A 57,531-nucleotide genomic window follows, 5' to 3' on the forward strand; every position below is an offset into this window, starting at 1 on the left:
CAGAAGTGAAACGCCGTAGCGCCGATGGTAGTGTGGGGTCTCCCCATGCGAGAGTAGGGAACTGCCAGGCATCAAATAAAATGAAGGGCCCTGTCGGAAGACAGGGCCTTTTGTTTTATCTGTGGTCTGTCGGTGAGCACTCTCCTGAGGAGGAGAAATCCGCCGGGATCGGATTTGAACGTTGCGCAGCAACGGCCCGTAGGGTGGCGGGCAGGACGCCCGCCATAAACTGCCAGGCATCAGACAAGTGAAGAAGCCCGTTCTGACGGACGGGCTTCTTTGCGTGTGTGGTAACTGTAAAAATGTAGGCCTGATAAGCGCAGCGCCATCAGGCAACCTGCACCGCCGGATGGCAGTTTAGCCTTATCCGACCTGTATGCACTTATCAGGCAGCACCACTACTCACGGATAAATTAAATTCAACAATGGATACGGTTTCCCAAGATCGTCAACCTCCGAACGTCCCGTCACCTTAAATCCCATTTTCTTATAAAATCCAACAGCTTGTGTATTTTGCTCGTTAACATTGGTTGTCAACCCCGGCGCCAGTGTTAACGCATGTTCAACTAATCTCTTACCGATACCCTGACCACGCACGTCCGGATCGACAAACAGCGCATCCATATGTTCACCGGTAAGCAGCATAAATCCTACCGGCTCATCCTGATCGGTCACGGCAACCCATAGTGGCGCTTCTGGCAGAAAATCGCTCACCAGTTCTTCCAGTTCGGCCCGATAAGCGTTTGACAGAAAATCGTGCGTGGCATCGACTGAGCGACGCCAGATCGCAATCAGTTTTTCCCCTTCCTCATGCCTTGAACGACGAATGTTAATCATCATCTTCACTCCTTTTTTGCTTACTTCTATTCTAATGCAAATGCTGTCGTGAAACTTTCTCACCTTGAACTTGCAGACTCGACATTCGCCTGATTTCTGAGTATCTTCAGCTATCTGGATGTCTAAACGTTTAAACGTATGTCGTGAGGTTATCAGGTTATGCCGATTCGCGTGCTGGACGAGCTACCCGCCGTCAATTTTTTACGTGAGGAGAATGTCTTCGTCATGACGACTTCTCGCGCATCAGGTCAGGAAATTCGCCCGCTAAAGGTACTTATCCTTAACCTGATGCCGAAGAAGATTGAAACGGAAAATCAGTTTCTGCGTTTGCTATCGAACTCGCCATTGCAGGTCGATATTCAACTACTGCGGATAGATGCCCGCGAGTCGAGGAACACGCCAGCCGAGCATCTGAACAACTTTTACTGTAACTTCGACGATATCTGCGATCAGAACTTTGATGGGCTTATCGTGACCGGAGCGCCGCTGGGTCTGGTGGAATTTAATGACGTGGCTTACTGGCCGCAGATTAGGCAGGTGCTTGAATGGGCGAAAGATCACGTTACTTCGACGCTATTTGTCTGTTGGGCCGTTCAGGCCGCACTCAATATTCTGTATGGTATCCCTAAGCAGACCCGTACAGATAAACTTTCCGGCGTCTATGAACATCACATCCTTCATCCACATGCTCTGTTGACGCGTGGTTTTGATGATTCGTTTCTTGCGCCACACTCACGCTATGCCGATTTCCCGGCGGCGCTAATACGGGATTATACGGATCTTGAAATTCTGGCCGAAACAGAAGAGGGGGATGCGTACCTGTTTGCCAGCAAAGATAAACGTATTGCGTTTGTCACTGGTCATCCTGAATATGACGCTCATACGTTAGCGGGTGAATATTTTCGTGACGTTGAGGCCGGGTTAAATCCGGAGATTCCGTACAACTATTTCCCAAAAAACGATCCGCAAAACATACCGCGCGCAACCTGGCGCAGCCACGGTAATTTACTGTTTACTAACTGGCTCAACTATTATGTCTACCAGATTACGCCATATGATCTGCGTCACATGAATCCAACCCTGGATTAATCTTCTGCTTCTGACGATCCTAAAGCGTTTCAGCATGTTGAATCAGGCACCTTCGGGTGCCTTTTTTATTTCCGAAACGCACCTCATCATGTAATTAAATTTAATTTACATTGTTATCAATAGGTTAATGCATAATTAAATTAAAAATGGAAATTGTTTTTGATTTTGAAATTTAATTGAGTAGTCTTAGTTGTGTTGAACGAAAAGCGCACAGTGATCCTTCGTTCGCATTGGGGATGTATCTGGATCAACAAGAGGAGCTGCATGATGAATCCACAGGCAACCACAACTGATGAATTAACCTTTACCAGGCCGCAAGGCGAGCTGGAAAAGCAAGTCCTGACCGCTGAGGCAGTCGAGTTTTTGACGGAGTTAGTCACCCGTTTTACGCCAAAACGCAATAAACTCCTGGCTGCACGTATCCAGCAACAGCAGGATATTGATAACGGTAAGTTGCCTGATTTTATTTCGGAAACCACTTCCATTAGAGAAAGTAATTGGCAGATTCGTGGTATTCCGGCGGATTTACAGGATCGCCGAGTAGAAATTACCGGGCCGGTTGAACGTAAAATGGTGATTAATGCCCTGAACGCAAATGTGAAAGTGTTTATGGCGGATTTTGAAGACTCGCTGGCGCCGGACTGGAATAAAGTTATTGATGGTCAAATCAACCTGCGTGATGCGGTGAACGGCACCATTAGCTATACCAACGAAGCCGGAAAAATCTATCAGCTCAAGCCCGATCCGGCCGTATTGATTTGTCGTGTACGTGGTCTACATCTGCCAGAAAAACATGTTACCTGGCGGGGGGAAGCCATTCCCGGCAGCCTGTTTGATTTTGCTCTGTACTTTTTCCACAACTATAAAGCGCTGCTCGCTAAAGGTAGCGGCCCGTATTTTTACCTGCCGAAAACGCAAGCCTGGCAGGAGGCAGCCTGGTGGAGTGAGGTTTTCAGCTACGCCGAAGACCGCTTTAACCTGCCGCGCGGTACGATCAAAGCGACCCTGTTGATTGAAACGCTGCCGGCTGTTTTCCAGATGGATGAGATTCTTCATGCGCTGCGTGATCATATCGTCGGTCTCAACTGTGGTCGCTGGGATTATATTTTCAGCTATATCAAAACGTTGAAAAATCACCCGGATCGCGTCTTGCCGGACAGGCAGGTGGTAACGATGGACAAACCGTTTCTGAGCGCCTACTCGCGCCTGCTGATCAAAACCTGTCACAAGCGCGGCGCGTTCGCGATGGGCGGTATGGCGGCGTTTATCCCGAGCAAAGACGTTGAACGTAACAATCAGGTCCTTGCCAAAGTGAAAGCGGATAAAGCGCTGGAAGCGAACAACGGCCACGACGGCACGTGGATTGCGCATCCCGGGTTGGCGGATACCGCAATGGCCGTCTTTAACGAGGTACTGGGCGAGCACAAAAATCAGCTGTTCATTACCCGTGATGAAGATGCGCCGATTACCGCTGAACAGTTACTGGAGCCATGTGAAGGCGAACGCACAGAAGCGGGAATGCGCGCCAATATTCGCGTGGCAGTGCAGTACATTGAAGCGTGGATCTCCGGCAATGGCTGTGTACCGATTTACGGTCTGATGGAGGATGCCGCGACGGCGGAAATCTCACGAACCTCTATCTGGCAGTGGATTCACCATGAGAAAACACTGAGCAATGGAAAACCCGTAACGAAAGCGCTTTTCCGCGAAATGTTGGCGGAAGAGATGCGGGTAATCCAGGACGAACTGGGCGAGCACCGCTACAGCAGCGGGCGCTTCGACGATGCCGCACGTCTGATGGAGCAAATCACCACCTCAGATGACTTAATCGACTTCCTCACCCTGCCGGGCTATCGCTTACTGGCTTAATTCACCACATAACAATATGGAGCATCTGCACATGAAAACCCGTACTCAACAAATCGAAGAATTACAGAAAGAGTGGACACAACCGCGCTGGGAAGGCATCACCCGCCCGTACAGCGCGGAGGAGGTGGTGAAATTACGCGGCTCGGTTAACCCGGAGTGCACGCTGGCGCAGCTCGGCGCCGCGAAAATGTGGCGGCTGTTGCACGGTGAAGCGAAAAAAGGCTATATCAACAGCCTTGGCGCGCTGACTGGCGGTCAGGCGTTGCAGCAGGCGAAAGCCGGTATTGAGGCGATTTATCTTTCAGGCTGGCAGGTGGCGGCAGATGCCAACCTGGCATCCAGCATGTATCCGGATCAATCGTTGTACCCGGCAAACTCTGTTCCGGCGGTAGTGGATCGGATCAACAACACTTTTCGTCGTGCAGATCAGATCCAGTGGGCATCCGGTATTGAACCCAACGATCCGCGCTATGTGGATTACTTCCTGCCGATCGTTGCTGATGCGGAAGCCGGTTTTGGCGGCGTTCTGAATGCCTTCGAACTGATGAAATCGATGATTGAAGCCGGTGCAGCGGCCGTTCACTTCGAAGATCAGCTGGCGTCGGTGAAGAAATGCGGCCATATGGGCGGCAAGGTGCTGGTCCCCACGCAGGAGGCGATTCAGAAACTGGTTGCTGCGCGTCTGGCCGCTGATGTGATGGGCGTCCCGACGCTGGTGATTGCGCGTACCGATGCGGATGCGGCAGATCTGATTACCTCCGACTGCGATCCCTATGACAGCGGTTTCATTACCGGCGAACGCACCAGCGAAGGTTTCTACCGCACCCATGCGGGCATTGAGCAGGCGATCAGCCGCGGTCTGGCGTATGCCCCGTATGCCGATCTGGTATGGTGCGAAACCTCTACGCCGGATCTCGAACTGGCGCGTCGTTTTGCCGATGCTATCCACGCGAAGTATCCGGGCAAACTGCTGGCCTATAACTGTTCGCCATCCTTCAACTGGCAGAAGAATCTGGACGACAAGACCATTGCCAGCTTCCAGCAGCAGTTGTCGGACATGGGTTACAAATACCAGTTTATTACCCTGGCGGGCATCCACAGCATGTGGTTCAACATGTTCGACCTGGCGCATGCATACGCGCAGGGCGAGGGCATGAAGCACTATGTTGAGAAGGTTCAACAACCCGAGTTCGCCGCGGCGAAAGACGGCTACACCTTTGTTTCCCACCAGCAGGAAGTGGGTACTGGTTACTTCGACAAAGTCACCACCATTATTCAGGGCGGCGCGTCATCCGTTACCGCGTTAACGGGTTCCACCGAAGAATCGCAGTTTTGATTGATGCCCGGTGGCGCTGCGCTTACCGGGCCTACAGATAGCGTAGGCCGGATAAGCGAACGCGCCATCCGGCATGATGTGGTGCCGGATGAGGGAAAAAAATGCCGCGTGGCCTGGAATTACTGATTGCTCAAACCATCCTGCAAGGCTTTGACGCGCAGTATGGTCGATTTCTGGAAGTGACTTCCGGCGCGCAGCAGCGTTTTGAACAGGCCGACTGGCACGCCGTCCAACAGGCGATGAAAAGCCGTATCCACCTCTATGATCATCATGTGGGTCTGGTGGTGGAACAACTGCGCTGTATTACCGATGGCAAAAGTACCGACGCGGATTTCCTTTTACGCGTTAAAGAGCATTACACCCGGCTGTTGCCGGATTACCCGCGCTTCGAGATTGCGGAGAGCTTTTTCAACTCCGTTTATTGTCGGTTATTTGACCACCGCTCGTTAACACCCGAGCGGTTGTTTATTTTCAGTTCGCAACCGGAGCGTCGCTTCCGTACTATCCCGCGCCCGCTGGCCAAAGACTTCTTTCCCGATCACGGTTGGCAGCCGCTGTTGATGCGCATACTCAGTGACTTACCGCTGCGTCTGCCCTGGCAGAATAAAAGCCGGGATATCCGCTATATTATCGCGCACCTGACTGAAACACTGGGCGAGGACGCGCTACCTCGCTGCCATGTCCAGGTGGCGAACGAGTTGTTTTACCGTAATAAAGCGGCCTGGCTGGTAGGTAAATTAACCACACCTGACGGTACGCTGCCGTTTTTATTGCCGATTCATCGCACTGATGAGGGTGAACTATTTGTCGATACCTGCCTGACCACCACGGCAGAAGCGAGCATTGTGTTTGGTTTTGCCCGCTCTTATTTTATGGTGTATGCGCCGCTGCCTGCCGCGCTGGTTGAGTGGTTGCGTGAAATCCTGCCGGGTAAAACCACTGCCGAGCTGTATATGGCGATTGGCTGCCAGAAACATGCGAAAACCGAAAGCTACCGCGAATATTTGTGTTATCTGGCTGAAAGCAATGAGAAATTCATTGAGGCGCCTGGCATCCGCGGCATGGTGATGCTGGTGTTTACCCTGCCAGGTTTCGACCGGGTATTTAAAATCATTAAAGACAAATTCGCCCCGCAGAAAGAGATGTCTGCCGCCCATGTGCGTGCCTGTTATCAACTGGTAAAAGAGCATGATCGCGTCGGTCGTATGGCGGATACCCAGGAGTTTGAGAATTTCGTACTGGATAAACGGCAAATTGATCCGGCGCTGATGGCGCTGTTACGGCAAGAAGTGCCAGAGAAGATTACCGATCTTGGGGAACATATCGTCATTCGCCATCTCTATATTGAACGTCGCATGGTGCCACTCAATATCTGGCTGGAACAGGTAGAAGGCCAGCAGTTGCGCGATGCGATAGAAGAATATGGTAATGCGATTCGCCAGCTTGCCGCCGCTAATATTTTCCCCGGCGATATGTTGTTTAAAAACTTTGGCGTTACCCGTCATGGTCGCGTGGTGTTCTACGACTACGATGAAATTTGCTACATGACGGAAGTGAATTTCCGCGATATTCCGCCAGCGCGTTATCCAGAAGACGAACTGGCCAGTGAACCCTGGTATAGCGTCTCGCCAGGTGATGTTTTCCCGGAGGAGTTTCGCCACTGGCTGTGTGCCGATCCGCGTATCGGGCCATTGTTTGAAGAGATGCATGCCGACCTGTTTCGCGCCGATTACTGGCGCGCGCTACAGACGCGTATTAAAGAAGGGCATGTAGAAGATGTGTATGCCTATCGACGTCGCCAGCGCTTTAGCGTGCGTTACGGCGCGATCTCAAGTACGGCGAACTCTTCGTAAACCAGTTCCATCTCCGGCGACCAATTACCCTCGCGCTCAAAAAAGGCCCGGTGTGCCGCTTGCCAGTACGCCAGGCTAAGATCGCCTTCGCCTTCCAGTGCGGCGAGATCGGCGCTCATCTCGTTAAAACGGATCAGCCTGAGCGCCAGCGTGCGTATGACGCACACGGCGTCGCCTGTGCCGTTGAGCACAATGTGATATGACCCGGGCGTGACAGGGGGCTGCTCTTTCTGATAGCTAACCAGCGAGCTACAGGTGCCACGCTTTTTACCGGCGACCACTAGCGCCGCCAGCTCGTCGGCCAGCGCCGGCGAATCACCGAAAGACCAACAGAAGGCCTGTGGGTACTTCTCCTGCCAGTATAATTTCAGGCTGCTCATTTCAGCGAGTTCCACCATAGGCCAGCGTCACCTCTTTCGCCGCTTTAATCACCATGGCGCCAAGTTCGGTGACGCGATCGTCAGTAATGCGTGAGCAGGGGCCGGAAATAGAGAGGGCCGCAAACGGTTCGCGGTGTTCGTCATAAATACACGAGGCCACGCAGCGCAGACCGAGCGCATGTTCTTCGTCGTCAAAGGAATAGCCGCGCTTGCGTGTTTGGGCGAGGTCATCTTTCAGATGCAGCGGCGACACCAGCGTCGCATGGGTATAAGCGTGCAACCCCTTGCGGTGCAGCAGACTGGTAACCTGTTCCTCACTGAGCTGTGATAAAAACGCCTTGCCCGCGCCAGAGGCGTGCATGGGCAGCTTGCCGCCAATAGGGGCGGACATGCGCATCAATTGTGTGCACTGCACCTGGTCGATAATAATGGCCTGATGGTCGCTCTGGTCGAGTACGGCAAGGTTTACCGTTTCGCCGGAGTCCTCCATCAGCTTGCGCAAAATCGGATGGACAATCGCCAGCAGATTACGGCTCTGTAAGAAGCTGCTGCCGACGATAAACGCGTGTGCGCCTACGGCCCAGTGGCCCAGCTCACCGACCTGGCGGACAAAACCCTGCTGCTGCATGGTGGTGAGTAGACGGTGAGTCGTGGAATTAGGCAAACCCGCCTGTTGCGCCAGTTCGGTCAGCGCGACGCTGCCGTTGGACTCGGCAATCCACTCCAGCAGCTTCAGACCGCGAGTTAAAGACTGAACCTGCCCGGTTACGGGTGCAGTGGTAGCGGCAGGTTTTCTCCCGCGTTTCGCGGGAACAGGGGCAACCATGGCAGACTCCTTTTTCTGTATCGTGGAAATCATTTTCGTTTTATTCAATTATAATGCAAGAGTTCCTGAACTGATCGGATGAGTGACATCACAGGATGCCCGATGGCGCTTCGCTTATCAGGCCTACGCTTTGGGAGCCGCCAAAGTAATTTGTAGGCTGGATAGGGCGCTTGCGCCGCCATCCGGCAAAACGGAACCAATAGCGCCAGCAAGCTGAACATGTCTCATGTTGCCCGTTGTTCTCTTTTCCGCCAGCACGCTTTGTGCCAGTATGGCTCGTTACGTGGAGCGTTGTCGGGAGCGAGTGTGAGCAGCAAAGTTGAACAACTGCGTGCGCAGTTAAATGAACGTATTCTGGTGCTGGACGGCGGTATGGGCACCATGATCCAGAGCTATCGTCTACATGAAGAAGATTTCCGCGGGGAGCGCTTTGCCGACTGGCCCTGCGACCTGAAAGGCAACAATGACCTGCTGGTACTCAGCAAGCCGGAGGTGATCGCCGCTATCCACAACGCCTACTTTGAGGCTGGCGCGGATATCATCGAAACCAACACCTTTAACTCGACAACCATTGCGATGGCGGATTACCGGATGGAATCCCTGTCGGCGGAAATTAACTATGCGGCGGCCAAACTGGCGCGCGCCTGCGCCGATGAATGGACGGCGCGAACACCAGAAAAACCACGCTTTGTTGCGGGCGTGCTTGGTCCAACTAACCGCACGGCCTCCATTTCGCCGGACGTCAACGACCCGGCGTTTCGTAATATCACCTTCGATCAGCTGGTGGCGGCCTACCGTGAATCCACTAAAGCGCTGGTGGAAGGTGGCGTAGATCTGATTCTGATTGAGACCGTCTTTGACACCCTGAATGCGAAAGCGGCGGTGTTTGCGGTGAAAGAGGAGTTTGAGGCGTTGGGCGTAGACTTGCCGATCATGATTTCCGGCACCATCACCGACGCTTCCGGGCGAACGCTTTCCGGCCAGACGACCGAAGCCTTTTATAACTCGCTGCGCCACGCCGAGGCGCTCACTTTTGGCCTTAACTGCGCGCTGGGGCCAGATGAACTGCGCCAGTACGTCCAGGAACTGTCGCGGATTGCCGAATGCTACGTCACCGCGCACCCGAACGCCGGCCTGCCGAACGCTTTCGGCGAGTACGACCTCGACGCCGACACCATGGCGAAACAGATTCGCGAATGGGCGGAAGCGGGCTTCCTGAATATCGTTGGCGGCTGCTGTGGCACTACGCCGGAGCATATCGCCGCCATGAGCCGCGCCGTTGCCGGTTTGCCGCCGCGCCAGCTGCCGGATATCCCGGTTGCCTGCCGCCTTTCCGGCCTGGAGCCGCTGAACATTGGCGACGACAGCCTGTTTGTCAACGTCGGCGAACGTACCAACGTCACCGGTTCGGCCAAATTTAAACGGCTGATCAAAGAAGAGAAATACAGCGAAGCGCTGGATGTTGCCCGTCAGCAGGTAGAAAGCGGCGCGCAGATTATTGATATCAATATGGATGAGGGGATGCTCGACGCCGAAGCGGCGATGGTGCGTTTCCTCAGCCTGATTGCCGGTGAGCCGGATATTGCCCGTGTACCAATCATGATCGACTCCTCCAAATGGGAGGTTATCGAAAAAGGGCTGAAGTGCATTCAGGGTAAAGGCATCGTCAACTCTATTTCGATGAAAGAGGGCGTGGAAGCTTTTATTCATCATGCGAAGTTGCTACGTCGCTACGGCGCGGCAGTGGTGGTGATGGCCTTTGATGAGCAGGGGCAGGCCGATACCCGCGAGCGTAAAATCGAGATTTGCCGCCGGGCGTACAAAATTCTCACCGAAGAGGTGGGCTTCCCGCCGGAAGACATCATCTTCGACCCGAATATCTTCGCCGTGGCGACCGGTATTGAAGAGCACAACAACTATGCGCAGGACTTTATCGGCGCTTGCGAAGATATTAAACGCGAGCTGCCGCATGCGCTGATCTCCGGCGGCGTGTCTAACGTGTCCTTCTCGTTCCGCGGCAACGACCCGGTACGTGAGGCTATCCACGCGGTATTCCTCTACTACGCCATCCGCAACGGCATGGACATGGGCATCGTCAACGCCGGGCAATTGGCGATTTATGACGACCTGCCTGCCGAACTGCGCGATGCGGTTGAAGATGTCATTCTTAACCGTCGCGATGACGGCACTGAGCGTTTGCTGGATTTGGCGGAGAAATACCGCGGCAGCAAAACCGACGAAGCTGCCAACGCCCAGCAGGCGGAATGGCGTAGCTGGGACGTGAAAAAGCGTCTCGAATACTCGCTGGTGAAAGGCATTACCGAATTTATCGAACAGGATACCGAAGAAGCCCGCCAGCAGGCCTCCCGCCCGATTGAGGTGATTGAAGGCCCGCTGATGGACGGCATGAACGTGGTCGGCGACCTGTTCGGCGAAGGGAAAATGTTCCTGCCGCAGGTGGTGAAATCCGCTCGCGTGATGAAACAAGCGGTGGCCTACCTGGAGCCGTTTATTGAAGCCAGCAAAGAAAAAGGCTCCAGCAACGGCAAGATGGTCATCGCCACCGTGAAGGGCGATGTGCACGACATTGGCAAGAACATTGTTGGCGTGGTGCTGCAATGCAACAACTACGAAATCGTCGATCTTGGCGTGATGGTGCCAGCGGAGAAAATCCTCAGAACGGCGCGTGAAGTGAATGCCGATCTGATTGGTCTTTCCGGGCTTATTACCCCGTCGCTGGACGAAATGGTCAACGTGGCGAAAGAGATGGAGCGTCAGGGCTTTACTATTCCGCTACTGATCGGCGGCGCAACCACTTCGAAAGCGCACACCGCGGTGAAAATCGAGCAGAACTACAGCGGTCCGACGGTCTACGTGCAGAATGCTTCGCGTACCGTGGGCGTAGTGGCGGCGCTACTCTCCGACACCCAGCGCGATGACTTTGTCGCCCGTACCCGCAAAGAGTACGAAACCGTGCGTATTCAGCACGCCCGCAAAAAACCGCGCACGCCGCCGGTCACGCTGGAAGCGGCGCGCGATAACGATCTGGCATTCGATTGGGAACGCTACACCCCGCCAGTAGCCCACCGTCTGGGCGTGCAGGAGGTAGAAGCCAGCATCGAAACTTTGCGCAACTACATCGACTGGACGCCGTTCTTTATGACCTGGTCGCTGGCCGGCAAATACCCGCGTATTCTGGAAGATGAAGTGGTGGGCGTTGAGGCGCAGCGCCTGTTTAAAGACGCCAACGACATGCTGGATAAACTGAGCGCGGAGAAACTGTTGAATCCGCGTGGCGTGGTGGGCTTGTTCCCGGCGAACCGTGTGGGTGACGACATCGAAATCTATCGCGACGAAACCCGTACTCATGTTCTGACGGTCAGCCACCACCTGCGCCAGCAGACTGAGAAAGTCGGTTTTGCCAACTACTGTCTGGCGGATTTTGTCGCGCCGAAATTGTCCGGAAAAGCGGACTACATCGGCGCGTTTGCCGTCACCGGCGGTCTTGAAGAAGACGCCCTGGCTGATGCTTACGAAGCGCAACACGACGACTATAACAAGATCATGGTGAAAGCGATTGCCGACCGTCTGGCGGAAGCGTTTGCCGAGTACCTGCATGAGCGTGTACGTAAGGTTTACTGGGGATATGCGCCGAACGAGAGCCTGAGTAACGACGAATTAATCCGCGAAAACTACCAGGGGATTCGCCCGGCGCCGGGTTATCCTGCCTGCCCGGAACATACCGAAAAAGGCACTATTTGGCAGCTACTGGATGTCGAAAAACACACAGGGATGAAGCTCACCGAATCTTTCGCCATGTGGCCTGGCGCGTCGGTCTCCGGCTGGTACTTCAGCCATCCTGAGAGCAAATACTTCGCGGTAGCGCAGATTCAACGCGATCAGGTGACAGATTATGCTTTCCGTAAAGGAATGAGCGTTGAGGACGTTGAGCGGTGGCTGGCGCCGAACCTGGGTTACGATGCGGACTGATTCATAAAATCGTCACTTTTCCTTACAACATACAAGGCGCTCATTGGGTGCCTTGTCTCTTTCTTACAATTAAACCCTTATACTGAAGGAAGGCTCTACGCTGAATTTGCCGGATGACGGCGTAAACGCCTTATCCAGCATACCGTATTACGTATGGTAAGCCCGGTGGCGTGCAACGCCAGCAGGCCTTAACGCTGTGCGCCATCAGGCAATTTATCGCAAGTGAGCTTCAGGAAAACGTATAACGATAAGGAGAACCTGACGCCGTGTTAACTTTGCTCCATCTACTTTCTGCCGTTGCGCTGTTGGTATGGGGAACACATATCGTTCGTACTGGCGTAATGCGCGTGTTTGGCGCGCGTCTACGCACTGTCCTCAGCCGCAGCGTGGAAAAGAAACCGCTCGCCTTTTGTGCGGGTATCGGTGTTACCGCGCTGGTACAAAGCAGTAACGCCACCACTTTATTGGTAACGTCGTTTGTCGCCCAGGATCTTGTCGCCCTGACGCCAGCTCTGGTGATTGTGCTGGGCGCCGATGTGGGTACTGCGCTAATGGCGCGTATTCTCACCTTTGATTTGTCGTGGCTATCGCCGCTGCTGATTTTTATTGGCGTGATTTTCTTTTTGGGACGTAAGCAGTCCCGCGCCGGGCAGCTGGGTCGCGTCGGTATCGGGCTTGGCCTGATTCTACTGGCGCTGGAGCTGATTGTGCAGGCAGTGACGCCGATCACTCAGGCTAATGGCGTGCAGGTCATTTTCGCGTCGCTGACGGGCGACATTATGCTGGATGCGCTGATTGGCGCGATGTTCGCTATTATCAGTTATTCCAGCCTGGCGGCGGTGTTGCTGACGGCGACCCTGACGGCGGCGGGGATTATATCGTTCCCGGTGGCGTTGTGCCTGGTCATCGGCGCTAATCTGGGATCGGGGCTGCTGGCGATGCTCAATAACAGCGCCGCCAATGCTGCCGCGCGTCGCGTAGCGCTCGGCAGCCTATTGTTCAAATTGATCGGCAGCCTGGTCATCCTGCCGTTTGTCCATCCGCTGGCGAATCTGATGGATGAGCTATCGCTACCGAAGTCAGAGCTGGTGATCTATTTCCACGTTTTCTATAACCTGGTGCGCTGCCTGGCGATGGTGCCATTTGCCGAGCTGATGGCGCGTTTTTGTAAACGAATTATTCGTGATGAGCCTGAACTGGATACCCATCTGAAGCCGAAACATCTGGATGTCAGCGCGCTGGATACGCCAACGCTGGCGCTGGCTAATGCTGCCCGCGAGGTGTTGCGCATTGGCGATGCGATGGAACAGATGATGGAAGGGCTAAAAAAGGTCATGCACGGCGAGCCGCGTGAAGAGAAAGCGCTGCGCAAGCTGGCGGATGACGTTAACGTGCTCTACACCGCGATTAAGCTTTATCTGGCGCGAATGCCAAAAGACGAGCTGGCGGCGGAGGAGTCCCGCCGGTGGGCGGAGATTATTGAGATGGCCCTGAACCTCGAACAGGCGTCGGATATTATCGAGCGAATGGGCAGCGAGATTGCCGACAAGTCGCTGGCGGCGCGTCGGGCATTTTCAGAAGAAGGATTGAAAGAGCTGGATGCGCTTTACGATCAACTGCTCAGTAATCTGCAACTGGCGATGTCGGTCTTTTTCTCCGGCGATGTCACCAGCGCCCGTCGGTTGCGCCGCAGTAAACATCGCTTCCGTATACTTAATCGCCGATACTCACATGCGCATGTCGACCGCCTGCACCAGCAGAACGTGCAAAGCATTGAAACCAGCTCGCTCCATTTAGGGCTGCTGGGCGATATGAAGCGTCTTAACTCACTGTTCTGTTCGGTCGCCTATAGCGTACTGGAACAGCCGGATCAGGACGAGGAACGGGGCGAGTATTAAGTGAAATGCCGGATGGCGGGGCCTACGGAGAACATGCGCGTAGGCCCGCCATTCGGCATTCAATGTGGCCTGGGATTAAAAGCGATGACCCGCTTCCAGCGCCACGGCCTCTTCGCCCGCTTTAAACACCCAGGTGGTATTCGGGCCGCCGAGAACCGCCTGGCCGTTGCTCACCTGAATCCAGTTACCTTCCGGCAAACCAATCACTGTCAGTTCCGGCGCGACCACCAGCAGTTCGCGAATACGCTGCTCGCGGGTCTCGCCCTTATGACCTTCCGGCAAGGCGTTAGTGAAGTGAGGATTAATTTGCAGCGGGAACAGATCCAGCGCGTCGAAACCGTTTGGATCGACGATCGGCATATCGTTGGTCGTGCGGATAGTCGGGCAGGCAAGGTTGGCACCCGCGCTCCAGCCGATATACAGCGCGCCGCGTTTTACCCTGTCCGCTATCGGCGCCAGCAGCCCGCGTTCACGCGATTCTTTCAGTAGCTGGAAGGTATTTCCGCCGCCGACAATAATGATTTCCGCTTTCTCAATCGCCGCAAGCGGATCGGCGACACGATGAATCCCTGTGACGTTTATCCCTAATGGCGCAAGCACCTCTGCGGTTTTATCCGTGTACTCGTCCCATGTTTGCGTGACGCCGGCAAACGGAATAAACACGGCTGAGCGTCGACCGTTCAATTGATTCGCTATCAGCGGCAGAGCGTGTTCCAGCCAGGCTTTACCCGGCAGCGTCGAGTTACTTAATAAAAGCAGTTCCATTACTTCTCCACCTCATCAGGAAATGTCAAAACGTAATAATGCTACCATTATCCATTTAATGTCTTACTGATATGGCTCATGATGTTACGCGTGTTACAGGCAAAGCGCGGTCGCTAAAAGTGACGCCAGGCCAGATCTGCTATCTGGTATCGCCTGAAAAATTACAGGTATAATCCGCAAAATTATTTAACACGTTTAGAGACGAAAATGGCAAAACTGACCTTACAAGAGCAACTGCTACAAGCGGGATTAGTGACCAGCAAAAAAATGGCCAAAGTCCAGCGCACGGCTAAAAAATCACGCGTTCAGGCTCGTGAGGCCAGAGAGGCGGTGGAAGAAAATAAAAAGGCGCAACTTGAGCGTGATAAACAACTCAGTGAACAGCAAAAACAAGCGGTTTTAGCGAAAGAGTTTAAAGCTCAGGTTAAGCAACTTATTGAAATGAATAGAATCAATGTATCTAAAGGCGATATTGGTTTTAACTTCACCGATAATAACGTCATCAAAAAAATAGACGTGGATAAGCTCACCCAGACGCAACTGATTAATGGGCGTCTCGCGATTGCGCGCCTGGTTATCAATAACAGCGGTGAATGTGAATATGCTATTATTCCCGCGAGCGTCGCCGATAAAATCGCACAACGAGATGCGGACAGTATTGTCGTAAACAGTGCGCTGAGTCAGGAAGAGCAGGACGAAGATGATCCGTATGCCGATTTTAAAGTTCCTGACGATTTGATGTGGTAAGTCACATTCCCGACGTTTATGTAGAAAAATTTCTCAGAGAGTAAATATGCTGACCGACACATCTACCCGGCTTAATAAATATATCAGTGAAAGCGGCATCTGTTCGCGTCGCGAGGCGGACCGTTTTATCGAACAGGGCAATGTCTTTATCAACGGCAAACGCGCCGCCATTGGCGATCAGGTAGTCGCCGGGGATGTTGTTAAAGTAAATGGTCGGTTGATTGAGCCGCGAGAAGCGGATGATTTAGTGCTGATTGCGCTGAATAAACCGGTTGGCATTGTCAGTACCACTGAAGACGGTGAACGCGACAATATTGTCGATTTTGTGAACCACAGCAAACGTATCTTCCCGATTGGTCGTCTGGATAAAGACTCGCAGGGGCTGATATTTCTGACTAACCACGGCGATCTGGTCAATAAGATTCTGCGTGCCGGTAACGATCACGAAAAAGAGTATCTGGTGACGGTGGATAAACCGATTACCGACGAGTTTATTCGCGGTATGGGCGCTGGCGTGCCGATTCTGGGTACCGTCACCAAAAAATGTAAGGTGAAAAAAGAGGCGCCGTTTGTCTTTCGCATCACCCTGGTGCAGGGATTAAACCGTCAGATCCGTCGTATGTGTGAATACTTTGGTTATGAAGTGACGAAACTGGAGCGTACGCGCATTATGAACGTCAGCCTGAGCGGGATTCCGCTGGGCGAGTGGCGCGATCTGACGGACGATGAGCTGATCGATCTGTTTAAATTGATTGAGCGTTCCTCTTCCGAAGCCAAACCAAAGGCCAAAGCGAAGCCGAAGACCACGGGTATTAAGCGACCGGTCGTTGCGATCGAAAAAAGCAATGAGAAAGCGCGCCCGGCATCAAGCGGTAAGCGCTTTACCTCGCCGGGACGAAAGAAGAAAGGACGTTAACGTCTGCCGCGCGTCGGTGTATTCGCCGACCAGGAGAATGACGCTTCCGTATCGGGTTTATACGCCTGCTTTTTCTTCAACTGGCGGGCTTTTTTCGCTTCAGCCTCACGCAGCGCCATCAGCTTATCGATGTACTCCTTTTTTACGCTGTTGGTCTCAGAATTGGTCAGAGGACGACCGTGCGCAATACGGGCGCGGTCCAGCAACGTTTTCAGTTCGCGCTGTTCGCGCTCGGTCATCTCTTTTTGGGTAATGCGGGGGAGTGCCATACGCGTGCCCTCAGTTAGCCGATGCATTTAGTCTACGGCAATACGCAACGGGCGGATAGCGTGTAAGCCGGGTAAGCTTGCGCCACCCGGCAATATTTTAATTTACCTTTGCCGTTTCGCCCGATTTTTCAACAATCGGTTTCCCGGACCAGTAACCAGCCAGTAGTGACCCTGAAAGGTTGTGCCACACTGAGAACAGCGCGCCAGGCAGCGCTGCGAGCGGGCCAAAGTAGATTTTACCCAATGCAGCAGCAAGACCAGAGTTCTGCATCCCGACTTCGATCGCCAGCGTTCGACAGGTTGACTCATCAAAACCGAACAGACGTCCACCCCAGTAGCCGCCAAGCAGGCCAAGGGTGTTATGCAGGATCACCGCGATGATCACCATAAAGCCGACGGAGGCGATATGTGAAGCTGAACCCGCGACCACCGCGCTGATGATTGCCAAAATGCACACCATCGAGAATGCTGGCAGATAAGGTTTTACCACTTTCACTACGCGCGGAAACAGATGGTGAATCACCAACCCCAGCGTGATTGGAATGACCACAATCTGTAGAATGCTCAGCAGCATACCCATCACGTCGACTTGAATATGGGCATCGACGTACAGGCGCGTGAGTAGTGGTGTGGCGACCACGCCGACCAGCGTGGAGACCGATGAAATGGTGACTGAGAGCGCGACGTCTCCCTTCGCCAGATAGATCATTACGTTAGAGGCCGTGCCGCTGGCTACGCTACCGACCAGTACCATCCCGGCGGACAGATCTGGCGGCATCTTAAACAGCAACGCCAGCAGCCATGCCGCGAGCGGCATTACCAGATAGTGCAGGAATATCCCTGCGGCGACAGGGGCTGGTCGGGAGAGCACGCGTTTAAAGTCGTCAACGTTAAGATGGACCCCCATACCGAACATAATCAACATCAGTAGTGTCGCGACCCACGGCCCAACAGGAGTAAAGGTGGATGGTGTGTAATACGCAATGAGAGAGAGCAGCAGCGCCCATAACGGGAACAGCCGGGTAATGACGGCGAGCATGTTGTTTTCCTTGCAAGTATGTTGTGTTTGTTATCAACGGGTCAGGATCGAGCCAGACCATAGTTATTATTTATCGCGTGAAGGAAGATTATTCAAACAAATTACGCTCATGATCCAGTGTGGGCACGTGACAGGCTGGATGACGCGCCTGCGTCGCCATCCGGCAACGTATCGCCCGATGGCGCTTACGCTACCGTATTAGAAATATATAGAGGTTCTGGTGGCGTAAAGAAAAGCGCCGGCATTGAAGAGAAGGAAGCTTTAACGCAGTGATAACTTATATTGTTTCACTTTGCTTTGGATTGTGTTTTTTAAACTAAAGTAAGGCACCCAAGGCAATGCTGTGTTCCAGGGGCGAGGGGAACCATGAAAACAGACTATGCTTGCTCCGTCAGGTAATTTTCCATTACCTGTCCCATCGTATAGTTCAGGGTTAAAACCAATCATTTTTGGTGTTGCTATATTAGCTTTGTAACTAATAATTCTTCCGGGTAAGATGTTTTGCCATCTTTCAGCATCTTGACATATTCTGCCGATAAATCCTTGATCGCCATGATAGGGCGGGGTTCTTATGGCATTGATTTCCTTTTCAGGATTTTTCATAAATTCATCCCACACATTTTTTTTCGCGGGTGCAGGAATAAACATAATACCTGTTGCTGGCGCAACTGAAGCACCATGCTGAGAAAAGTCATTAAGTAATGTTATTTTTTTCATAGTTGTCAGAGGAGTAATATCTCCCACAACAACGCTATCTATATCAATATAGAGAATATCCTCATTACCAAGAACAGGATGCAGTGGATTGAAAAGTTCTAGTTTTGCCCACCATCCTGGCCAATCATACAAAAGAGGCGCTGTATTTACCCCTTTTATCTTTAGCGCATCTGTTAAACAAACAGAATCATAACCTTTGAGCTGCTTATGTAACCATTGAGCATGTTTTGTGGTGAAGTCTTTGCTTTGTCTGAGCACAGAAACAATAATCATTATATTCCCCGGTGAATATTAGGTGTTTTTAGCCATGTTCCACTATATTTAATGTGCTTTATATTGCAACAAAATTAGTGTTCATATGGTTATCGAAGTTTAATTACATTCAAGATGTGAATGTAATTAATTTGTTTATAATGTTATTAATATATGTAATGTAAGTTGATAAATGTTTTAGTGATTGTTTTGTCTTTTATATTTCCATGGGGAGATATAAAATAAGAGTTGGGATGGGAGTGATCTTATTTCCCCTTTTTACTGCTCCCAGCTCTATATCAATTCCAAATTTGGAATTTAGCTTGCGATTAATCCATAATCCAGTTTTTTTCTGTTTTTTTGAACCATAGATATACATCTCATTTGCCAGACGCCACCAAAATAAAAAATTACGACGGCGATTGTTATTGGCCTGCATAAGTAATCGATATAATAAAAATTCATTCCTGCGAATGATCTCATGCCGCCAGTATTTCCGTAATCCACTTCCTTTTTTAGATATGGAAAATAATAAGCAATGTAAGAGTTTGATTTTTTCTTCCTCCAACGAAGAAAGCTAGCTTGTTAAATAAATGTTATTATCGTAGGGGGTTCACGTATCAATTGGTAAAAAGACTATAAGATGGTTTTTTATAATACTTCATTTGCTATGCAAACTGAACATTTGATGCTAACAAATAAATACTAACGGGTATTACTTAATTCAACACCGCCGGGCTTTATACCCGGCGAGAGATTCAACAATCGTATTGCCAGCTACTGACTAAGGCATAAAGGTGGCTGGGGGAGTAGCGCCAGCTATCGTTTAGTCCGAGAAATTCAGCGCAAAACTCGCTGCAAAACAGTTTATCTTTGCGCTCCCGGTTATACAGCGCGATACCGAGCGCGCCCTGCCAGTCATAGCGTTTGCCGTTATGTTTGCGGAAAAAGGCCTCCACTTCCGGCAACGTGGCCTTTAACGGTAGCTTATCCCACTTATCGTCCGGTAACGGTATTATCTTTCCCCGCACGCCGCGATCGCGAAACGATGCAGAGTAGCAGAGGTATTCATTACCGCCGTGCGCCACCGCCAGTTCACAGTGAGAGTAGATACCGCGCGTGACTTTGCGCGTGAGCCAGTCGACAAACCTGGCGATGCCGCGATACTCCGATCGCCCCTTATAGCAAGCGAGCCAGACGGTGGTTTGACTCATGGCTGCCAGCCTGATGAATAGTCGTAGTCGAGCACTTCCTGGATATCCCCCAGCGCTTCTACCGCCGCAATATGCCGCTGCGCGTTGGCAAACAGGTGCATATCGTGATCCATAGTGACGGTTTCAAACTGCGCGGCGATGTCGTTGGTCAGTTCAATCAAACCGTTATTTTTGGTCTGCCACATTAACCCTGCCGGAATCTGCTTTGTCTGACCCATTCTGGTGAGTGACATTTGCTGAATACGGCTGTTAGCATCGCTGTGGAAATGGTTGCCGTCGATAATGATGTAATCGGCGGTAACGGTGTCGCGCTGGGTTTTGATTTGCTGAATTTTTCCCTTTTTTACACTACTAAGAACGGCCAGCATTTGTGATTCATCAAATACCCATTCACCTTTTACCATTTTATAAAAATTTCCAGGAGGAGGAGTAGTAATAAATGATAATGTTTCACTATTAACCCAAATCAGATTATTAGTATTCGCGTATTCTTGCCATTGCTGTTCAGTTATTTCAATTAAAGATTGTCTTTCTGGATAGTTATAGAGATCGGTATCCATCCAGTCCAGAACAATAAATCGATCTGGATCATAATATGCGTATTTCATTTATTACCACCATAATTTCACAAAACCAGAAGAACCTTTTCCACCAGCAGTACACCTATGCGAGCTCCAAGCTCCAACACCGCCAGAGCCACCAGAACCATAACCATTACCCGGATTACTCCCATCAGTAGTTCCCGCCCCGCCTATTCCATATGCTGAATTTTCTCCGTTATCCCCAGCCTTCTCTCCCATTGACCCCCCCGCAGAGATAAAATATATACCACCTGATCCTCCATTACCTCCGAGTGCATTGATTCCAGAGAAAGACGATGTGCCCCCTTTACCTCCGTTTTGTCCATCTAAAGGGAAAGTCGTATCGAGGGGGGCTCCATTACCTCCCGCACCAACAACAACAGGTAATTGGGTTCCTGAAATAACAGTAGCCACAGCAGAAACCAGAACAGAAGCTTTACCTCCGTATCCCTGTATATGCTTCTCTATTACGCCTTCGGCACCACTACCACCTCCTCCGCCACCACCTATCATTTCCACCAATACCCTCGTTACTCCAGACGGCACAGTAAATGTTCCGTTCTCAGTAAAGAATGCAAAATTTCCCAGATATCGTATATCGGCATTTGATGTACTGATTGCCGCATTCGCCTTATCCATCGCCGCTTTCACCGCGCTCGGCGTCGCCGCCTCCGTCGTACTGGTGCTATCGGTGGCGCTATTAAGCTTCACAATCCCTTTTTGCGTCAGCGTACCGTCCGGGACGCCGGTAATCTGGTTCCAGGCGTGAGTATGGTTCGCCGGAGCCGCCGCATTCGCCTTATCCATCGCCGCCTTGACCGCACTGGGCGTTGCCGCTTCGGTGGTGCTGGTGCTATCGGTGGCGCTATTAAGCTTCACAATCCCTTTTTGCGTCAGCGTGCCGTCCGGGACGCCGATAATCTGGTTCCAGGTATGCGTGTGATTACGCGCTTCCGCCATCGCCGCTTTTACCGCCTTTGGCGTAGCCGCTTTGGTTTCGTCATCGCTGTCGGTGGCGTTACTGAGTTGCGTAAAGCCTTTCTGCGTTAATGTCGCATCCGGGTGATTTGTCGAATGTTCATGCTCGTCCAGCCGGACATCCACATAGTCGCGCGTCGCCAGCACGATGCTCGGATCTACGGTCAGCGTGACCGCCGTGGTGTTGGAGACTTCCATAATCAGGCGGATACAGACCTGCTTGCCGCAACCGCCCGGCAGCAGCGGTTTGTAGGATTCCGGGAATTTGCCGATCGCGATCAGCTCGCCCTCGTCGTCGAATACGCCCACTTCGCGCACGTACCAGCCGCCAATCTCTTCCGGCAGCACCAACTCGGCAATCAGCCAGTTAGGATTATTCGGCGCAACGGTCAGCGTATTCATCTCGCCGCGCCAGACTTCGTGGCGTAATTTGGTCTGGCTGGCGGTGGGCTCATAATATTGCCCACCGCCGTCGCCAACCGCCATCTTTTGCAGATGTATCTGTTTCTTATCCGCAAGGGCGCTGGCGATTTTCGCCATTCCCCTGTCGGTCAGGAGGGTATAAAACTCATTATCCATAATTACTCCGGGTAAATAGATGTAATTTCAAGGCTCCATTGCCCTGTACCGAAATAGAACGGTTTAGTTTGTTGAACTTCCAGAACCTGGAAGGGTAAGACGGTCGTTATTTCTCCACCGTAAAGCGCGCTGCCGATAACAGGAATAGCGCTTTGGTTAATTATCCAGACAATTAACGCTTCCAGCTTTGAGCGCACGTTCTTATACTCATGAATAAGATCGACCAGGTTATTAAACAGATTTTCATCCATGCCCTGGTTAATTAGCTCAATTTCAACCTTAAAAAAATAAGCCTTACCGCCATACTCAAACCATTCGGAAATCGTGCCGGGTAAGGATAATATTTCCAGAACGCGGCGAACGGCCCAGGGAGTTCCTTTATATTTATGCAGTTCAATCGCCTGTTTAATTAACTCTCGTTTCTCCTGTTCATTGGCGGCAAATAGCCAGCCCTCCAGCCCCTGAACATGAAACTGTCCGGCCAACGAGGGCAGTGCCGAGGCATCAACGATATCCACCAGATAGACCAGCAACGCCGTCAGGTCGATTTGCGCAAAGCGTTCGGCGGCAATATTCGCCAGAATCGAAAAACGTTCGTCGCTGGCCAGCGGCGGCGGCAGAAGCAGTTTATCCATCGCTGACCCCGGCAATCGTCACGTCAATGGCCGTGCATTCCGCCCATTCGTGTGCCTGCAATACCTTTTTCGCGGGCATATCCAGCGCCACGTCGTAAACGCCATCAACCTGCAGCACTTTAATTATCTGGTTTGGCACAATGTCCTGGCCCAGCCGGGTCTGGCGCGAGCGCGTCCATGTATTAATCGCTTCACGCGCGGCGGCAAGCGTCGTCTCCTGATCGGCGGTGGTAAACAGCGTCAACCGGGCGCGGATCTGATAAGGTACGCGCGGAGAACATTTAGCGCTCACCTTATCGGTTAGCGGGCGCTTTTTCTCTTTGCTCACCTCCCGTTCGATCTGGGCAAGAAGCTCCGGCCCCGGCAGTCCGTTCAGGGTCAGCGGATAGAGTTCCACGCAGCCTTCCGCCAGCCCTTCATCCGGCCCCAGCACCGCCACGTCGATAATCGACTGGCTGACCGAGAGCGTATGGAAGCGATAGGCGCCATAGCTGCCCGCGTTGCTGAAACTTTCCGGCGCTAGCTGGACGCGTTTACGTAGCGCGTCGTCGTTCTCTTCGCCGCAGCCGCCACTTGAGGCCGTCAGATTGGTGACGCTGAGATCGTAATTGCCTACCCGATCCACCAGCGCGCTGATTTGCGCAGGTTGCCAGTTATTGCCGGATTCACCGGTCGCTACACAGGTTGCAGTTACCGCAACGCTCAGGCTGCCCGCAGGCAACACAACATCTTCGTCGGTGGCGAACATCACGCTATCCGACGCGCTGGCGCGAGTCCCTTGTGGAATCACCAGGTTACTTTTAGCCGCTTGAGTAACAGAAAACTGTAGCGTGGTTTTCGCCGCCTGAGCGGGTAGACGATGAACGCCAACCAGCTCGCCTAAATAATCCAGCATGGGCGCACGGGAATACGCGACCAGGTTTTGCTTCGCCGCCTCCTGGATGGCGATGCGGACAAGGTTTTCACGATAAGCAAACAGGTCAATGAGCAGCCGCTCAGCCTGTGCCGGGTAGAGTTTTTTACCGCTGGCTTCTTCATATTGCGCAATCATCTCGCTGGTGATTTGCGCGGGATCGCGGTCAATAAAGTCGGGTTCGGCTATCGCCATAACACCTCCGTTGAGTTGATTACGCCGTCTGCGGCGCGCCATTGCACGCGTAACGTCAGGTGTTCGCCGTCAATCGTCGGCGTCACCTTCAGCAACCGGCAGCGGGGTTCCCACATGCGAATCGCTTCCACCGATTCGCGAACAACGTGCGGAATGGCCCGCTCGATCGGGTAATCGATATAGCGCCACAGATTGCTGCCAAAAAGCGGCCTGTGGGGATCGCTGCCGCGCGGCGTGCGCAGAATGATGTGTATTGCCTGATGAATATCATCCAGCCCGCAGACGTATTCTTCAGGACGTTGCAAGGCAGGTTGCCAGTGCAGGGTCGAGGGTCGTGTTTTCGTGTTCATGAGGCTATTTTCGCCTTCCGGCGGGGGGAGAGATATTAAAGCGCTTTAAGGAAATAATTGATGGCGGGGTCAGAATGTGTTTTGCCCGGCGGCGCTTCTGCGCTTACCGGGCCTGTGTTGATACACATTTTGTTAAATGGCGAAGATCGCGTTTTACGTAAAGTTAAAATGAAATTGCTGTAATTTCACCTTTGTCTACAGAAGCGTAGTACCAGAATTCATCATTGATTTCTGCGTGCTTCATTTTTTCAACTGGAATCGTTTTCTGCCGTCCATTAACCGAGAGTGTGATCGAACCCGTTAGCTGCTCCCGGCTGATAATAGCGAAATCCCCGCGGGTGTTGCTATAAGCCGTCGTTTCATTGGAAAGGCTGTGCTTCGCTCCATTAGCGATTACAGAATAATCAAAATTGACTTTCTTTTTGAAAATAGCTTGTACATGATAATACTCGCCGTAAACAGCAGGATCATGGAATAAACCAAAATGACCACCGCTATTTTGCAACTTGACGAAATAATAGTCAGGGATGATAAACTTCTGTTTACCTGCCGCTATTTCTTTAGTAATGATTTTTTGTCTTACGATTTCCTGTCCGGCCGTTTTTTTATAACCGTTAAGCATCAATGAATAGGACCAAAGGAATACGATACCACAGAGAACAGTCACGGCAGTTACGCCGACGACTCCAGCCTTAACGCCGCTTTTCAACAGGGCGTAAGCGATGAAGGAGATAGCTAAAAGGAAAAACATAAACGTACCGTTCATAACCCGATCGGGGTAGGATGGCGACGCGAACATAATTAAGGAAGTGCTAATACCTATACATACGACTAACGCAGCGCAGATAAGGGACGTTTTATCAATTTTGGCGCGAATCTGCTTATTGAATATGACCAGTAAGACCAGCAATAACAAAACAACATAAGCTATCCAGATCAGCGCCAGATGGTTATGAACGCGTTCTGTTAAGTGAATGAAAATACGTTCAAAAATCGGCCTTCCATACCAGAATTCTTTGCCGCTGGCGCGGATGAAATTGCCCGGAGAAAGTATCAATACGCATGAACCTGCGATTGCACAGAGACTATAAACTATCTTATTGCGCGAAACAGATTTGTTTTGCCATAACTCGTATGCAATGGCCAGAACAGAAATAAGCGAGACGAAAGGTGAGACGCTTTCATTGGAACAGCCTGCCATAAAACTTAGTAATGCAACCCACGGGCTGATCGCTTTACTGTTTTTTATTGTTATGGTGTAAAAGAAGAACAGCCATGCAACAACGAACAGATTCGTCCACAAATAATTCGCAGCACCAACGATCCAGAAAGTGGTTTGACCCAAATTCGGGTTCGAAATCCAGTAAGTGAAGAATATTAGTGGGAATAATAAGTAGTCGGATTTATTCCAGCGTAATGTACCTGAGGGTGTCTTCACAATGAAATAACAAAATACCAGTGTCGAAACGGCAGCGCTGATGGAATACACGAGTTGAGAACGTGTATACAGGATGAGTGCGCTGGTGTAATCAGCTATAATCCTGCCACTCCATGTCATATAATGATGAAAATGTGATTCCGGCGAAATTCCTAAAAGGTAATAGCGGTAATCATCAGAGTGAATGGGGGTATACCATTCAATAAGAAAAATGGCCAAAAAAGCCAGTAGTATCATCGCCGTTTTCGGTAATATCTTGAGCATAGTAATCATTATTCCATCATTGTTTTTTTGTTTTTCACGATATAGCGAGGCCTTTGCTTTACCTCCGTGTAAACGCGTCCGATATATTCACCCATGATGCCTATGCCGATAAGCTGGATGCCGCCTAAGAAGAGAATCGCGGTCATAAGCGAAGGATAACCAGGAACAGGGTTTCCCCACATCAATTTATCAATGATCATCCACATGGCATATATCAGGGAGAGGGCAGAAACGCTCACTCCTATATACGTCCAGATACGCAAAGGGAAAGTAGAAAAACTTGTAATCCCCTCCAGCGCCAGGTTCCAGAGTTTCCAGCCATTAAATTTTGAGCTACCTGCGACACGTTCAGCACGGGCATATTCGACAACATCTGTTTGACCTCCAACCCATGAAAGTATACCTTTCATGAAAAGGTTACGTTCTGGTAATAGCTTGATATTTTCTACAATCTCGCGCGACATCAATCGAAAATCACCGACATTCTCTTCAATCTTTGGCGTACTGATTTTGTTATGCAGCCTGTAGAACCACTCAGCGCTTTTACGCTTCAGGTGGCCATCCGTTGAACGATCGATACGCTTAGCCAGCACCATTTCTGCACCAGCCTGCCATTTATTGATCAAATGTGGGATTACTTCGATGGGATCTTGTAAATCAACATCGATAGGGATCACCACATCTCCGGTCGCGTGATCTAATCCGGCAAAAAGTGCAGGTTCTTTACCAAAATTGCGGGTAAATGAGATCGGAACAACAAGAGGATCGGCAACAGCTAATGCGCTGATGATTGATTCAGTCGCATCGTGACTCCCATCATTAACGAAGATAATCTCAACGTCATAAGGTTTAAGTGAACTGTATTCTCTGACCGTTTTATAGAAAATAGGGATCGCGTCCTCTTCATTAAAGACGGGAACCACTAATGAAATTTTCATTTCTCATTCCTGAAAACAATGAATCTGGAATATAAAAATCCGCAAATAAGGCTAATTGCGGAAAATACAATGAGCGTAAAAATGGGAGGCATAGCACACTTGTCGCCTGTCCATCCCACGACGGCGCTCAGCACGCCCATAAAACCGACGTACAGCAAATAACGTCCGGTTGATACGCTGGCTCCAAAGGTAAACCGGGCGTTAGCGAAAAAACTAAAACTGACAGCGACAGCAAAGCCCGTTACGTTTGCCAAAGCCTGACTTGTTTGAAATCCATAGACGCAAAGGGCAAAGATAGCCCAGTGCAAAGCAGTATTAAGTACGCCTATCGAAACGTACTTTATAAATAATTTTATCATTATAGCAATCAAGAAGTTGTAATTCAGCGAAGTCTACCAGACAAAACTGAGAGGATCATTCCTGAACAGCAGATTTTATGTAAGCAGGGCGAAGTTAAAGTAAAAAAATAACGCTAGTTTTCCAATATACATATATGCAATATTTGCAGCGCAAAGTGATTACATTTTCATCGGAAATAGCGCGGGAAAAGGGCTTAATCACGTTGCGCTGAAATAAATATCCTCCAGCAATTTGCCCGGTGGCGCTTCTGCGCTTACCGGGCCGGTGTTTATGCACCTTTTGCAGGCTGGATAAGGCGAAGCCACCATCCAGCAGCAATTTGCAGGTTAGTGAGAGTGGTGGTTGGAGTTGCCGCCGCTGTCCATCACTGAACCGCTGGCGTTAACGTTGCCGAGGACATTCACGTTGCCGGTAATCACCGCGCTGTTTCCGACGCCGCCGCTGCCTGCCATACCGCCAAGCCAGGTGAGTTTTTTCATCACGGTAACGTCGCCGGTAAAGGTGCTGAGCGGCGCATCGACGGTGACATTCAGCGCTTTAATGCCCGTATGGGGCGCTTCCACGTTGACATCTACCGCCTTGACGCCCACGGAGGTGGCCGCCACGTCTACGGTTTCTGATATCACCGTGACGTGCTGCGCCCTGACCTCTACTTGCGGTGAAGTAAGCTGCGTACGTTCCTTCACTTCAATGACGATTTTTTCTATGCCGCCGTTGACGGTGAGCTGGTGTAACGCACGGTCATATTCAAAGGCCGCGCCGTCGGAAAACTGCACGTAGCGTTTGTCGCGCGAGGTCAGCGGCGCGGTATCCACGCTGGAGTAGACCGCGCCCAGCACCACCCCATCCTCGCCGTTGTCGTCGAGCAAAACCTCCACCTGTTCGCCAATATCCGGCAACCAGTAATCTTTGTTGTCCTGCGTGTTGCGTTGCAGCACCGCAAGCCAGTTACTGCGCAGGTTATCGCACTCCGGTAGAGTGACTCTGACGCGCACGGCCGCCTCATCAATATCGCTGATAATGCCCGTCTGGCGGGTAACGCCTTTCATATTGTCTCCTTACTGGCTGGTTGCCGGTCCGCGTGAAATGTCGATTTCGGTAGTGTAGCCGCCGCTGCGCGTGAGTTTGTGCATGGATTTATCAATCAGCCACTGCCCGGAAAACACGCCAAAATCGCTCAGTTCTATCTTGTTGCCCGCCGTCAACTGCGGGCAGCCCATCATGCTGAGTGTGCCGGTTTGCTGGTATTCGTTGTGGCTGTCCAGCGCGGCGTTGGCTTTAGCCTGTGCCGCGCCGGTATCCGGAGCGCGACTGTTGATCTTCAGGGTATCGGCGCTGGTCGCCGCACCGCGCGCCGGGGCTTTTTTCTGGCTGTCATGGGTGTAAATAACCAGTTCTTTTTGCTTGCTATTTTGATGTTGCACGGTGGCGTTTTTGTAGATCCGGTTGATGGTATCTTTGAACGTGTAGTGCGAAATATCCGTCCGCCTGAGCGTCTTCACCGGCGCCAGACAGCGTAGCGTCGGCAGATGCGAAAAGATCAGCTCCGTCGCCGTCACTTTCACGGTATAGCCATATTCACTCGCCAGCCGTTTGAGAAACGCCACGTCGGTTTCGGCATATTGCGTAACCCGATCAATCGTCAGCGGCGCAATCTTGCCCACCAGCGTTAAACCGTGTTTTTGCGCGATGCGACTGGCGATGGCGGAAAGCGTCGTCTCCTCAAAGCCCTGGCTGTTTTTGGTGCGTAGCGCTTTGCTGACCGAGGTGGCGATACCGTCGATATTGACCGTCGAAGGCGGCGCGCTGATATCAATTTTATCAATGATATAGGTTCCGCAATCGAGCAGATCTTCGCCCTGGTAGCCCAGGCGCAGCGCCAGCGTGTCGCCTTTTCCCGGATACCATTCGTTTACCCAGCGCCCGGCGCTATCTTCCAGCGCAATGGCAATAACATCCGACTCGTTTTTAATGCTATCGCTGTAACTGATGCTGGTGACATAAGGCGCGATGTCGTAAGTGATCTCTTTATGTCCGTACCAAAGGGTAAAAATGGGCGTCAGGGTGGCGAACACCCCGCCGGATACCGTTATCTCAGCCATGGCGGTAGCTCCGGGGTCGTTTGCGTGACGCTGATAACCGGGATGATCAGCCGCACGCCTGACGGCAAAACCGGCATAATAGCGACGTGCGGATTGGCCGCGATGATGCGTTCGTAGGCCAGCGCATCGCCGTAATAGCGCCAGGCGAGATTATCCCAGCGTTCGCCGTCGGTGGTGACATGTTCAAGGTAGCGCATTACAGACTCCTCGTAATATCGGCGGCGGCAAGCTGGCTCACGTCGGGCGCGCTTGTTTGCAGCGCGCCGCGCGCCTGATTGACCAGCGTCGCGGCGCTGTCGTAAGTCGCTTCCGCGACGCTGCTGGTGATGGCGTCAAACAGCGATTCGGCGTGTTCGATAAGCGTGCCGGCATCGCCCGCGCATTCGCGGATCCCCGGCAGGCTGTCGATCAGTTCCTGCATTTTCGCCGCCAGCGCTTTCGGCAGCCCGGCCAGCGTTTGCAAATCCAGCGGCTGCTGGAACAGCGCGTCTATCGAACTCATGGTTTTTTTCAGCGAATCGACGATATCGCCGCATTTTTCTTTCAGCGCTTTGGCTTCCTTCACCAGTTCTTTCGCCTGGGCGATCGTTTTTTTGATGTCATCAATGGCGTCGGCCACCTCATCCATCATCTCTTTGGCTTCACGCATACCCTCTTCAACGGCGCTCAGCAGTTCATCGAACCAGGAATCGCTAACGTCGGGAAGCTCATCCAACATTTCGTCAATGTTCGGTTCCTGGGTGGTGATGGCCGGAGGCAGCAACGGGCTCTTCGGATCGCCGGTGTACTCCTGTAGCGACAGACTGCCGCCCTGGGCAATGACGTTACCGTAAGGATCGGTGTGTTGGTGGGTAGCGGTCAGATCGGTAATCACGAACCAGCCGCGATAATCGCCATTGCCGAACACCAGCGCCATCGCCTGGTGCGCAGTCATCGCTTCCCGCAGACGGTTCAGCTCGGTGGCCGGCTGGCAATACTGACTATGAAAGTTGAATTTCAGGGTGATTTTGTCCAGCTTATCGCCGATAAATTGTACGCCCGGTTTCCCTTCAATACGGGCATGGCTGGTATAATCCACGCCCATCGTGCTTTCAAATTCGTCCCAGTAAGCGACGACGTCAAATTCTATTTCGCCTAATACGGCATACATTATGCGTACTCCCGGCGCCGTTGTTGCGCCATGACATCGTTAATCATTCTCTCCAGCTCGCGTTTACTCAGCGACAGCACGTTGTTGATATCTTTGGCGGCATTCGCGCCGCTTCCCTGCACGGTAACCTGCGGGGAAAAGTGTACCTGCACGTTGCTTTGCGCGCGGGGGGGCAGCGTATAAGGTTTCCCGCCGGATTTGCCGGGAAGCGCGGCTGGCGTCGGCGGCGTGGCGGCGCTTTTCGTCTTCACAGGCTGCGGCGAGGCCATCGTTTTGGCCGTGGACGCCAGCGGCGTTGTCACCGCTTTCGCTCCCGATGCCAGCGGCGCGCTGGCCTGTTGCGCGACCATTGTTCCGGCAATACCGGGGACGGCGGCGGCGACAGACGGCATTTCAGCGCTGATGCCCAGCGCGCTTTTCGCCCAGTCGGGGATCAGCGCTTTTATCTTCTCAATCGCCCCGCTCAGGAAAGGAAGCGCATTCAGAATGCCGTTGATCAGGCTATCGAGAATATTGCCGCCAAATTCGCTGAAACTGGCGGGGAGTTCAATGCCAAACCAGTCCAGTACGCCGGCGAAGGCGCGGTAAAACAACCCCAGCGGCGACCAGTCGAGAATCAGACGCGTGACGCCGGCAATGCCTCCGTCAACGGCGGTTTTGATACGCTCCCAGACTCCGGCAAAGAAACCGGAAATCGGTTCCCAGTAGCGATAAAGTAAATAGGCGGCGCCTGCGATAGCGGTGATAGTCAGGCCGACAGGGTTCATCAGCAGCGCCCGACCCAGCCAGATAAACGCCTGGCCGACCAGCCGTAGCCCTTTTATCAGGCCATTTCCCAGCAGCATCGTCAGGCTTTTCGCACCGTTGCCAAACGATTTCAGAACCGACAGCGCGCGACTGCCGCCGCCCAGCGCCAGACCGGCTTTGACCTTCAGGAAGATATCGATCAGGCGAATAAACGGTGACGCAATGAGGTTTGCTCCCAGCCTGAGAATATTCAGCGCCCCGTTGAACAGCCAGATTACGCCAACGACTTTGGCGACCCCTTGCACCAGCGCCGGATTTTCCCGCAGCCAGGCGCTGAACTGCCGCACCAGCGGCGTGATGCTTTGCGCCAGTTCGCCAATGGCGGGCATCAGCTCCAGACCGACGGTCAGCCACAGATCGTTAAGTGAAAGTTGTAACGCTTTGGTCTGTTCTCCGGGCGATGTCATTTTCGCGGCGAAGTCATCATCAATAAAATGTTGCCCCGCCGCCTGCATTGCGGAGGCTTTTAGCTGGCGATATTCGTCCATATTCGCCAGCATCGGGGCGAGAAAATCCCGCGTTTGCGCATCGCCGAACATCGCGCCGAGGTTAAATTTCTCCGTCATGGCCTGTAGCGCGTCGCCGCGCGCGGAAAGATCCTCAATCTTCATGGTTTGCCTGAAGGTGTCGAGGATCTGCGGGTTCATTTTCTCCAGTTGCATTTGCACGATGTGGGTCATCGCTTCCGTCACGCCGATCCCGTTTTGCTGATGTTCCAGCAGCGATCCCTGAAGATCCACGCCCTGGCGGGCAAACCAACTGTCCGTCTCTTTCGAGAAGGCGGATTTCAGGAAATGGTCGAAATTCGCTGCCGCCGCGCCTGCGTCAGGGGCGTTTTTCATGGCGATTTGCATCGTTGCGGTCAGTTCCGCAATGCCTTCTTTCCCCTGAGCGCCGGTTTTTCCGGCAAAGGCGTTAATCCACTGGGTTTGCTCTGCAACGGAGCCGCCGCCGCTTTTTGCCCCGCTGTACAGCATATTTTGCGCAAAACGGAAGTCGTCAGGGGCAATGTTCAGTTTGTCGCGAGTGGCCAGAGCCGCCTGCGCCCAGCTTTGCGCGCTGTCGCGGGAGGCGGTCGCGGCTTTGGCGATATCGGGCATGTAGCGGCTAAGATCCTGCAATGCGCTGACGCCGCCTTCGATCATCGTGGCGGCGGCGCTTTGCAGATCTTTTTGATCCTGATTGAAATCAAGGCTCCAGTCGCGGATATTCAGGCTCAGGGCGTCCCGCGCGGTGTTATTCATGCCGCCTTTCGCCACCATATCGACCATGTTGCCCTGAAATTCGTAAGGCAGCTTCCAGTCGGGAGTCTCAACGTTCAGGAGCTTGCCGAGCTGTCCGGCGAACGTTTGTGTTTTTTCCAGCAACCCGGCGCGCTGCTTATCGTTCTCTTCCCGGCGAAGGGCAGAGTTAGCGAGCTGTTGCGTAAGCCGGGTGATTTTTGTTTGCTCAAAGCTGAGCGTGTGCAGCGTGCTGGCGTTGAGTGAGCCGTAACGGGCTATTGCCTGCGTCAACGTCTCATTACGCGCCTGAAGCTGAGTAATAATGTCGTTGGCCAAAATAGTGTCTCGTATAAGTTGCCCGGTAACAGGCTGCTTGCCGGAAAAAGGACAGGGAAGGAGTGAACCGGGCTTGGGTCAGGAAACCCGCAGGCATTAAGTCTGCGAGTCGTATTCGTGTTTAATTTGCGCGCTGGCTTCGTCCAGCCAGCAGGTAAAATCGTCAACCGACAGCGCGTCAATTTCACTGGGCGGAAAGCGAAACCACCTCGCCAGCAGCGCCATTGCCTGCCACAGTTGCTGTGGGTTCTGTAGCCATGCTAAGCATGGCCTGAAATCGTTTCTGCAATGCCTGATAGTCCAGCAGATCCATTTCCGCCAGATCTTCGGTTACCAGCCCGGTCATAGCCGCCATCAGCGGCTCATCCCACTCTTCCGGTTTATCGCTGGCGCGTCGCGCGGCGCGCATATCTTTTACCTTCAGGCGACGTAATTGCAGAACGTCGATACGTTCCCCGGCGGCGGAGGTAAACGGGAATTGCAGGGTATATTTTTCGTTCATGGTGTAGTCCTTATTCGTCGTGTTAAATTCGGGGCCGTAGCCCCGAAGTAATTAACCGCCAATATTATTGCGGTAGGCATTTAATTGATCCGTGCCATTTACGCGGAAAATATTCGCCAGATAATCCAGTTCAAGAAGCGTTTCACCGTCAACCACCTGTTTAATATAAGTGCAGCCGAAGGCGCTGCTAAATTCCGGGTTTTCATTCTGTTTAAACGTTCCCAGCGGGTTCTTTTTAAACATTACGGTCATATGCGTCACCAGCGCTAACTGATCCGCTTTACCCTGCGAGTTATAACAATCGATACTGGAGCGGCACTGCAATGCCACCGCCTGCCACGGGTTTGCCGTTTTACGCATGACGTCGTGGTAAAACGAGTTCCATTTAATTTCGCCCTCCAGTTTGTCAAAACCGGCAGGCAGCTCAATTTTACCTACCATACCCAGCGCTTTATGCTCCTGCATAATCATACTGATATCAGGTAGTTTAATTTCACTCGCGCGACCTAAAAGATTATTACCATCAAGATAAATATTGGCGTTGGTAATACGGTTAATTTGAATTTTTCCAGCCATTAGCGATTACTCTCCAGAGAAACTAAATATTCAGAGGTAATTTCGGTTTCAAACGTCAGACGTTCCAGCGGCGGCGGCGGGGTGAATTTGTAGTTCAGCAACAGATGCCCGGCTGCCAGTTCAGTCTGTTCGTTACGCGCCGGGTCGTACCAGCATTCAAAACCCAACAGCGCGCCGTCGGCAATCAGCTTGCGGCCCCAGGTGTTCACCGATTCGGTTAGCGCGTCGATCAGCGCCTGGTTTATCGGCATATCCATGTATTGCTGGCTAAAATAGCGAATGGATTCGTTAATCACATCACCAGTACGGCGCACGTTCTCAAAGTTACGCATATGAGTAACCGTCGGCCAGGCAGCGGTACGGTTGCCCCACAGGCGCAAACCGGAGCCATAGCTGTTGAAGACGGTGGTGATGCCGTTTTCGTTCAGTTGATTCACTTCGCTTTGCGGATCGTCGATCATCGCTGACAGCGAGCGCTCTACGCCGGTAATGCCCTGAATTTCCTGATTGGAGTTGCTCCACCAGAAGCCTTTTTCCAGATCCACTTTGGCACGCAGGCCAGCGGCGCGGGAGGAGAGCGGCTCCAGAATCTCTGCATTTGTTGCACTGTCGTAAACTTTGACATGCGGATAGCACAGACGCGCGCGATCGGAACTGGTATTGAAGTTAATCGCCCCCTGCGGGCCGCGCCCTGCCAGAACCTGCTGGAAAGTCGTGCCGATGGGCGCATCAATGTAGGTAATGGCTCCCAGCGCTTCTGCCTGAGCGATAAGCTTAACGGCGACCGAGTTTTGCGTACAAAAGACCGGCGCAATCAGGATCTTCGCGTAAAAACCGAACTGGTTCCAGGTGTCCTGCAACAGCTTCATGCCGGTACGGTCACCCGCGGTGTTTACCGCGCCAACAATATCGGCGGCAGTCACTTTGGTGGGGTCCGCGTAAGTATAATTTACATAGGCCTGAACGCCGGGTTTCAGGTTGGTTCCCATACAGGTGATTTTACCGGTCAGCATATCAATGATGTAATCGGTGCCTTTGATATAAGCGTTTCCGGCGTTCGTGCTGCGGCCAATGTTTATCGTTTGCACGGCCCCGTGCTTGAGTTGAATCTGACCGTTGTCATCAACCTTCACGGTTTCACTGGGAATGGTACTTTTGTGTACCGCCGGATTCAGCACGTTAATCACCACGACCGTCCCTGCACCGTGATCGTAGATCGCCTTCAGCGCCTGCGGGATGGTGAAATTCGCCAGACCTGGGCCAAACTGCGCCGCGTCGCTTTCAGAAAGGCACAGCGTTGGCTGGTTAACCGGGCCGCATGGCGCGGTGCCGATCAGACCAATAACCGCAGATTTAACCGCCTTAACCGGACGTGGGCCGGTTTCGATCTCAATGGTCTCTACACCGTGCAGGTAATTAGCTGCCATGGACAATTTCCTCTTCATTAGTTTCTACTTCTTGCGTAACCACTGGCACCAGGTGACGGCGGGCAATCATGGTGATTACCCACTCGTTATCTTCCGGCAGCGAGATTTCGCTATTGGGCCACAGTAAGACTTCCTGACCGTCGGCGAGCGTGACGCCGCTTGCCGGGCCACTGTAGATATATTTCATTGAATTTCCTCATAATTAACGACTGTAAGCAGGGGGGAGTCCTTGCTTTCCTGTTCCGCGATAAACAGGGTGCTGGCGGTTATATCCAGGGCGTAACGGCAGAAGTTTGCGGCGTCGCCGATATATTTTTCGCTTTCCAGCCAGAGCGGACGATCGCAGTCGGGAAGTTCAATGCCCCCCAACGAGCGACGTAGACGATCCAGCGCGTTTATCGCGTCACTTATTTGCGGAACAATAACGGTGGCGGAAATCCGGATTAGTTGTTTTTGTACCGTGGCATCCGTATTTTCTGGTTCGGCAAAAACCGAACCGCAGTAGTGAATTAATACCGTTACCTGCTGCCCTGTTGGGATATATACTTTCGCATCGGTTGATGAAATATGTATATCCATATCAGGGTTTAATTCACGTAGTCTATTCGCCACGGTATGTACAACAGATAATGTTTCCATATACGCTTTCCTTGATTTACCGGGAGAGATAATATTCTCTCTTCGTTATCGTTCAGACGTATTTTGATGTATCAGGCATCAGGAATCTTTTAATCTCCTTTAGAGAAAAAAGTTAAAACGAATAAAAAATCCCCGGCGTATAAACGGCGGGGATTTGTTTAATGGTTCCCTCGTTGAATCAGTTCTATTTTGCTATATAGCGCATCCAGTTTTGCTTCCAGAACGGCCTGACCGCGAAGATAATCCTCGCGGCGGACATAATGCAGCGGTAAATCGGCGCGAAATTCCAGAAATTCTCTCTCCAGCCTGGACCAGCCCGCTTCTGATTCGCGCCGGGCAGCTTCCAGTGCTTCAAAACGTTCATTCAGCCGTTTTTCAATTTGCGCCAGCAGCAATTTACCGGCAGCAAACATTAATCCAACAAACGAAAGTAAGAGGGAGATGACTTCCCAAAAATCGATACTGAGTTTCATTACTCCCTCTGATTAATGAATGCAGCTAGCCTGCCCCCATTGCAAATAACGGGGAGCATGTTGGTATAAAATCGCTTTGGGATAGTGACGATTCTCGCGCCAGTTTGCGGCGCTGCGCCCGGCGTTAACGCGTTCTACATGTTCAAACCAGATGGACGCATCTAACCCCTTTGCGGCGGCCAGCTTTTTATCTCTGTTAACCCAGCCTTGCCCGCCGTTATAGGCGCTCAGAGTGAAAGCCATTCGCTGGCAGCTATTTTTTGCTGACACGCTTTTCCACAACTGGCGGTCATACTGTACCAGCGCGCGTATCGCCCAGGCGGGATTAAACGGCTTGTTCTCGCGAAGCGCTGGGTACAACTGGCTTACCCATTTTGCCGTTGCGGGCATAAATTGCGCCATACCCTGCGCGCCAGCCGGAGAAAGCGCGTCAGGCGCCCAGCCGGATTCCTGATGTAGTTGCCCGGCAAAATCCGCAACGGGGGCGTTAAGCCCCCAGATTTCGCGCGCGGTACGAATCACTTCGTTTCGCCATTGCAGAGAAGCGCGCGGCGGTTCGGCAGCGTCGGCAGACAAGAAAGTCATAGCGCAGACCAGGCATACGTATTGATAACGCATCGTTACAGCCCCAGCGCGACGGCAAGGCAAATTGCCGCAACGATGATCGCGCGACGAATCATCGCCGCGGCGCAGCACAGCGATTCTTCCCAGGGGCAAAAGGAGTCGGGACGCGCCCAGGGGAAAAGACTGCGGTCGAGCCAGTAACCCAGCACCGCTGATAACGAAACCAGGCTGAGTTTATAGATGACGACCGGAATTTGCGCTGATGATGTCCAGCCGATAAGCGCAAACAGTACGACAGAGGCAATCAGCCAGCCGGAAAGTCGGGGAACAATAATTTTTCGCATACTCTATCTCCTGATAATTGAGAGAGAAGTATCGCTTTTCCCCATAGCGGAAGAACGAAAAGGGCTTTAATAAATACCTTTAAAAAATGTTTAGCGCATGGTGTCAAATGCCAACAAATAAACGAATAAATAAAGCTTTCGGGGCAGGGGGTAGAGGCTGCCTGCGGAGAGTCAGTATGTGTCTGTGGCAGGCAATGATGGCGGTATTGCTGCGTCATAATAATCTTTGATTAAAATTATCTTATTGATTTTTAAAGTCATTTTAAAAATTCACGCGATCGTGAGGAAAGCGATCTTTTTGATCGAACGCAGAAAAAAATGCAAAAAATTAACTGTATATACATACAGTATTGTGTAAAATGATGACATCAGTGAAGGCTTACTTCACCTATAAAATAAATACATATTATAAATTGAAAACGATATATACATTCTTTTAATTTATAATTAAATGCCGTTGATAGTAAATATTCATATATATTTTTAATATATTGATAGGTAGTTATTGCACCGTTTTTTACGCTTCCCTTTTTGGTGCCGTCACGGGGAGCATGGTGCTGGATATGGAGATAAAATATGATTCAGAAATCAAAAGAAATGGTTCGGCTTCCGGAGATTATTAACGATCTGGCGTTTCATGCGTCGCAGGTACTTATTGAAAGCATGAATATTGATAGCGCGTCAGCCGAAAATGCCGGTCAGGCAATTGCTGACAGAATGATGCGCAACTGGGGCGGGCAAAGCATTTATTTTCCCAAAGGTATCTCTGGTCGGGCTTCGGAACGGGATTATCAGATTTACAGCGAGTGCGATGGGCGTAATTATGCGGAGCTGGCCAAAAAGTACAATTTGACACTGCAGTGGATCTATAAAATCGTTAAGCGGGTCCACACGGAAAAACAGCACCAGCGGCGTATGCTGTAAGCGATATCGGGTATGGCGTATAGCGCAAGCGCTATACGCCGGGAGCTGCGACAGGCCGGATAAAGCGCTTGCGTCGCCATCCGGCAGCGTATTGCCTGATAGCGCTCACTCGCTGTCGTGTCAGGGCGATTATTCAAATAAGTTCTGATGTAGCTTTTGCACCACTTTCTCGGCATCGTCTCCCGGCACGAGGAAGCACAGATTGTGGCTGGAGGCGCCGTAACAAATCATGCGAATGTTGAACGGTTCCAGGACGCCAAACACTTCTTTACCAACGCCGCAGGCTTTTGACAGGTTGTTGCCAATCAGCGCGACCAGCGCCAGTCCTTCTTCGACTTCTACCCGACACAGCGCGGAAAGCTCCATCAATAAGGATTGGGTCAGTAACGTATCGCCCGTGGAGGTGGAGCCGGTAGTATCCAGCGTCAGCGCGACGCTCACCTCCGAAGTGGTAATCAGATCTACCGAAATATTATGCCGCGCCAGAATGCCGAACACCTCTGCCAGGAAGCCTCGTGAGTGCAGCATATTCAGGCTGTGCAGCGTCAATAGCGTTTGATTGCGGCGTAGCGCCAGCGCGCGGAACAGCGGCGGGTTTTGGGTTTTATTGCACACCAGCGTACCGCCCGCTTGCGGATCTTTACTGGAGCCAACGAAGACCGGGATATCGCTACGCACGGCCGGGAGTAAGGTGGCTGGATGCAGTACTTTTGCGCCGAAGGTTGCCATCTCCGCCGCTTCTTCAAAGTCGATTTCATCAATTCGCTGCGCGACGGGCACCACGCGCGGGTCGGTGGTGTAAATACCGGGCACATCTGTCCAGATATCAACCCGCGCGGCGTGGAGCGCTTCAGCCAGCAACGCTGCCGTATAGTCGCTGCCGCCGCGGCCTAACGTCGTGGTGCGGCCTTTGCTTTCACTGCCGATAAAGCCCTGAGTAATGACCAAAGTTTCGTTCAGGCGCGGGAGCAACTGCTGCGCGGCCAGTTCCGCAAGCGCTGCGACGTCCGGTTCCGCACGACCAAAGCGATCGCTGGTACGCATCACTTTGCGCACGTCGAACCAGTGGGCCTGTACGTCGCGTTCACGCAGGATCTCAACAAATAGCAGGGTAGACATCAGCTCGCCGTGGCTGACCAGTTCATCGGTCAGGGCTGCCGATGTCGCCAGCGATGCCGCCTCCGCCAGAATAGTGATGTTTTCCAGCAGGCGTTCAATCTCTTCGCGAATGACATTCGGATGACGCAGACGATCAAGGATATCGAACTGGATTTTACGGATGGCGTCGAGCGTAGCGAAACGTTCGCCAGGCTCCATCCCTTCGGCCAGCGCCACCAGCAGATTAGTGATGCCGGCAGACGCGGAAAGCACGACTAAACGAACATTGGCGTCGGAAAGTACGATATCCGCGCTACGGTTCATGGCGTCAAAATCAGCGACGCTGGTACCGCCAAATTTGGAAACAACGATCTCTGTCATATCAACCTCGTGTCAGGAAATGAAAAACGCGACCATGGCACAAGGGCAGAACAGAAACCGGTGCAGGCGCAAATGCAAGTAACGTATTTATAAATAAAAGTTGTGGCCTGGACTGTCAACGTTGGGATTATGCGGATTTTTTATGCTGAGTTTAGGCTCAGTAACAGCGCTTATAACCCCGATACCCGTTTGTAGGAATGTTGGCTTATCTATGCGCCCGGCGACTCACCCACTTGCCGCCTTTCTGCACCTCGAATTATTTAGGGTATATACTTTTTATCCTCATTCGACAGTGCCTGGGGCAACGGCACTAAAACAATCACACTTTTCTGTGACTGGCGTTACAATCGATCCCAGTCACAATTCTCAAATCAGAAGAGTATTGCTAATGAAAAACATCAATCCAACGCAGACTTCTGCCTGGCAGGCGCTCCAGAAACACTACGATGAAATGAAAGACGTTACGATCGCTGAGCTTTTTGCGAACGATAGCGACCGTTTTGCTAAATTTTCCGCGACGTTTGACGATCTGATGCTGGTGGATTTCTCCAAAAACCGCATCACCGAAGAGACGCTGGCAAAATTACAGGATCTGGCGAAAGAGACCGATCTGGCCGGCGCGATTAAATCCATGTTCTCCGGCGAGAAGATCAACCGCACCGAAGACCGCGCCGTGCTGCACGTGGCGCTGCGTAACCGTAGCAATACGCCGATCATTGTGGACGGCAAAGATGTGATGCCGGAAGTGAACGCCGTGCTTGAGAAGATGAAAACTTTCTCGCAAGCGATTATCTCCGGTCAGTGGAAAGGCTACACCGGTAAGGCCATCACCGACGTGGTGAATATCGGTATCGGTGGTTCCGACCTCGGCCCGTTCATGGTGACCGAAGCGCTGCGTCCGTATAAAAATCATCTGACTATGCACTTCGTCTCTAACGTTGATGGTACCCACATCGCTGAAGTGCTGAAGAAAGTGAACCCTGAAACCACACTGTTCCTGGTCGCTTCTAAAACTTTCACCACCCAGGAAACCATGACCAACGCCCACAGCGCGCGCGACTGGTTCCTGAAAACTGCAGGCGATGAAAAACACGTGGCGAAACACTTTGCTGCGCTCTCCACCAACGCCAAAGCGGTCGGCGAATTTGGTATCGACACGGCCAATATGTTCGAGTTCTGGGACTGGGTCGGCGGTCGTTACTCGCTGTGGTCTGCCATCGGGCTATCCATTATTCTGTCCGTCGGTTTCGACAACTTTGTCGAGCTGCTTTCCGGCGCACACGCGATGGACAAGCATTTCTCCACCACTCCGGCGGAGAAAAACCTACCCGTTCTGCTGGCGTTGATTGGCATCTGGTACAACAATTTCTTCGGCGCGGAAACCGAAGCCATTCTGCCGTACGACCAGTATATGCACCGTTTCGCCGCCTACTTCCAGCAGGGTAACATGGAATCCAACGGTAAATACGTTGACCGTAACGGCAACGCCGTGGATTACCAGACAGGCCCAATTATCTGGGGCGAACCAGGCACCAACGGTCAGCACGCGTTTTATCAATTGATTCACCAGGGTACTAAAATGGTGCCGTGTGACTTTATCGCCCCGGCTATCACCCATAACCCGCTATCCGATCATCATCAGAAGCTGCTGTCTAACTTCTTCGCGCAGACCGAAGCGCTGGCGTTTGGTAAATCCCGCGAGGTGGTTGAGCAGGAATATCGCGATCAGGGTAAAGATCCGGCGCAGCTTGAACACGTTGTGCCATTCAAAGTGTTTGAAGGCAACCGCCCGACCAACTCTATCCTGCTGCGTGAAATTACGCCGTTCAGCCTGGGTGCGCTGATTGCGTTGTATGAGCATAAAATCTTTACGCAGGGCGTCATCCTGAACATCTTTACTTTCGACCAGTGGGGCGTTGAGTTGGGTAAACAGTTGGCTAACCGTATTCTGCCGGAGCTGGGCGATGATAAAGCTATTTCGTCCCATGATAGCTCTACCAACGGTCTGATTAACCGTTATAAAGCCTGGCGCGCCTGATGGCGCTGCGCTTATCCGGTCTACGTAATGCATAGCGTCTGTAGGCCGGATAAGGCGTTTCGCCGCCATCCGGCAAAAAGAGAATAAGATAATAAAAAGGCCGATATTCACATCGGCTTTTTTTATAAGATAATTCCGCTTGTCCGTCTTTATCCCCACAATTTTATATTGAGCTTAATCCTAAAATAAGCAATAACCAGAAAATCACTCTGCGTTATTTTCAGATTATACGGATGCCGATGTCTTTTGGTTTAATTTTAACTTATTGATTTTATTTGTTTGTTAATTAAATAATGTAGGCGTTACTTCTTTAAAGTTTAATTATCCTAAAACCTCGCTGTTATTTCTCCCGGACATAATCCGCCTGCTTTGGTTGTGTATACTCGGTAGCGCCCGAAATTCTTTTGGGTAAATCTCCATTCATTCAATGAAGGGAAATTATGATGAAAAAAGTACTGTATGGCATTTTTGCCATAACCGCGCTTGCGGCGACATCTGTCTCGGCAGCCCCCGTTCAGGTGGGTGAAGCGGCAGGGTCGGCAGCGACGTCGGTATCGGCGGGAAGCTCCTCCGCTACCAGCGTTAGCACCGTAAGTTCGGCGGTGGGCGTCGCGTTAGCGGCAACCGGCGGCGGCGATGGTTCCAATACCGGAACCACGACCACCACGACCACCAGTACCCAGTAGTATCGGTACGTTTAACCATAACCACACTCCGGTGTGGTTATTTTGCCCCTCTGGAGAAGCGTCGTGAAGCGACTCGCACTTATCCTGATTTGCCTGCTATTACAGGCGTGTTCGGCCACCACCAAAGGCCTGGGCGATTCACTGTGGGACAGTTTGTTCGGTACGCCAGGCGTACAGCTAACGGATGACGATATTCAAAACATGCCGTATGCCAGCCAGTACATGCAGCTTAACGGCGGTCCTCAGCTGTTTGTGGTGCTCGCTTTCTCGGAAAACGGGCAGCAGAAATGGGTGACGCAGGATGGCGCGACGATCGTGACGCAGCATGGCCGTCTGGTCAAAACGCTGCTCGGCGGCGACAACCTGATCGATGTGAATAATCTGGCGGCCGACCCGCTGGCGAAACCAGGACAGATTATCGATGGCGCGACCTGGACTCGCACCCTGGGCTGGACCGAACATCGCCAGGTGCGTTACGCCACCGCCCGTTCCGTTTTTACATGGCGAGGGACCGATAGCGTTAGCGTCGGCAGTGAAGAGACCGCCGTGCGGGTGCTGGATGAAGAAGTGACGACCGATCAAACGCGCTGGCGTAATCGCTACTGGATTGATAGCGAAGGCCAAATTCGCCAGACGGAACAGTATCTGGGCGCAAATTACTTTCCGGTGAAAACCACGCTGATTAAGGCGGCAAAATCATGATGAAAAGGATGATAAGCGCGCTGGCGCTGGCCTTTATCGCGTCATCCGCCTTTGCCAGCGGCACTGTTACCGTTTTTACCCAGGGTAATAGCGAGCCTAAAACGCTGACAGACGCTGAGCGTCTGCTCGATTTAGTCGGACAGCCGCGCCTGGCAACGAGCTGGTGGCCTGCGGCGGTGATAGGCGAAGAACAGGCGACCGTGACGGCGCGTCAACAGCAGCAGGAACTTCTCGGGCGACTGGCGGCGCTCAGCGCTGAGGAAGACGGCGATGCGGCGGCGGCGATAAACACACTGCGCCGACAGATTCAGGCGGTGAAGGTGACGGGCAGACAATTCGTGAATCTTGATCCTGACGTGGTGCGGGTAAGCGAACGAGGTAACCCGCCGCTGCAAGGTCACTACACGCTCTGGGTCGGGCCGCAACCCACGCAGGTGACGCTCTTTGGCTTGATTAGCCAGCCGGGCAGCCAGCCGTTCGTCCCTGGGCGGGACGTCGCCAGTTATCTTGAGGGTCAGCGCTTACTCAGCGGCGCGGATCGTAGCTATGCCTGGGTGGTTTACCCTGATGGACGCAGCCAAAAAGCGCCGGTGGCTTACTGGAATAAACGTCATATCGAGCCGATGCCCGGCAGCATTATTTTTGTCGGTTTTGCCGATTCCCTTTGGCGCGGCACGCCGGAGGCGATAAATGCCGACATTCTTCATACCCTGACGCAGCGGATACCGGAATAATGAAAAAAACACATCTGCTCAGCGTGCTGGCGCTGGGTATTAGCGCGGCCTGCCATGCCGAAACATATCCAGCCCCTGTTGGGCCTTCACAATCTGACTTTGGCGGCGTGGGCCTGCTGCAAACGCCGACAGCGCGTATGGCGCGTGAAGGGGAGATGAGCCTGAACTATCGCGATAACGATCAGTACCGCTACTACTCGGCTTCGGTTCAGCTTTTCCCGTGGCTGGAAACCACGTTGCGCTATACCGATGTCCGTACGAAAAAGTACAGCAGCGTGGAATCATTCTCCGGCGACCAGACTTACAAAGATAAAGCGTTTGATGTGAAACTGCGGTTGTGGGAAGAGAGTTACTGGATGCCGCAGGTGGCGGTTGGCGCGCGCGATATCGGCGGAACGGGGCTGTTTGATGCGGAATATATTGTAGCGAGTAAGGCCTGGGGGCCGTTTGATTTTTCATTAGGTCTCGGCTGGGGCTATCTTGGCACCAGCGGCAATGTGTCTAATCCTTTCTGTTCGTATAGTGATAAATTCTGTTCGCGTGATAACAGTTATAAAGAGGCAGGTTCCGTCGACGGTAGCGATATGTTTCACGGCCCGGCCTCGCTGTTTGGCGGCGTGGAATACCAGACCCCGTGGCAACCGCTACGCCTGAAGCTGGAGTATGAAGGCAATAACTATCAGCAGGATTTTGCGGGGAAACTGGAACAGAAGAGCAAGTTTAACGTCGGCGCCATTTACCGCGTCACCGATTGGGCCGACGTTAACCTCAGCTACGAGCGCGGCAACACCTTTATGTTTGGCGTCACGCTGCGCACCAATTTCAACGATTTACGTCCCGCGTATCATGACAATTCACGCCCGCAATACCGACCACAGCCGCAGGATGCCATCCTGCAACATTCGGTAGTGGCTAATCAATTAACGTTATTGAAATATAATGCCGGTCTGGCGGACCCGAAAATCCAGGTCAAAGGCGATACGCTGTACGTTACCGGTGAACAGGTGAAGTACCGCGACTCCCGTGAAGGGATCGTGCGCGCTAACCGGATCGTCATGAACGATCTGCCGGAGGGGATCCGCACGATCCGCGTGACGGAAAACCGCCTTAATCTGCCGCAGGTCACCACTGAAACCGATGTCGCCAGCCTGAAACGCCATCTGGAAGGCGAACCGCTGGGACATGAAACCCCGCTGGCGCAAAAACGCGTGGAGCCGATCGTGCCAGAGAGTACTGAACAGGGTTGGTATATCGACAAGTCGCGCGTTGATTTTCATCTTGATCCCGTGCTGAATCAGTCGGTAGGCGGCCCGGAAAACTTCTATATGTATCAGTTGGGCGTAATGGGAACTGCGGATCTGTGGGTCACGGATCATCTGCTCACCACGGGCAGCGTGTTTGCCAATATCGCCAACAACTACGACAAATTTAACTACACCAATCCGCCGAAGGATTCGCATCTGCCGCGGGTGCGTACGCATGTCCGTGAGTATGTGCAGAACGATGTTTATGTGAATAACCTACAGGCCAACTACTTCCAGTATTTTGGCAATGGTTTCTATGGGCAGGTCTATGGCGGTTATCTGGAGACCATGTTTGGCGGTGCCGGGGCGGAAGTCCTGTATCGCCCGGTAGACAGCAATTGGGCGTTTGGCCTGGATGCCAACTACGTGAAACAGCGTGACTGGCGTAGCGCGCAGGATATGATGAAGTTTACCGATTACAGCGTGAAGACCGGACATTTGACCGCATACTGGACGCCGTCGTTCGCCCAGGATGTGCTGGTGAAAGCCAGCGTTGGTCAGTATCTGGCGGGCGATAAAGGCGGTACGCTGGAGATCGCCAAACGCTTCGATAGCGGCGTCGTTGTCGGTGGTTACGCGACGATTACCGATGCATCGCCGGATGAATATGGGGAAGGGGATTTTACCAAAGGCGTATATGTTTCCGTGCCGCTGGATCTCTTCTCGTCCGGCCCAACCCGAAGTCGTGCGGCAATTGGCTGGACGCCGCTGACGCGTGACGGTGGTCAACAGCTTGGCCGTAAGTTTGGCCTGTATGATATGACCAGTGACAGGAGCGTAAATTTCCGTTAATACTCAGGCCGGATAAGGCGTTCACGGCGCTATCCGGCAAATTATCTTATTGAACAAAATATAAACATAAATAAAAAATATAGATGCCCGTCACATTTGTGCGTTATACAGAAACCTCGCCGCAGAGAAAGAGGGGGCTGTTATGATGCCATTATCGCGCTCACGTCTTGAGTTTATCGCCACGATTTTACAAAACGTACTAAATTTGGGGCTGCTTACCCTCGGTCTGATCCTGGTCGTTTTTCTCGGTAAAGAGACGGTTCATCTGGCGGACGCATTATTCGTGCCTGAGCAAGCCAGCAAATATGAACTGGTGGAAGGGCTGGTGATCTACTTTCTTTATTTCGAATTTATTGCGCTGATTGTGAAGTACTTTAAGTCTGGCCTTCACTTTCCGCTGCGCTATTTCGTGTACATTGGGATCACGGCGATTGTGCGTCTGATCATTGTCGATCATAAAACGCCAATGGATGTATTACTCTATTCGGCGGCGATCCTCCTGTTGGTTATCACGTTGTGGTTATGTAATTCGAACCGACTACGGCGAGAATAGGCGTCGCCACACCGTAACGGACGTACGGCGTGGCGATAAATCAGCTTATTGTATGGCGGCTTTCGGCGTTTTCTCTTCTGCTGGCGTCCATAACTTCTCAAGTTCTTCCAGCGTTTTGCCTTTGGTTTCCGGCACGAACTTCCACATAAACAGCGCCGCCAGAATACCCATACAACCGTAAATCCAGTAGGAGAAACCGTTGTGGAAATGGGAAACCAGCCACGAATTTTTGTCCATCATCGGGAAGGTCCAGGAGACGAAGTAGTTCGCCAGCCACTGCGCGGCGACGGCAATGGCGAGCGCTTTGCCACGAATCGCGTTCGGGAAGATTTCTGCCAGCAGCACCCAACAAACCGGTCCCCAGGACATGGCAAATGCGGCGACGTAAAACAGCATCGACAGCAGCGCTATCAGCCCGGAAGCCTGGGTGTAAAACGCGGTGCCAAGGCTGAACATCCCAAGAGCCATGCCCAATGCGCCAATAATTTGCAGCGGTTTGCGACCAAATTTATCTACCGTCATAATGGCCAGCACGGTGAAGCTCAGGTTGATTACGCCGACAATAATGGTCTGCAAGAGCGCCACGTCGGTGCTGGCCCCCAACGTTTTAAACACTTCCGGCGCGTAGTAGAGCACGACGTTAATGCCGACAAACTGCTGGAAGACGGACAGCATCACGCCGATGACTATCACGCCCACGCCAAACATCAACAGGCGTCCGCCGGTTTTACGACCATGCTCCAGAGACTGGTTGATCTCCTGCATGGCCTGGGTGGTGAGGCTGCTACCCATAATTTTGCGCAGAATGCCCTCCGCCTGTTCGTGTTTGCCACGTGCCATCAGCCAGCGCGGGCTTTCCGGTACGGTATACAGCAGCAGTAAAAACAGCAGGGCGGGAATACTTTCGGAAGCAAACATATATCGCCAGCCATCGGTATTCAGCCAGTTAGCGTCACCAGAGCGGGCAATGAAATAGTTAACGCAATACACCAACAGTTGACCAAAAATAATGGCGAACTGGTTAAAGGAAACCAGTTTCCCACGAATATGCGCTGGAGCCAGTTCAGCAATATACATCGGTGAGAGCATTGAGGCTAAACCAACGCCAATACCACCGATGATGCGATAAATAACAAATTCGGGGACATATCCGGCCAAATAAACAGGCACGACATTATCTGGGTTAATCGTGGTAAATCCTAATTCTGGCCATGCGGAGCCAATACCGGAAATAAAGAACAGCAGAGCGGCGATTTTCAGCGAGTCCCGACGACCAAAACGGTTACTGCAATAACCGCCCAGCGCACCGCCGATGATGCAGCCAATCAACGCACTGGCGACACAGAAGCCCAATAGCGAGTTGGCGGCGGATTCACTTAAATGTTGCGGAGCGACAAACACGGTATTTAAGGATTCTACCGTTCCGGATATGACGGCAGTGTCATAGCCGAATAATAACCCTCCTAATGTTGCGACTAAGGTAATGGAAAAAATATAGCGGGAATTATAGTGGGTGTTCATTCAGACCTGCCTTAGAGGATACAGCTCTTTTGATCAGTGTCGTGATGGTGAATTTAACAGGCAGGGAAGACAATTATCATTTTTTACATTGCAATTATGTTTTGTCTTTTCTGTGATCTTAATTCTGTTTAATTTGTCTGTTTTCAGTCGGTAAATATAATTGCAGTGATGGGGGCCACGAAAGGAAATAATCGTAACAGCAATGCAAAATAACATAAAAAAAGCGCTCCGAAGAGCGCCAAAATACGACCATAAGTGGGGATAACATAAGTTGAGGGCAGTGGCATTGCCCGTTGCCGGGCAGGTACTTCGATAAAACTTAACCTTTCACCCCCCCTGCCGTCAGGCCGTTGACTAGCCAACGTTGCGCCAACAGGAACACCAGGGTGATAGGAATAGCAGAAAGGACGGCGGCGGCGGCAAAGTCGCCCCACAGGTAGTTTTGCGGGTTGAGATATTGCTGCATACCCACGGCCAGCGTATAGCTGTCCACATCGCGCAGTAACAACGAGGCGACCGGAACTTCGGTAATCGCCGCGATGAACGACAGAATAAACACCACTGCCAGAATCGGTACGGAAAGCGGCAGCAGCACCAGGCGAAATGCCTGCCACGGGGTTGCGCCATCCAGCGCGGCGGCCTCTTCCAGCGAGCTGTCGATAGTTTCGAAGTAGCCTTTAATCGTCCAGACATGCAGCGCAATGCCGCCAAGATAGGCGAAGATCACGCCGCCATGCGTATTCAGACCGATAAATGGAATGTATTGTCCCAGGCGGTCAAATAACGCATACAGCGCCACCAGAGACAAAACCGCCGGAAACATCTGGAAAATCAGCATCCCCTTGAGCAGTGTTGCTTTACCTGGAAAACGCATTCGTGCGAAAGCGTAGGCGCAGGTGGTGGAGAGCGCTACGATGCCGATGGCGGTAATACCGGCGATTTTCACCGAGTTCCACAGCCACAGCAGTACCGGGAAGGGCGGCGGCGTTACCCGACCATCCGCATGTTCCACGCTGAAACCCAGCGCCAGCCGCCAGTGTTCCCAGGAGATTTTATCCGGGATCAGGCTTCCGGTGGCGAAGTTCCCTTCACGTAGCGAGATAGCGATGACCATCAGCAGTGGGAACATGATCGCCGCGATGAAAATCAGCAGCCCCAGGTGCGTGATGAAGAGACGCAGTTTCTGAGATTTGGGTTGGACCATAGCCATTGTTATTATCTCCCTTAATCAAACTTCATACGCGTGGCTTTCAGGTTCACTATTGCCAGCGCGCCTACCAGCAGGAAGATCAGCGTGGCAATGGCCGCCGCCAGACCGAAGTCCTGACCGCCGCCGCCTTCAAAGGCGATACGGTAGGTGTAGCTGACGAGCAGATCGGTATAACCGGCAGGCGTGGTGGTGCCGAGACGGTCTGGCCCGCCGTTGGTCAATAACTGAATCAGGACAAAGTTATTAAAGTTAAAGGCGAAGCTGGCGATCATCAGCGGCGTTAGCGGCTTAATCAGCAGCGGTAAGGTGATCTTAAAGAAATTCTGAAATGGACCGGCGCCGTCCATTGCGGAGGCTTCGTACAGGTCATCCGGAATCGCTTTCAGCAGCCCCATACACAGGATCATCATGTAGGGATAGCCCAGCCAGGTATTCACGATAATCACCATTGCCCGCGCGGTGTTGGGGTCGCTGAACCAGGCAGGTTTAATGCCGAACAGCGCGCTCAGCATCATATTGATTTCACCAAAGCTTTGGTTGAATAACCCTTTGAAAATCAAAATTGAAATAAACGACGGTACGGCGTAGGGCAGAATCAGCAGGACGCGGTAGATAGCTTTACCTTTCAGCGCTTCCCACTGTACGAGGCAGGCCAATACCATCCCAACCGCCACGGTTAACACCACAGTGAGGACCGAAAAGACCACGGTCCAGACGAAGATAGCGAAAAAGGGCTTCTGGATCCCTTCGTCGGTAAAGACGCGCGTAAAGTTTTTCGCGCCGATAGTAACGGTATAACCAGGACTGAGTTTTTCATCACCCCAGCTTCCGTCGGCGTTGATCGACTGATAATAACCGCTATCGTTGTTTGGCCGGTATTTTACGCCGCTCTGGTTATTGGTAAGCAGGCCGTCATCAGCCAGTGTGTACAGCGGACGGGTACCGGAAAACTGACGCAGCGAGCTCATAATCACTTTGCTTTCATCCGGCAGGACGGCGGTTATCTGGTTCAACGCCAGACGGTTCTGGGTGATTATCCGCAGATTGGCGCGTTCGCCGCCCGGCAGGGCATCGGTCTCTTTCAGCTGTAATTTTTGTTCGCCGCCGAAGGAAAATGCGTCAGACAGGTAATGTTTGCCCGTTTCGCCGTCGGTGAGGGCCAGTTGCCACTCGTCGCCGCTCGGGTAAAGACCGAAGTTATAGGTTTTTCCTGCCTGATAAGAACGGTCCATCAGCACTTGCTGGGCGCGTTCAAAGGTGAGCTGGTTGGTGCTGCTGTAGTTAGTAAAGGCGATAGCGATGGTGCACACCAGCGGGAATAGCACAAACAGCCCCATGCCGGCGAGGCCAGGGTAAACGTAGCGCCAGGCATAGGTTTTACGATTTGCGAAAATATACAGGCCAGCAGAGCTTAAAATCAGCGTCATGATGGCGAACAGATACTCCCCTTGTACGTACATTAAAACTACAAGGTAACCCACCAGCAGGCCCAGCAGACCAATTACTGACCATTTAAGCGGGTCGCTTTGCCACCAGTGTTTCTTTTTAATGACATCCATGGGGGTTTTCCTCTACAGCGTTGAAACTTCCTGGCCGGAGATGTGCCTGATGGCGCTGCGCTTATCAGGCCTACGGTGTGTTGTAGGCCGGATAAGGCATTTATGCCGCCATCCGGCACAGGCTCGCGGCATTACTTGGTGATACGGCTTTGTGCATCTTTCAGCGCGGCATCCACGGTTTGACGGCCGCTGGCGGCGTTGATCACAGCCGTACGTACCGCATACCAGAAGGCGGACATCTGCGGAATATTCGGCATGATCTCGCCTTTCTGGGCGTTATCCATGGTGGCGGCGATACGGGGGTCTTTCGCTAACTGCTCCTGGAAAGATTTCAGCGCCACAGCGCCCAGCGGTTTATCTTTGTTCACCGCTTCCAGACCCTGGTCGGTCAGCAGGTAGTTTTCGAGGAACTCTTTCGCCAGCTCTTTATTCGGGCTGGCAGCGTTAATCCCCGCGCTCAGCACGCCGACGAACGGTTTCGAGGGTTTGCCTTTGAAGGTCGGCAGCAGGGTGACACCGTAGTTGACTTTGCTCTTGTCGATGTTCGACCATGCCCACGGACCGTTGATGGTCATTGCCGTTTCGCCTTTATTGAAGGCCGCTTCGGCGATGGAGTAATCGGTATCGGCGCTCATATTTTTGTTTTTGATCATATCGATCAGGAAAGTCAGGCCCGCTTTCGCGCCGGCGTTATCGACGCCAACGTCTTTCACGTCATACTTGCCGTTTTCAAATTTGAACGCGTAACCGCCGTCAGCGGCGATCAAAGGCCAGGTGAAATACGGCTCTTGCAGGTTGAACATTATCGCCGACTTCCCTTTCGCTTTTAGCTCTTTATCCAGCGCCGGGATCTCTTCCCAGGTTTTCGGCGGGTTCGGGACGAGGTCTTTGTTATAAATCAGGGAGAGGGCTTCAACGGCGATGGGGTAGGCGATCAGCTTGCCGTTATAGCGTACCGCATCCCAGGTGAACGGATAGAGTTTGTCCTGAAACGCTTTATCCGGAGTGACCTCCGCCAGCAGACCAGACTGCGCGTAGCCGCCAAAACGGTCGTGCGCCCAGAAGATAATGTCAGGACCGTCGCCGGTGGCAGCCACCTGCGGGAATTTCTCTTCCAGCTTATCCGGGTGCTCAACGGTCACTTTAATGCCGGTGTCTTGCTCAAATTTTTTACCGACCTCGGCCAGACCGTTATAGCCCTTGTCGCCGTTGATCCAGATAACCAGTTTACCTTCTTCAATTTTGGCGAGAGCCGGGGCGGAAATCATCATCGTCGTAAGTGCGGATAATGCGAGGATGCCTACGCCAGTTTTAATCTTCATATCTCCCATCCTTTTTGGTGATGTACACAGAGGTGGTTTAACGGTCTCTAGTTTCTTTATACGACAACCTCTTTCCATCCTCCCCGCCCCTACGCCCCACCCCGGCTTTATGTGATCTGTGTTGCATAAATGTGAGTAATGCGTGCTGGCGCACACAAAAACACGCCGATTTTTGCGGGCGGCATCACGAAATTCCTTTTCTGTCCGCGCCCGTGGTCTCAGGCGCTGTGCCCTCATCCTCCCGCCTCCTCCCCCATAAAAAAGCCGGGGGGTGGAGGATTTACCCCAGTCAGGGATCGCGCATAGTCAGGCCATCATGAATGTTGCTGTCAATGACAGGTTGTAACGAAGGGAGAAGGGCATGGCGAGCGTACAGCTACGAAATGTAACGAAAGCCTGGGGTGACGTGGTGGTATCGAAAGATATTAACCTCGATATCCATGACGGGGAGTTCGTGGTGTTTGTCGGACCGTCAGGCTGTGGTAAATCGACCTTGCTGCGTATGATCGCCGGGCTTGAAACCATCACCAGTGGCGACCTGTTTATCGGGGAAACCCGTATGAATGATATTCCGCCTGCCGAGCGCGGCGTGGGCATGGTATTCCAGTCTTATGCGCTCTATCCCCATCTCTCCGTTGCAGAAAACATGTCTTTCGGCCTCAAGCTGGCGGGCGCCAAAAAAGAGGTAATGAATCAACGCGTCAACCAGGTGGCGGAAGTGCTGCAACTGGCGCATCTGCTGGAACGTAAGCCAAAAGCGCTTTCCGGCGGTCAGCGTCAGCGCGTAGCGATTGGCCGCACGCTGGTAGCGGAGCCGCGTGTGTTTTTGCTGGACGAACCGCTCTCTAACCTGGACGCCGCGCTACGCGTGCAGATGCGCATTGAAATTTCTCGCCTGCATAAACGTCTGGGCCGCACGATGATTTACGTCACCCACGATCAGGTCGAAGCGATGACGCTGGCCGACAAAATCGTGGTGCTGGACGCCGGTCGCGTCGCGCAGATCGGTAAGCCGCTGGAGTTGTACCACTATCCGGCGGACCGCTTTGTCGCGGGCTTTATCGGCTCGCCGAAGATGAACTTCCTGCCGGTGAAAGTGACCGCCACCGCGATTGAACAAGTCCAGGTCGAACTGCCGAATCGCCAGCAAATCTGGCTGCCGGTCGAAAGTCGCGGCGTGCAGGTCGGCGCCAATATGTCTTTAGGCATTCGGCCGGAACACCTGCTGCCGAGCGATATCGCCGATGTCACCCTGGAAGGTGAAGTCCAGGTGGTCGAGCAGTTAGGGCACGAAACACAAATTCATATCCAGATCCCCGCCATCCGTCAAAACCTGGTTTATCGCCAGAATGACGTGGTGCTGGTAGAAGAGGGCGCCACATTCGCTATCGGCCTGCCGCCAGAGCGCTGTCATCTGTTCCGCGAGGATGGCAGCGCATGTCGTCGTCTGCATCAAGAGCCGGGTGTTTAAGGCCTCCATAAAAAAACGAAACGCAAAACCATTCGCAGTTTTAGAAGGTGGCAGCGTTTAAAGAAAAGCAATGATCTCAGGAGATAGAATGATGATTACTCTGCGCAAACTCCCTCTGGCGGTTGCTGTCGCAGCGGGCGTAATGTCCGCTCAGGCAATGGCTGTCGATTTCCACGGTTACGCCCGTTCCGGTATTGGCTGGACGGGAAGCGGCGGCGAACAACAGTGTTTCCAGGCAACGGGTGCCCAAAGTAAATACCGTCTTGGTAACGAATGTGAAACCTATGCGGAATTGAAACTGGGCCAGGAAGTGTGGAAAGAGGGCGATAAGAGCTTCTATTTCGACACCAACGTCGCCTATTCGGTTAACCAGCAGAACGACTGGGAATCGACCGATCCCGCCTTCCGCGAAGCGAACGTGCAGGGTAAAAACCTGATTGAATGGCTGCCGGGCTCTACCATCTGGGCCGGTAAGCGCTTCTATCAGCGTCATGACGTACACATGATCGACTTCTACTACTGGGATATTTCAGGTCCTGGCGCGGGTATCGAAAATATCGATCTGGGCTTCGGTAAGCTTTCACTGGCGGCGACCCGGTCTACTGAAGCGGGCGGTTCTTACACCTTCAGCAGCCAGAATATTTATGATGAAGTGAAAGATACCGCTAACGACGTCTTTGACGTACGTCTGGCTGGTCTGCAAACGAACCCGGACGGCGTACTGGAGCTGGGCGTTGATTACGGCCGCGCCAATACGACCGATGGTTATAAGCTGGCTGATGGGGCATCGAAAGACGGCTGGATGTTCACCGCCGAACACACGCAAAGCATGTTGAAAGGCTATAACAAGTTTGTCGTGCAATATGCCACCGATGCCATGACCACGCAGGGTAAAGGCCAGGCGCGCGGTTCCGACGGTTCTTCATCTTTCACTGAAGAATTGCCTGATGGAACCAAAATTAATTATGCCAATAAGGTCATCAATAATAATGGCGATATGTGGCGTATTTTGGATCATGGCGCCATCTCGCTTGGTGATAAATGGGATTTGATGTACGTCGGTATGTACCAGAATATCGATTGGGATAATAACCTGGGTACTGAGTGGTGGACCGTGGGCGTACGTCCAATGTACAAGTGGACGCCAATCATGAGCACCCTGCTGGAAGTCGGCTACGACAACGTGAAATCTCAGCAGACCGGCGATCGTAACAATCAATATAAAATCACCCTGGCGCAACAGTGGCAGGCGGGCGACAGCATCTGGTCGCGTCCGGCTATCCGTATTTTCGCCACCTACGCGAAATGGGATGAGAAATGGGGCTATATCAAAGACGGCGATAACATTTCCCGTTATGCCGCAGCGACTAACTCCGGCATTTCCACCAACAGCCGTGGCGATAGCGATGAGTGGACCTTCGGCGCCCAGATGGAAATCTGGTGGTAATACGATGGTCATCTGACGTAACGAGGGGCGCAAGCCCCTCTGAAACATCAGGTCTGATGATGCTTGTAAGCCGAATAAGGCGCCAGCCGCCATTCGGCGATATGTTTGGGTTGGCGCGCTATTGCCTGGCTACCGCTGAACCCGCCTTATTGAGGTGAGAATAATGAAAATGAAGAAAAGTCTCGTCGCCCTCTGTTTAACCGCAGGGCTGTTCGCCAGCGTGCCGGGTATCAGCCTGGCGGAAGTGAACTATGTACCGCAAAATACCAGCGCCGCGCCTGCTATTCCTGCTGCTGCGCTACAGCAATTAACCTGGACGCCTGTAGATCAGTCAAAAACGCAGTCTACCCAACTGGCGACTGGCGGCCAGCGCCTTGACGTCGCCGGCATTACCGGCCCGGTCGCCGCTTATAGCGTTCCGGCGAATATCGGCGAGCTGACATTAACTCTGACCAGCGAGGTCAATAAGCAAGCCAGCGTTTTTGCGCCAAACGTGTTGATTCTTGACCAAAATATGACGCCTTCGGCGTTCTTCCCCAGCAGTTACTTTACTTATCAGCAGCCGGGTGTCATGAGCGCAGACCGGCTGGAAGGCGTGATGCGCCTGACGCCTGCGTTGGGGCAGCAGAAACTCTATGTTCTGGTGTTTACGACCGAAAAAGATCTTCAGCAAACCACTACACTGCTCGATCCGGCAAAAGCCTATGCCAAAGGCGTCGGTAACTCTATCCCGGATATTCCCGATCCAGTTGCTCGCCATACCACTGACGGCGTGGTGAAACTGAAGGTGAAAACCAACAGCAGCTCCAGCGTATTGGTCGGGCCGTTGTTTGGCTCGTCCGGTGCCGGGCCGGTAACGGTAGGCAATACCGCCGCGCCGATCGCTGCGCCAGCGCCAGTCGCGCCGAAGAAAAGCGAACCGATGTTGAACGATACGGAAAGCTACTTTAATAAAGCGATTAAGGATGCCGTAGCGAAAGGTGACGTCGATAAAGCGCTGAAACTGCTTGATGAGGCCGAACGTCTGGGATCGACATCTGCCCGTTCCACCTTTATCAGCAGTGTAAAAGGCAAGGGGTAATTGTTTCCCCACAGTGCTGATTTTGCAGCAACTGGTGCGTCTCCTGGCGCACCTTTTTTTTATCATTTCATGCGAATTGTTATTTTTTTGTTGCGCAACAGATCACTTAATTGTGATTGCGCCCCCCGTAATGTCTTTTCTGAGATACAATGACTTTAGGTTATGAATCGGAGAGTAAGGCATGTCACACCCTGCGTTAACGCAACTGCGTGCGCTGCGCTATTTTGATGCGATTCCTGCGCTTGAACCCCATTTGCTGGACTGGCTGTTGCTGGAAGATTCTATGACTAAACGTTTTGAGCAACTGGGAAAGCGGGTAAGCGTGACGCTGATTCGGGAAGCGTTTGTCGGCCAAAGTGAGGTCGAGGAAGCGTCAGGTTTACTGCCATCCGAATCCCGTTACTGGTTACGTGAGATACTGCTTTGCGCTGACGGCGAGCCCTGGCTTGCCGGACGTACCGTGGTACCGGAATCCACGCTGTGCGGACCTGAACAGGTCTTACAACATCTGGGTAAAACCCCGCTTGGACGTTATCTATTTACATCATCGACACTGACCCGCGATTTTATTGAAATTGGACGCGATGCAACGCTATGGGGGCGCCGCTCTCGACTGCGGTTGAGCGGAAAGCCACTGTTGCTTACCGAGCTTTTTTTACCTGCATCGCCGCTGTACTAAGAGGAAGATAAAGATGGAGTGGAGTCTGACGCAGAGTAAGCTGCTGGCGTTTCACCGTTTGATGCGTACAGATAAGCCTATTGGCGCGTTGCTGCTGCTCTGGCCGACGCTTTGGGCGCTATGGGTGGCGACACCGGGTATGCCTCAGCTGTGGATTTTGGCGGTTTTTGTCGCTGGCGTGTGGTTAATGCGCGCGGCGGGCTGCGTGGTAAATGATTATGCCGATCGTAAATTTGACGGACATGTAAAACGTACGGTCAACCGGCCTTTACCCAGCGGCGCCGTGACAGAGAAAGAAGCGCGCAACCTGTTTGTGGTACTGGTGCTGCTGGCGTTTTTGTTGGTGCTGACGCTGAACGCGATGACGATTCTGCTTTCCGTGGCGGCGTTGGCGTTGGCCTGGGTTTATCCCTTTATGAAACGCTACACCCACCTGCCGCAGGTCGTGCTGGGGGCCGCTTTCGGCTGGTCAATCCCCATGGCGTTCGCCGCGGTGAGCGAATCCCTGCCGTTGAGCTGCTGGCTGATGTTCCTCGCCAATATTCTCTGGGCGGTGGCTTACGATACGCAATATGCGATGGTCGACAGAGATGATGATATCAAGATAGGCATTAAATCGACTGCGATCTTGTTTGGTCGTTATGACACATTGATTATC

Annotated in this window: 56 protein-coding genes and 2 pseudogenes (1 of these 58 only partly in view); 22 read left to right on the plus strand and 36 right to left on the minus strand. The window is 52.4% G+C overall.

All coding sequences use genetic code 11. The features are described from left to right. Positions 1-402 precede the first annotated feature (402 nt). On the minus strand, positions 403-840 hold the full coding sequence (locus ACLJZ5_RS17275; RefSeq protein WP_000973248.1) for an acetyltransferase: 438 nt from the start codon (positions 838-840) through the stop codon (positions 403-405). A 156-nt stretch (positions 841-996) separates the two neighbouring features. Between ACLJZ5_RS17275 and metA the strand changes: the two genes are divergently transcribed. The 4 genes from metA to aceK all read left to right on the plus strand — a co-directional run bounded on the left by metA (position 997) and on the right by aceK (position 6,984). Continuing rightward, positions 997-1,926, plus strand: a complete 930-nt coding sequence (gene metA / locus ACLJZ5_RS17280) for a homoserine O-succinyltransferase MetA (RefSeq protein WP_001122764.1) — start codon at positions 997-999, stop codon at positions 1,924-1,926. A 267-nt stretch (positions 1,927-2,193) separates the two neighbouring features. Beyond that, a complete protein-coding gene (gene aceB / locus ACLJZ5_RS17285) occupies positions 2,194-3,795 on the plus strand; it encodes a malate synthase A (protein WP_001069371.1) in 1,602 nt (533 codons plus the stop codon). Between the two features lie 31 nt (positions 3,796-3,826). Then, positions 3,827-5,131, plus strand: a complete 1,305-nt coding sequence (aceA, locus tag ACLJZ5_RS17290; RefSeq protein ID WP_000857882.1) for an isocitrate lyase — start codon at positions 3,827-3,829, stop codon at positions 5,129-5,131. A 101-nt stretch (positions 5,132-5,232) separates the two neighbouring features. Then, positions 5,233-6,984 (plus strand): bifunctional isocitrate dehydrogenase kinase/phosphatase, encoded by a 1,752-nt coding sequence (gene aceK / locus ACLJZ5_RS17295; RefSeq protein ID WP_024797321.1) that lies wholly within the window; start codon positions 5,233-5,235, stop codon positions 6,982-6,984. Here the strand turns inward: aceK and ACLJZ5_RS17300 are convergent. Together ACLJZ5_RS17300 and iclR are read right to left on the minus strand one after the other, a co-directional pair. Continuing rightward, the gene (locus ACLJZ5_RS17300; RefSeq protein ID WP_010989091.1) at positions 6,948-7,355 is read right to left on the minus strand and encodes an ASCH domain-containing protein; all 408 of its coding nucleotides are present in this window, start codon (positions 7,353-7,355) and stop codon (positions 6,948-6,950) included. The genes aceK and ACLJZ5_RS17300 overlap by 37 nt on opposite strands. 10 nt (positions 7,356-7,365) lie before the next feature. Next, on the minus strand, positions 7,366-8,190 hold the full coding sequence (gene iclR / locus ACLJZ5_RS17305) for a glyoxylate bypass operon transcriptional repressor IclR (RefSeq protein WP_000226434.1): 825 nt from the start codon (positions 8,188-8,190) through the stop codon (positions 7,366-7,368). A gap of 306 nt (positions 8,191-8,496) precedes the next feature. Here iclR and metH point away from each other — a divergent pair, with 306 nt between their 5' ends. Beyond that, positions 8,497-12,180: a methionine synthase gene (gene metH, locus ACLJZ5_RS17310; RefSeq protein ID WP_023251790.1), complete on the plus strand. Its 3,684-nt coding sequence runs from the start codon at positions 8,497-8,499 to the stop codon at positions 12,178-12,180. Positions 12,181-12,446: 266 nt separating this feature from the next. Beyond that, positions 12,447-14,078 (plus strand): Na/Pi cotransporter family protein, encoded by a 1,632-nt coding sequence (locus ACLJZ5_RS17315; protein WP_000956811.1) that lies wholly within the window; start codon positions 12,447-12,449, stop codon positions 14,076-14,078. Positions 14,079-14,153: 75 nt separating this feature from the next. On the opposite strand, the gene pepE is transcribed toward ACLJZ5_RS17315, so the two are convergent. Next, on the minus strand, positions 14,154-14,843 hold the full coding sequence (gene pepE / locus ACLJZ5_RS17320; protein ID WP_024797322.1) for a dipeptidase PepE: 690 nt from the start codon (positions 14,841-14,843) through the stop codon (positions 14,154-14,156). Positions 14,844-14,914: 71 nt separating this feature from the next. Here pepE and ACLJZ5_RS17325 point away from each other — a divergent pair, with 71 nt between their 5' ends. The 3 genes from ACLJZ5_RS17325 to rluF are packed head-to-tail and all read left to right on the plus strand — an operon-like array spanning position 14,915 to position 16,506. Further along, a complete protein-coding gene (locus tag ACLJZ5_RS17325) occupies positions 14,915-15,016 on the plus strand; it encodes a hypothetical protein (RefSeq protein WP_031617799.1) in 102 nt (33 codons plus the stop codon). Between the two features lie 34 nt (positions 15,017-15,050). Next, on the plus strand, positions 15,051-15,590 hold the full coding sequence (locus ACLJZ5_RS17330) for a DUF2058 domain-containing protein (RefSeq protein ID WP_001096724.1): 540 nt from the start codon (positions 15,051-15,053) through the stop codon (positions 15,588-15,590). Positions 15,591-15,636: 46 nt separating this feature from the next. Beyond that, a complete protein-coding gene (gene rluF, locus ACLJZ5_RS17335; RefSeq protein WP_000954618.1) occupies positions 15,637-16,506 on the plus strand; it encodes a 23S rRNA pseudouridine(2604) synthase RluF in 870 nt (289 codons plus the stop codon). Here rluF and ACLJZ5_RS17340 read toward each other — a convergent pair. The 27 genes and pseudogenes from ACLJZ5_RS17340 to ACLJZ5_RS17470 all read right to left on the minus strand — a co-directional run bounded on the left by ACLJZ5_RS17340 (position 16,503) and on the right by ACLJZ5_RS17470 (position 37,371). Then, the gene (locus ACLJZ5_RS17340; protein WP_001207628.1) at positions 16,503-16,775 is read right to left on the minus strand and encodes a DUF3811 domain-containing protein; all 273 of its coding nucleotides are present in this window, start codon (positions 16,773-16,775) and stop codon (positions 16,503-16,505) included. The two genes, rluF and ACLJZ5_RS17340, sit on opposite strands and share 4 nt — an antisense overlap. Before the next feature lie 97 nt (positions 16,776-16,872). Then, a complete protein-coding gene (gene panS, locus ACLJZ5_RS17345; RefSeq protein WP_000881647.1) occupies positions 16,873-17,814 on the minus strand; it encodes a ketopantoate/pantoate/pantothenate transporter PanS in 942 nt (313 codons plus the stop codon). 261 nt (positions 17,815-18,075) lie between these two features. Then, entirely contained in the window at positions 18,076-18,804 is a 729-nt protein-coding gene (locus ACLJZ5_RS17350) for a hypothetical protein (protein WP_000587743.1), read from the minus strand. A 196-nt stretch (positions 18,805-19,000) separates the two neighbouring features. Next, a pseudogene (locus ACLJZ5_RS17355) lies at positions 19,001-19,290 on the minus strand (hypothetical protein). Between the two features lie 251 nt (positions 19,291-19,541). Beyond that, positions 19,542-19,997 carry a hypothetical protein gene (locus tag ACLJZ5_RS17360; RefSeq protein ID WP_017465885.1) on the minus strand — a complete coding sequence of 152 codons (456 nt, stop codon included), beginning with the start codon at positions 19,995-19,997 and terminating at the stop codon, positions 19,542-19,544. Beyond that, entirely contained in the window at positions 19,994-20,557 is a 564-nt protein-coding gene (locus ACLJZ5_RS17365; RefSeq protein WP_049826049.1) for a DUF4376 domain-containing protein, read from the minus strand. The genes ACLJZ5_RS17360 and ACLJZ5_RS17365 overlap by 4 nt, the downstream gene beginning before the upstream one ends. A gap of 51 nt (positions 20,558-20,608) precedes the next feature. After that, entirely contained in the window at positions 20,609-22,135 is a 1,527-nt protein-coding gene (locus tag ACLJZ5_RS17370; protein ID WP_024797324.1) for a phage tail protein, read from the minus strand. 2 nt (positions 22,136-22,137) lie between these two features. Further along, positions 22,138-22,770, minus strand: coding sequence for a phage tail protein I (locus ACLJZ5_RS17375; protein ID WP_000359502.1), 633 nt, complete (start codon positions 22,768-22,770; stop codon positions 22,138-22,140). Next, entirely contained in the window at positions 22,763-23,878 is a 1,116-nt protein-coding gene (locus ACLJZ5_RS17380) for a baseplate J/gp47 family protein (RefSeq protein ID WP_000951740.1), read from the minus strand. The genes ACLJZ5_RS17375 and ACLJZ5_RS17380 overlap by 8 nt, the downstream gene beginning before the upstream one ends. Further along, positions 23,869-24,228 carry a GPW/gp25 family protein gene (locus ACLJZ5_RS17385; protein ID WP_001093501.1) on the minus strand — a complete coding sequence of 120 codons (360 nt, stop codon included), beginning with the start codon at positions 24,226-24,228 and terminating at the stop codon, positions 23,869-23,871. Before ACLJZ5_RS17385 ends, ACLJZ5_RS17380 begins: the two co-directional genes overlap by 10 nt. A 163-nt stretch (positions 24,229-24,391) precedes the next feature. Beyond that, entirely contained in the window at positions 24,392-25,939 is a 1,548-nt protein-coding gene (locus ACLJZ5_RS17390; RefSeq protein WP_031617801.1) for a DUF6056 family protein, read from the minus strand. Then, on the minus strand, positions 25,939-26,868 hold the full coding sequence (locus ACLJZ5_RS17395; protein WP_000703629.1) for a glycosyltransferase family 2 protein: 930 nt from the start codon (positions 26,866-26,868) through the stop codon (positions 25,939-25,941). Before ACLJZ5_RS17395 ends, ACLJZ5_RS17390 begins: the two co-directional genes overlap by 1 nt. After that, positions 26,865-27,227 carry a GtrA family protein gene (locus ACLJZ5_RS17400; protein WP_000593184.1) on the minus strand — a complete coding sequence of 121 codons (363 nt, stop codon included), beginning with the start codon at positions 27,225-27,227 and terminating at the stop codon, positions 26,865-26,867. The genes ACLJZ5_RS17395 and ACLJZ5_RS17400 overlap by 4 nt, the downstream gene beginning before the upstream one ends. Before the next feature lie 327 nt (positions 27,228-27,554). Beyond that, positions 27,555-28,277 (minus strand): phage baseplate assembly protein V, encoded by a 723-nt coding sequence (locus ACLJZ5_RS17405; protein WP_024797326.1) that lies wholly within the window; start codon positions 28,275-28,277, stop codon positions 27,555-27,557. A gap of 9 nt (positions 28,278-28,286) precedes the next feature. After that, on the minus strand, positions 28,287-29,330 hold the full coding sequence (locus tag ACLJZ5_RS17410; protein ID WP_024797327.1) for a phage late control D family protein: 1,044 nt from the start codon (positions 29,328-29,330) through the stop codon (positions 28,287-28,289). Beyond that, the gene (locus tag ACLJZ5_RS17415; protein ID WP_001269716.1) at positions 29,318-29,527 is read right to left on the minus strand and encodes a tail protein X; all 210 of its coding nucleotides are present in this window, start codon (positions 29,525-29,527) and stop codon (positions 29,318-29,320) included. Before ACLJZ5_RS17415 ends, ACLJZ5_RS17410 begins: the two co-directional genes overlap by 13 nt. Then, complete coding sequence (locus ACLJZ5_RS17420; RefSeq protein ID WP_024797328.1) at positions 29,527-30,480, minus strand: phage tail protein; 954 nt, start codon at positions 30,478-30,480, stop codon at positions 29,527-29,529. Before ACLJZ5_RS17420 ends, ACLJZ5_RS17415 begins: the two co-directional genes overlap by 1 nt. After that, the gene (locus ACLJZ5_RS17425; RefSeq protein ID WP_024797329.1) at positions 30,480-32,846 is read right to left on the minus strand and encodes a phage tail tape measure protein; all 2,367 of its coding nucleotides are present in this window, start codon (positions 32,844-32,846) and stop codon (positions 30,480-30,482) included. The genes ACLJZ5_RS17420 and ACLJZ5_RS17425 overlap by 1 nt, the downstream gene beginning before the upstream one ends. A 96-nt stretch (positions 32,847-32,942) precedes the next feature. Beyond that, positions 32,943-33,071 (minus strand): GpE family phage tail protein, encoded by a 129-nt coding sequence (locus ACLJZ5_RS17430; protein ID WP_001651222.1) that lies wholly within the window; start codon positions 33,069-33,071, stop codon positions 32,943-32,945. Then, positions 33,031-33,348, minus strand: coding sequence for a phage tail assembly protein (locus tag ACLJZ5_RS17435; RefSeq protein WP_001003640.1), 318 nt, complete (start codon positions 33,346-33,348; stop codon positions 33,031-33,033). Before ACLJZ5_RS17435 ends, ACLJZ5_RS17430 begins: the two co-directional genes overlap by 41 nt. A gap of 51 nt (positions 33,349-33,399) precedes the next feature. After that, positions 33,400-33,924, minus strand: a complete 525-nt coding sequence (locus tag ACLJZ5_RS17440; RefSeq protein ID WP_000907495.1) for a phage major tail tube protein — start codon at positions 33,922-33,924, stop codon at positions 33,400-33,402. Continuing rightward, positions 33,924-35,351, minus strand: a complete 1,428-nt coding sequence (locus ACLJZ5_RS17445; RefSeq protein WP_024797330.1) for a phage tail sheath family protein — start codon at positions 35,349-35,351, stop codon at positions 33,924-33,926. Before ACLJZ5_RS17445 ends, ACLJZ5_RS17440 begins: the two co-directional genes overlap by 1 nt. Beyond that, a complete protein-coding gene (locus ACLJZ5_RS17450; protein ID WP_000875314.1) occupies positions 35,341-35,538 on the minus strand; it encodes a hypothetical protein in 198 nt (65 codons plus the stop codon). Before ACLJZ5_RS17450 ends, ACLJZ5_RS17445 begins: the two co-directional genes overlap by 11 nt. After that, entirely contained in the window at positions 35,535-35,990 is a 456-nt protein-coding gene (locus tag ACLJZ5_RS17455; protein ID WP_000449438.1) for a Gp37 family protein, read from the minus strand. Before ACLJZ5_RS17455 ends, ACLJZ5_RS17450 begins: the two co-directional genes overlap by 4 nt. 158 nt (positions 35,991-36,148) lie before the next feature. Then, entirely contained in the window at positions 36,149-36,463 is a 315-nt protein-coding gene (locus tag ACLJZ5_RS17460) for a membrane protein (protein WP_000777266.1), read from the minus strand. Between the two features lie 12 nt (positions 36,464-36,475). Further along, positions 36,476-37,081 carry a lytic transglycosylase domain-containing protein gene (locus tag ACLJZ5_RS17465; RefSeq protein ID WP_001270438.1) on the minus strand — a complete coding sequence of 202 codons (606 nt, stop codon included), beginning with the start codon at positions 37,079-37,081 and terminating at the stop codon, positions 36,476-36,478. A gap of 2 nt (positions 37,082-37,083) precedes the next feature. Beyond that, positions 37,084-37,371, minus strand: a complete 288-nt coding sequence (locus ACLJZ5_RS17470; protein ID WP_001226439.1) for a putative holin — start codon at positions 37,369-37,371, stop codon at positions 37,084-37,086. 576 nt (positions 37,372-37,947) lie between these two features. On the opposite strand from ACLJZ5_RS17470, the gene ACLJZ5_RS17475 reads away from it, so the two are divergent. Then, entirely contained in the window at positions 37,948-38,295 is a 348-nt protein-coding gene (locus ACLJZ5_RS17475; RefSeq protein WP_000615248.1) for a Mor transcription activator family protein, read from the plus strand. Positions 38,296-38,424: 129 nt separating this feature from the next. Here ACLJZ5_RS17475 and lysC read toward each other — a convergent pair whose 3' ends face one another. Further along, positions 38,425-39,774 carry a lysine-sensitive aspartokinase 3 gene (gene lysC, locus ACLJZ5_RS17480; RefSeq protein ID WP_000136392.1) on the minus strand — a complete coding sequence of 450 codons (1,350 nt, stop codon included), beginning with the start codon at positions 39,772-39,774 and terminating at the stop codon, positions 38,425-38,427. Positions 39,775-40,162: 388 nt separating this feature from the next. On the opposite strand from lysC, the gene pgi reads away from it, so the two are divergent. The 6 genes from pgi (at position 40,163) to psiE (ending at position 46,583) form a co-directional block, all read left to right on the plus strand. Continuing rightward, on the plus strand, positions 40,163-41,812 hold the full coding sequence (gene pgi / locus ACLJZ5_RS17485) for a glucose-6-phosphate isomerase (RefSeq protein ID WP_024797331.1): 1,650 nt from the start codon (positions 40,163-40,165) through the stop codon (positions 41,810-41,812). Between the two features lie 443 nt (positions 41,813-42,255). Next, on the plus strand, positions 42,256-42,498 hold the full coding sequence (gene yjbE, locus ACLJZ5_RS17490; RefSeq protein ID WP_001541297.1) for an exopolysaccharide production protein YjbE: 243 nt from the start codon (positions 42,256-42,258) through the stop codon (positions 42,496-42,498). A gap of 63 nt (positions 42,499-42,561) precedes the next feature. Continuing rightward, positions 42,562-43,200, plus strand: a complete 639-nt coding sequence (locus ACLJZ5_RS17495; RefSeq protein WP_001651226.1) for a YjbF family lipoprotein — start codon at positions 42,562-42,564, stop codon at positions 43,198-43,200. Beyond that, positions 43,197-43,934 (plus strand): capsule biosynthesis GfcC family protein, encoded by a 738-nt coding sequence (locus tag ACLJZ5_RS17500; RefSeq protein ID WP_000977889.1) that lies wholly within the window; start codon positions 43,197-43,199, stop codon positions 43,932-43,934. Before ACLJZ5_RS17495 ends, ACLJZ5_RS17500 begins: the two co-directional genes overlap by 4 nt. Then, positions 43,934-46,030: a YjbH domain-containing protein gene (locus ACLJZ5_RS17505; RefSeq protein ID WP_000750805.1), complete on the plus strand. Its 2,097-nt coding sequence runs from the start codon at positions 43,934-43,936 to the stop codon at positions 46,028-46,030. Before ACLJZ5_RS17500 ends, ACLJZ5_RS17505 begins: the two co-directional genes overlap by 1 nt. 142 nt (positions 46,031-46,172) lie before the next feature. Then, positions 46,173-46,583 carry a phosphate-starvation-inducible protein PsiE gene (gene psiE / locus ACLJZ5_RS17510; RefSeq protein ID WP_000982752.1) on the plus strand — a complete coding sequence of 137 codons (411 nt, stop codon included), beginning with the start codon at positions 46,173-46,175 and terminating at the stop codon, positions 46,581-46,583. Positions 46,584-46,628: 45 nt separating this feature from the next. On the opposite strand, the gene xylE is transcribed toward psiE, so the two are convergent. The 3 genes from xylE to malF form a co-directional block, all read right to left on the minus strand. After that, entirely contained in the window at positions 46,629-48,104 is a 1,476-nt protein-coding gene (gene xylE / locus ACLJZ5_RS17515) for a D-xylose transporter XylE (RefSeq protein ID WP_024797332.1), read from the minus strand. Between the two features lie 319 nt (positions 48,105-48,423). Next, positions 48,424-49,314: a maltose ABC transporter permease MalG gene (gene malG / locus ACLJZ5_RS17520; protein ID WP_001252081.1), complete on the minus strand. Its 891-nt coding sequence runs from the start codon at positions 49,312-49,314 to the stop codon at positions 48,424-48,426. Positions 49,315-49,328: 14 nt separating this feature from the next. Continuing rightward, entirely contained in the window at positions 49,329-50,873 is a 1,545-nt protein-coding gene (malF, locus tag ACLJZ5_RS17525) for a maltose ABC transporter permease MalF (protein ID WP_024797333.1), read from the minus strand. A 42-nt stretch (positions 50,874-50,915) separates the two neighbouring features. Between malF and ACLJZ5_RS17530 the strand changes: the two are divergent. Continuing rightward, positions 50,916-51,056, plus strand: a pseudogene (locus ACLJZ5_RS17530) (hypothetical protein); the annotation flags it as partial. Here ACLJZ5_RS17530 and malE read toward each other — a convergent pair. Continuing rightward, positions 51,005-52,195: a maltose/maltodextrin ABC transporter substrate-binding protein MalE gene (gene malE, locus ACLJZ5_RS17535; protein WP_000695415.1), complete on the minus strand. Its 1,191-nt coding sequence runs from the start codon at positions 52,193-52,195 to the stop codon at positions 51,005-51,007. The pseudogene ACLJZ5_RS17530 and the gene malE overlap by 52 nt on opposite strands. Before the next feature lie 361 nt (positions 52,196-52,556). Here malE and malK point away from each other — a divergent pair, with 361 nt between their 5' ends. The 5 genes from malK to ubiA all read left to right on the plus strand — a co-directional run. Beyond that, entirely contained in the window at positions 52,557-53,666 is a 1,110-nt protein-coding gene (malK, locus tag ACLJZ5_RS17540) for a maltose/maltodextrin ABC transporter ATP-binding protein MalK (protein ID WP_000179173.1), read from the plus strand. An 88-nt stretch (positions 53,667-53,754) separates the two neighbouring features. Further along, positions 53,755-55,113, plus strand: coding sequence for a maltoporin (locus tag ACLJZ5_RS17545; RefSeq protein WP_000973642.1), 1,359 nt, complete (start codon positions 53,755-53,757; stop codon positions 55,111-55,113). Positions 55,114-55,276: 163 nt separating this feature from the next. Beyond that, on the plus strand, positions 55,277-56,194 hold the full coding sequence (gene malM, locus ACLJZ5_RS17550; protein ID WP_000782493.1) for a maltose operon protein MalM: 918 nt from the start codon (positions 55,277-55,279) through the stop codon (positions 56,192-56,194). 181 nt (positions 56,195-56,375) lie between these two features. Further along, a complete protein-coding gene (gene ubiC / locus ACLJZ5_RS17555; protein ID WP_000019217.1) occupies positions 56,376-56,873 on the plus strand; it encodes a chorismate lyase in 498 nt (165 codons plus the stop codon). Between the two features lie 13 nt (positions 56,874-56,886). After that, positions 56,887-57,531, plus strand: the 5' portion of a protein-coding gene (ubiA, locus tag ACLJZ5_RS17560) for a 4-hydroxybenzoate octaprenyltransferase (RefSeq protein ID WP_000455249.1). Its footprint extends 228 nt past the window's final position; 645 of the gene's 873 nt are visible here — the first part of the coding sequence; the start codon lies at positions 56,887-56,889; the stop codon falls past the right edge of the window.

It is taken from the genome of Salmonella sp. 5800, assembly GCF_046558195.1.
In the GTDB taxonomy this organism is placed as follows: Bacteria; Pseudomonadota; Gammaproteobacteria; order Enterobacterales; family Enterobacteriaceae; genus Salmonella; species Salmonella enterica.

Bases quoted from the DNA above. Each gene is read 5' to 3' on its own strand.
- ACLJZ5_RS17395 (WP_000703629.1), bottom strand. From the start codon at position 26,868: ATGAAAATTTCATTAGTGGTTCCCGTCTTTAATGAAGAGGACGCGATC.
- ACLJZ5_RS17415 (WP_001269716.1), bottom strand. From the start codon at position 29,527: ATGCGCTACCTTGAACATGTCACCACCGACGGCGAACGCTGGGATAAT.
- ACLJZ5_RS17375 (WP_000359502.1), bottom strand. From the start codon at position 22,770: ATGGATAAACTGCTTCTGCCGCCGCCGCTGGCCAGCGACGAACGTTTT.
- ACLJZ5_RS17390 (WP_031617801.1), bottom strand. From the start codon at position 25,939: ATGATTACTATGCTCAAGATATTACCGAAAACGGCGATGATACTACTG.
- ACLJZ5_RS17370 (WP_024797324.1), bottom strand. From the start codon at position 22,135: ATGGATAATGAGTTTTATACCCTCCTGACCGACAGGGGAATGGCGAAA.
- ACLJZ5_RS17465 (WP_001270438.1), bottom strand. From the start codon at position 37,081: ATGCGTTATCAATACGTATGCCTGGTCTGCGCTATGACTTTCTTGTCT.
- malF (WP_024797333.1), bottom strand. From the start codon at position 50,873: ATGGATGTCATTAAAAAGAAACACTGGTGGCAAAGCGACCCGCTTAAA.
- pgi (WP_024797331.1), top strand. From the start codon at position 40,163: ATGAAAAACATCAATCCAACGCAGACTTCTGCCTGGCAGGCGCTCCAG.
- ACLJZ5_RS17385 (WP_001093501.1), bottom strand. From the start codon at position 24,228: ATGAACACGAAAACACGACCCTCGACCCTGCACTGGCAACCTGCCTTG.
- ACLJZ5_RS17435 (WP_001003640.1), bottom strand. From the start codon at position 33,348: ATGAACGAAAAATATACCCTGCAATTCCCGTTTACCTCCGCCGCCGGG.
- ACLJZ5_RS17440 (WP_000907495.1), bottom strand. From the start codon at position 33,924: ATGGCTGGAAAAATTCAAATTAACCGTATTACCAACGCCAATATTTAT.
- ACLJZ5_RS17350 (WP_000587743.1), bottom strand. From the start codon at position 18,804: ATGATTATTGTTTCTGTGCTCAGACAAAGCAAAGACTTCACCACAAAA.
- ACLJZ5_RS17430 (WP_001651222.1), bottom strand. From the start codon at position 33,071: ATGGCGCTGCTGGCGAGGTGGTTTCGCTTTCCGCCCAGTGAAATTGAC.
- iclR (WP_000226434.1), bottom strand. From the start codon at position 8,190: ATGGTTGCCCCTGTTCCCGCGAAACGCGGGAGAAAACCTGCCGCTACC.
- lysC (WP_000136392.1), bottom strand. From the start codon at position 39,774: ATGACAGAGATCGTTGTTTCCAAATTTGGCGGTACCAGCGTCGCTGAT.
- ACLJZ5_RS17505 (WP_000750805.1), top strand. From the start codon at position 43,934: ATGAAAAAAACACATCTGCTCAGCGTGCTGGCGCTGGGTATTAGCGCG.
- ACLJZ5_RS17400 (WP_000593184.1), bottom strand. From the start codon at position 27,227: ATGATAAAATTATTTATAAAGTACGTTTCGATAGGCGTACTTAATACT.
- ACLJZ5_RS17445 (WP_024797330.1), bottom strand. From the start codon at position 35,351: ATGGCAGCTAATTACCTGCACGGTGTAGAGACCATTGAGATCGAAACC.
- panS (WP_000881647.1), bottom strand. From the start codon at position 17,814: ATGCTCGCCGTCATTACCCGGCTGTTCCCGTTATGGGCGCTGCTGCTC.
- ACLJZ5_RS17470 (WP_001226439.1), bottom strand. From the start codon at position 37,371: ATGCGAAAAATTATTGTTCCCCGACTTTCCGGCTGGCTGATTGCCTCT.
- ACLJZ5_RS17460 (WP_000777266.1), bottom strand. From the start codon at position 36,463: ATGAAACTCAGTATCGATTTTTGGGAAGTCATCTCCCTCTTACTTTCG.
- ACLJZ5_RS17325 (WP_031617799.1), top strand. From the start codon at position 14,915: ATGGCTCATGATGTTACGCGTGTTACAGGCAAAGCGCGGTCGCTAAAA.
- malK (WP_000179173.1), top strand. From the start codon at position 52,557: ATGGCGAGCGTACAGCTACGAAATGTAACGAAAGCCTGGGGTGACGTG.
- metA (WP_001122764.1), top strand. From the start codon at position 997: ATGCCGATTCGCGTGCTGGACGAGCTACCCGCCGTCAATTTTTTACGT.
- yjbE (WP_001541297.1), top strand. From the start codon at position 42,256: ATGAAAAAAGTACTGTATGGCATTTTTGCCATAACCGCGCTTGCGGCG.
- ubiC (WP_000019217.1), top strand. From the start codon at position 56,376: ATGTCACACCCTGCGTTAACGCAACTGCGTGCGCTGCGCTATTTTGAT.
- malG (WP_001252081.1), bottom strand. From the start codon at position 49,314: ATGGCTATGGTCCAACCCAAATCTCAGAAACTGCGTCTCTTCATCACG.
- ACLJZ5_RS17360 (WP_017465885.1), bottom strand. From the start codon at position 19,997: ATGAGTCAAACCACCGTCTGGCTCGCTTGCTATAAGGGGCGATCGGAG.
- ACLJZ5_RS17410 (WP_024797327.1), bottom strand. From the start codon at position 29,330: ATGGCTGAGATAACGGTATCCGGCGGGGTGTTCGCCACCCTGACGCCC.
- rluF (WP_000954618.1), top strand. From the start codon at position 15,637: ATGCTGACCGACACATCTACCCGGCTTAATAAATATATCAGTGAAAGC.
- aceA (WP_000857882.1), top strand. From the start codon at position 3,827: ATGAAAACCCGTACTCAACAAATCGAAGAATTACAGAAAGAGTGGACA.
- ACLJZ5_RS17275 (WP_000973248.1), bottom strand. From the start codon at position 840: ATGATGATTAACATTCGTCGTTCAAGGCATGAGGAAGGGGAAAAACTG.
- ACLJZ5_RS17340 (WP_001207628.1), bottom strand. From the start codon at position 16,775: ATGGCACTCCCCCGCATTACCCAAAAAGAGATGACCGAGCGCGAACAG.
- malM (WP_000782493.1), top strand. From the start codon at position 55,277: ATGAAAATGAAGAAAAGTCTCGTCGCCCTCTGTTTAACCGCAGGGCTG.
- malE (WP_000695415.1), bottom strand. From the start codon at position 52,195: ATGAAGATTAAAACTGGCGTAGGCATCCTCGCATTATCCGCACTTACG.
- psiE (WP_000982752.1), top strand. From the start codon at position 46,173: ATGATGCCATTATCGCGCTCACGTCTTGAGTTTATCGCCACGATTTTA.
- ACLJZ5_RS17365 (WP_049826049.1), bottom strand. From the start codon at position 20,557: ATGGATACCGATCTCTATAACTATCCAGAAAGACAATCTTTAATTGAA.
- ACLJZ5_RS17450 (WP_000875314.1), bottom strand. From the start codon at position 35,538: ATGAAATATATCTACAGTGGCCCGGCAAGCGGCGTCACGCTCGCCGAC.
- ACLJZ5_RS17545 (WP_000973642.1), top strand. From the start codon at position 53,755: ATGATGATTACTCTGCGCAAACTCCCTCTGGCGGTTGCTGTCGCAGCG.
- ACLJZ5_RS17455 (WP_000449438.1), bottom strand. From the start codon at position 35,990: ATGGAAACATTATCTGTTGTACATACCGTGGCGAATAGACTACGTGAA.
- ACLJZ5_RS17500 (WP_000977889.1), top strand. From the start codon at position 43,197: ATGATGAAAAGGATGATAAGCGCGCTGGCGCTGGCCTTTATCGCGTCA.
- ACLJZ5_RS17380 (WP_000951740.1), bottom strand. From the start codon at position 23,878: ATGGCGATAGCCGAACCCGACTTTATTGACCGCGATCCCGCGCAAATC.
- aceK (WP_024797321.1), top strand. From the start codon at position 5,233: ATGCCGCGTGGCCTGGAATTACTGATTGCTCAAACCATCCTGCAAGGC.
- pepE (WP_024797322.1), bottom strand. From the start codon at position 14,843: ATGGAACTGCTTTTATTAAGTAACTCGACGCTGCCGGGTAAAGCCTGG.
- ACLJZ5_RS17420 (WP_024797328.1), bottom strand. From the start codon at position 30,480: ATGTATGCCGTATTAGGCGAAATAGAATTTGACGTCGTCGCTTACTGG.
- xylE (WP_024797332.1), bottom strand. From the start codon at position 48,104: ATGAACACCCACTATAATTCCCGCTATATTTTTTCCATTACCTTAGTC.
- ACLJZ5_RS17330 (WP_001096724.1), top strand. From the start codon at position 15,051: ATGGCAAAACTGACCTTACAAGAGCAACTGCTACAAGCGGGATTAGTG.
- ACLJZ5_RS17475 (WP_000615248.1), top strand. From the start codon at position 37,948: ATGATTCAGAAATCAAAAGAAATGGTTCGGCTTCCGGAGATTATTAAC.
- aceB (WP_001069371.1), top strand. From the start codon at position 2,194: ATGAATCCACAGGCAACCACAACTGATGAATTAACCTTTACCAGGCCG.
- ACLJZ5_RS17405 (WP_024797326.1), bottom strand. From the start codon at position 28,277: ATGAAAGGCGTTACCCGCCAGACGGGCATTATCAGCGATATTGATGAG.